Genomic DNA, 55,933 nt, shown 5'->3' on the forward strand with positions numbered 1-55,933 from the left:
TGCGGTTTGGCTGATGTTTTTGCATTGTTCGTAATAGTTTAAAGCTTTGTTCCTTAAGTCCGCAGAGTATGCCATGGTTAGACCTTCAAAGTTGAATATTGTACTATTTTGTTTTTAATTTACTATAACAAAAACCAGTACAGCGTTGGCTCGCCTTGCCGTAACGTGTGTACTGTCTGCGGCTCGCCGCCTTGTCCTGATTTTTGTTAATCCACTATATTTTTCAGGTAGCCTTTGAGTATGATTGCAAAGGCTACCTGAAACCCTGCGCTTATTCCGGCAGTCGGCTGATGCGGATTTGTTCGATGCGCTGGCCGGCTTTGGCGGCCACGGTGAAACGCCAGCCGTGGTAGTCGAGGGTGTCGCCCACTTCGGGCAGGGTTTTCAGCTCTTCGATCATCAGGCCGGCCACGGTGTGGTAGTCGGCATCTTCTTCGGGCGGCGGCAGGCCGAGCTGGGGGGCGAGCTCGGCGTATTCGTGGCTGCCGTCCACCAGCAGGCTGTCGCTGCTGTCGGTGCTGTGTTCGCCGGGCTGGGCGTTGGGCTCTTTGCGCTCGTAGGCTTCGGGGAATTCGCCGGCAATGGCGGAGAGCAGGTCTTTGGTGGTAACCATGCCCTGCACGGCGCCGAATTCGTCTACCACGAGGGCGTAGTCGGCGCCGCTTTGGCGGAACTGCTCGATGGCGGAAAGGGTGTTGGTGCTGTCGGGCAGGATGAGCGGCTGGCGCAGGGCGGCCTGGATATCAGGCTCTTGCCCGGCCAGAAGCTGGTTGAGCAGGTCTTTCTTGTTGATGTAGCCCAAAGGCTCGTCGGCACCGGCCTTGCCCACCACGAGAAGGCGGGAATACGGGGTGTTTTGCAGCTGGGCGTATTGCTGCTCGCGGCTTTGGGAAATGTCGAGCCGTTCGATGTCGCGGCGGGGCACCATGATGCCGGGCAGGGGGCGCTCGGCCAGGGTGAGCACGCTGCGGATCATGGATTTTTCGTTTTCTTCAAAGTGGCCGGCATCGTGGCTTTCTTCGCCGGCTTTGGCCAGCATGGTCTCGCGGATGCCCATCATGCCGAGCACGTTTTCGGCGGTACGGCGGCGCCAAGAGCGGCTGCCGTAGGCGTTTTTGTCGGTATTGCGCTGGGAGATTTGGTTGAACACTTCAATCAGCACCGAGAAGCCGATGGCGGCATACAGGTAGCCTTTGGGGATGACCACATGGAAGGCTTCGGCAATCAGGCTGAAGCCGATCATCAAGAGGAAGCCGAGGCAGAGCATCACCACGGTGGGATGGCGGTTGACAAATTCGGTGAGCGGTTTGCTCGCCCAAATCATCAGCGCCATCGCCACAACCACGGCGGCCATGGCGATTTGGATATGCTGCACCACGGCCACGGCGGTTACCACGGCATCGATGGAAAACACGGCATCGAGCACGAGAATCTGCAATACCACGCCCCAAAACGGCGCATGTTGTTTGCGGTGGTCGGTGTCGGAAACGGCGTAGTGGTTGGCGCCTTCCAGCCGTTCGTGCAGCTCGGTGGTGGCCTTATACAGCAGGAACAGGCCGCCCACAAACATGATGATGTCTTTGCCGGCCACTTCCAGCCGCCCCAGGGCAAACAGCGGGGTAGTGAGCTGCATGATGCGGCCCATAAAGGCGAGCATGAGCAGCCGGATGAGCACGGCCAAGGTCAGGCCGGTGATGCGGGCGCGGTCGCGCTGGGCGGGGCGTACTTTGCCGGCCAGAATGGCCACGAACACCAGGTTGTCGATGCCGAGCACGACTTCGAGAATAATCAGCGTAGCAAAGCCCAGCCAGGTTACCGGGTCGGCCAGCCAAGAGAAATCCATGAATTCGAATCCTTGATTGCAAGTAATAACAACAAACAAAGGCTACCTGAAAACGCCGTGGTCAGCTTTCAGGTAGCCTTTAAATATATGCCGTGCACACACTTATCCGCCGAGGCAGGCTCGGGCTCTGGAGAGGCGGGGGAATCGGTGTGCATATCGGCGCAGAAAGAATAATAAGGCGGTAAGTTTAGCAGATTGCGGCGGCTTGCTGAAGAATTATGGCTTCAGTCACACACAAAACGGTATGGCCGCTACACCACCGGCCGCTGGCGGTAGAACAGCAGCCCCGGCAGTGCTAGCCCGAAGGCCAGTGCGCCGATAACGAAGCCGGATTTCACAAAATAATCCACCGCCTGCCCCAAAAGCTGCTCGGAGAAGCCCTTATGGTTTATCTGCACCAGCGCAATCATCGCCTTATACACATACACGCCCGGAATCATCGGAATGATGGCGGCCACGGTAAATACTTTCGGGTGCGCCCGGTAGCGTTGCGACAAATACACACCGATAAAGCCCACCAGCGAAGCCGCACACAGCGTGGCCAGGCCCTGCGACAGGCCGAACTGCATCATGAGCGTGCGCGAGCCATGCCCCAGCGCGCCCAGATAAGCGCAGTATTTCAACGCATTGCGCGGCACATTAAACAAAATCGCAAAGCCCACGGCGGGGATGGCGGCGAAAAACATATCGTCCAGCAAATTCAGCAGCATGGCTTAATCCCAAGCGGAAACATTCAACAGGCTCAAGGCCAACACGATGCCCAAACAGGTGCTGAACGTGAGCAGCGTGGCCACCGCCCAGCGGCTCATGCCCATGTTCACATGGCCTTTGAGCATATCGGCCAGCGAGTTAATCAGCGGCACCCCCGGCACCAAGAGCAACACGCTGGCCGCCGTAGCGATTTCCGGGTGTGCGCCCCAGCCGAACTTCAGCGCCATGCCCGACACCATCGAAGCCACAAAAGCGGTTACCGCAAACACCACCGCCGGATTGTAGTGCCGTGCCGACAGCGCCTGTCGCACCCACATACCGCAGGCCGAAGCGATAAACGTGATGAAACAAATCAGCGGGTCGCCGCCCGAAAGGTGGGCAAAGCTCGCGCAAGAGAGCCCCACCATAAACACCACAAAATAGCGGTTGTATTTTTCCGCCTTCACCGCATCCAGCCGCTCGCGCACTTCCTGCACGCTATACAGCCCGTCTTCCGCATCCAGCACGATATGCTGCACCGCCGTGATCACCGACATATTGATGCCCTTGTCGAAATTCTTGCGCGTGGTGGTGATGCACTGGTTGGCGCGGCGCGTGGTAATCACAATCGCATTCGGCGTGAGCGCGCACTCCACGCTGTCCATGCCCAGCGCACGACCCAGCCGCACGGCGATTTGGTCGATCAGCGTGCTTTCCGCGCCATATTGCAGCAGCAACAGCGCGGCATGGATGCACAGGCGGGTAATTTCCTGCTGCTGTGCGTAATCGTCGGAAACGGAGGGCGGGGGGACGGGGGCGGGAGTCGTCATCTGGATAAACCGGTTGGGGAAAACGGAAGGGGGACGGCTGGCGGGAAACGGCCAGAAATGCTGCGGGCAGCAAGCCGTTTACGCGGATTGATAAGGAAGCAAATTATACTGCAAGCCCCGTGCGGCGGCCACTTACCGCCGAAAGCCGCATTTCCTTCCGTGCGGATTTGCCTGTATGCAAGGTGGCATCTCGACTGGAATGCGGATACCGGCAATCAGGCTACCTGAAAACGCAGCTGCAAACTCCCAATAAATTCAAACCAGGCCTTTGCAGGCAGGCGGGTTGCGGCAGGCTCGAATGGTATGGCAACGGTAAACAGCCTGCCGGTTTCGGATTACAATACAGTCCTTCCACGCAAACAGTCTGCAAACACCATGTGCCCACGAATCCTTTCCGCCGCTGCCGCCCGAGGGCTGCGCGCGCATCTGCGCCGCGGCGGCTTGGTGGCCTATCCCACGGAATCCAGCTACGGCTTGGGCTGCCTGCCCACGCACCGCCGTGCCTTGCACCGGCTGATGCGGCTGAAAAAGCGGCCGCAGCATAAAGGTTTGATTGTTGTCGGCAATGATTTGAAACAGCTTGAGCCGTTGCTGCAAAGGCTACCTGAAAACCAACGCAGGCTGGCGCAAAGCACTTGGCCGGCGGCGGTTACGTTTTTGTTTGCGGCAGCCGACCGCGTGCCGTCGCTGTTGCGCGGGCGCGGGCGGGAAAAGCTGGCGGTGCGCGTGCCGGGGCATGACGGGGCGCGGCGCTTGTGCGCGTTGTTGGGTACGCCGCTGGTGTCCACTTCGTGCAACCGCAGCGGGCGGCGGGCTTTGCGGCATCAGCGCGAAGTGCGGCGCTGTTTCGGGCGGGATGCGTATGTGGTCAACGGCCGCTGCGGCAGCTCGAAGCGGCCGAGCCGGATTGTGGATGCGCAGAGCGGGGCGTGTTTGCGCTAGAGGCTACCTGAAAAATCGGAAACCGGCATTTGAATACGGTGGGCGGGTCGAATGCGGCAGGCTAGGCCGGTGCGAAGTGTTTCGGCCGTGCAGAAATGATTTGCCCCGCTGGTACTGGTATATAATAGGCATGGTTTATTTCCGCATTCGTTTGCGCCCCAATCCCCAACCATGAAGGAAACGTTCATGAACCTACTCAATGAAATAGTCGAACACAACAAGCGCTTTGTCGAAAGCGGCAAATACGTGGAATTTTTCAGCGATAAATATCCTGAAAAGAAACTGGCCATCCTGTCTTGCATGGATACGCGCATTCTTGAGCTGCTGTATGCCGCCTTGGGCTTGAAAAACGGCGATGCCAAAGTGATCCGCAATGCCGGTGCGGTGGTGCTGCACCCGTGGGGTTCGGTCATGCGCAGCCTCTTGGTGGGCGTGTTCGATTTGCATGTGGAAGAAATCATGGTGGTGGCGCACCACGATTGCGGCATGTGTGGCTTCTCCCCCGACCGCCTGCTCAACAAAGCCCGCGCCGCCGGTATTTCCGAAGCCAATATCAACACCCTGCGCCATGCCGGCATCGACTTGGACGGCTGGCTCACCGGTTTCGACAATGCCGACGAGAGCGTGCGTCACACGGTGAGCCTCATCAAACAACACCCGCTGATGCCCGAGCACATTGCCGTACACGGTTTGGTGATTCATCCCACCACCGGCAAGCTCACCGTGGTGGTGGACGGCAATAAGAAAGCCGCCGAATAAACGCGGCTTCATTTGGCTGTTTACGCCTTGTATCCGGCACGATGGTTTTCAGGTAGCCTTATGTTCAACAGGCTACCTGAAAACTTTTGCCGCAAACGTTCATACCAAACAGCCGCTAGGCAGCCCGCTTATTCCGCCATTTCAATTTTCAGGTAGCCTTTCCACCGCTGATACAGGATTCCCATGCCCGCCCAACTCAACTCCCAACCCGTGCTGGCCACCGCACTGGCCCACCGCTCCATCCGTAAATTCACTGCCGAGCCCGTTGCGCCGGAGCAGCTCGCCGCCGTGCTCGAAGCCGGCCGCTCCGCTTCTTCGTCCAGCTTCATGCAGTGCATCCACATCATCCGCGTTACCGACCCCGCCGTGCGCGGGCGGCTGTATCAGATTGCCGCCCAACAGGAATACGTCCGCCTCGCGCCGGAATTCCTCGTGTTCTGCATCGACTACACCAAACACCGACGCCTCGTGCCCGATATCCAAACCGGCTATACCGAAGCCCTGCTGCTGGGTGCCGTGGACGCCGGCATCACCGCGCAAAACGTTTTGCTGGCTGCCGAATCGCTCGGCCTGGGCGGCGTGTACATCGGCTCCCTGCGCAACGATATCGCCGCTGCCGCCGAAGCCCTCGACCTGCCCGATACCGCCGTGCCGCTGTTCGGCCTCTGCCTCGGTCACCCCGCGCAAAACCCGCTCTACCGCCCGCGCCTGCCGCTTGAGGCCATCGTGAGCGAAAACCGTTACCGCGAATGCGGCGGCGACACCCTCGATGCCTACAACCGAGAACTGGCCGCCTACTATCAGACCCGCAGCGGGCTGGATTTGGACTGGCGCGGCCAAATCGCCCGCACCCTGGCTCAACCCCTGCGCCCGCACATCCTGCCTTTCCTGCAGGCACGCGGCTTTGCCAAGAAATGAGAAAAGGCTACCTGAAAACGCAAATGTGCAGGTTTGCTCCTAGCTGGCGGCAAGTTGCAGACAATGTGGGGGAAGGGTAGGGCGAGCTTAGGCCGCATGGCGCGGAGAGTTGTCGCGTGAATGGAAACAAGCCACGGCGTTGGTTCGTTTGGCTATCAGTATTACCGACTGCACCTTGCTCCGTGCCCGTTTTCATCCGCAATAGCGACAGGCTGTGATGCGTTTATGCTGCTTGCCCTAAAAAAGCTACCTGAAAATTTCAGGTAGCCTTTTGTGATGCCTGCGGCGGGATATTCAGTGGCCGCCCACGGTGTCGGCAGCGCGGTTGAGGCCTTGGGACAGGGATTCCACCATGGCGGGGTAGCCATCGCCCTGCTGCGGGGTTTGGATGTTGAACGGGGTGGTGCGGCCGTTCGGCCATTGGGCATAGCCGCTTACGAGGGTGTGTCCTTGGAAGCTGCCTTGGAATTGCTCGATGTAAATCTTGAGCACGGGCAGGTCGTTGCCGCGGCCGTAGGGCACGAAGCGGGCGCTGCCGTGGCGGTTGAGCCGGTTGCTGAAGGCGGCGGCCAGGCTTTGATCCAGCGGGGCGGCCCACAGGTGGTGGCGGGCGAAGTTGAGGCGGTGGGCGTCGGTTTGGTAAACGAGGCCGCCTTGGCCGAGCGGCTCGGCCAGGATGATTTGCACGGCGGTTTGGCCGCTGCTTTGGCCGGCCGGCGGCACGAAGGCGCTGTCGGGCAGGCTGAAATACTGGGTGGCGGGGGCGGAGGCGCAGGCGGCCAGCAGCAGGGCTGTGGCGGCGGCGGACAGTTTGGCAAACAAGGACATCAGCGGCTTCCTTTCGGGGTGGGGTCGGTGGCGGAAGAGTTGAAAATCAGGGCGTTGGGCTGCTCTTTGAGGGTGTTGAGCACGGGCGCGGCCTGCTGCAGGGTGCGGTCGATGCTGCGCAGGGTTTTCTGCACGTCGCCATACACGGGCGATTGCGGGGATACGCCCTGCAGGGTGGTGCGCAGTTCGGCTAGAGTGCGGTTGAGCTCGCCGGGCAGCTGCTGGGTTTGCGGCTGGCCGAGCAGGCGGTTGGCTTGGGCGAGCGTGCCTTTCAGCTCGGTTAGGCTGCCGTTGAGTTCGCGCACGGTTTTATCCAGCGGCAGGCGGTTGAATTTGTCGAGCAGGGCGGATACCTGCTGCTGCAAATCGCCCAGGCTGCCGCCGTTGCGGCTGGCGATGACGGTGTTGCCCTGATAGCTGGCGGCGGGTTTGAGCACGCTTTGGCCGGGGGCTTCGGAAAGTTCGACAAACAGGGAGCCGGTGAGCAGGTTGTTGCTGGACAGGGTGGCGCTGAGGCCTTTGTTGAGGGCGCGGCTGATTTGGTCGGCCCAGGCTTCTTTGCTTTGGCTGTCGGCGTTGATTTCGAGGCGGGAGGGGTCGATGCGGATGCGCACGGGAACCCAGCCGTTGTCGAATAGGTTGAGGCTGTCGTTGCGGCTGAAGTAGGGCACGTCGGTTACCGTGCCGATGGGGATGCCTTTGTATTCCACGGGCGCGCCGACGGCCAGGCCGCGCACGCTTTGTTTGAAGAAGACCACGTAATACAGCGAGCGCGCGTCGGCTTGGTTGTCTACGTCGGCACGGCTGTCGTAGAGGGGGAAGAGGGCGTTGTTGGCCACCTGGCCGCCTTTGTCGCCGCCGGGCGGGTCGTCGAAGGCGATGGCGCCGGAAATCAGGGCGGGCAGGGAAGGGGTGTCCACCTTGAGGCCGCTGCCGCCAAGCTCGATTTTGAGGCCGCTTTGTAGCCAGAAGCGCACGTTGCTGCCGATGAGTTTGTCGTTGGGGCTGCCGATGAAGATTTGGTAGTCGGTGGTTTTGGATGCGGGATCGAATTTCGCGCCCTCCACGATGCCCACCACGATGTCGCGGTACATCACCGGGCTGCCGCTGCTGAGGATTTTGCCGCTGCCGCCTTTTAAGCGCAGGCGCAGGCCGCCTTGGGCGAAGGCGGATACGGGCGGCACATCGGCCACGGTGAATTCGCGCGCTTCTTCCGGGCTTTTGCCGGGCATCAGGGCGATATACGAGCCGGACACGAGCGTGCTCAAGCCGGTGATGCCGCTTTGGTCCACGCGCGGTTTTACCATCCAAAACTGGCTGTCTTTGCGGATCATGTCTTTCGCTTCGCCGGAAAGCTGGGCGGTGAGTGCCACGCCTTCTTGGCTGGGGCGCAGGTGGATGGCGGTAACGCGGCCCACTTCCACATCAAGCACCTTGATCACGGTGTTGTTCACTTCGATGCCCTCGGCATTGGCCATATACAGCGTGATTTCCGGGCCGGTGTTGCGGATGTGGTCGAACAGCAGCCAGCCGCCGGTGAAGAGGGCGATGAGCGGGATGAGCCACACCATAAAGGAAAAACTGCGGTTGCGGCGGATTTTTGCCTGTGGTTCGCGTGTGGAAGAATGTTTATTCATGGTGTGATTTTGCGTTTTATGTGAAGAGGTTTTCAGGTAGCCTATGCTGCGTTGTGGCTACCTGAAAACGGTTCGGGCAGCCCCTAATGATTTCAGGTAGCCTTTGTATTGCGCCTGGCGGCTTTGTCCCACATCAGGCGCGGGTCGAAAAAATGTGCCGAGAGCATGGTGAGCAGCACCACCAGGCAGAAATACAGCGCCGCCGGTCCGGGCACCACCCGCGCCATGTGTGTGCGGAAAGTGGACATCAGCATGATGATGACGAAAATATCGATCATCGACCAGCGCCCGATGGATTCCGTAATCAAATACAGCTTGGAAAGCTTCTGCGGCGCTATTTGGGTGCCGAACTTCGCCGCATACAGCAGCACGCCCATGGCGATAATCTTCAGCCACGGCACCATAATGCTGGCGCTGAAAATAATCATGGCGATGTAGTGGTCGCCGTCACGCCACATAAACTGAATGCCGCTGAAAATCGTGCTGCGTTCGATAACGGTGGGGTTGGACGACACCATAATCGTCATCAGATTGGCCGGCAGCAGCAAAATCACAGAAGTAATCAGCAGCGCCAAGCTCAAACCTAGGCTGTTTGGCCGACGCTTATGCAGCCCCGAGCCGCAAATTTCGCATTCGATTTCGTGTGCCGGCCGTTCAAACAAGCACTTGCCGCAAAACACCGAACCGCCTTCAGGCCGCACCAAATCTTTATCCCCGCGCAGCCGCCGGATTTGGTAATACACCCAATGCTCCGGCACGGAAAGTGCAGTGCGGATAAGCAGCACGGACAGCACAAACATCAAATAAAACGCCGGCCCGAAATGCACTTCCGCCACTTTGCCCAGCTTGATATAGGCCACCAGCGTGGAAATAAAAAACACATCCACCATCATCCAGCCGCGCAGCCGCACCAGCCAGCGCGTGGCGCGCAGCACGCCGGGCGGCGGCTTGCCCCACAGCAACCCGCCATACACATACAAACACAGCAGGCAGAAGAAAAACGGCGCGCCGAAGGTGAGCACAAACATCACCTCGGCCAAAAAGCCGGATTTCTGCAAAATCAGCACCTTCATCATTTCCGGCATGGTGAGCGGCACCTCTAAGCCCAGCACTGTGACATGCATATACAGCCCGGAAAACACCACCACCAGCATAATCAGCGAGGCCAAGGCCAGCGCTGGCGGCAGCAGAAACGGGTTGGTTTCCACCCGCGCCAGCGGATGGCCGCAGCGCGGGCAAAACGCTGCTTTCCCCGGCTTGAGCGGCGGCAGGCGCAGCTCCAGCCCGCAGGAGTGGCAGGAAATATAGTGTGCCGGCATTACTGCCTTCGGCTGATATGGCCGGTAGCGGCGCGCGCGGCGCAAGCGGGTGGCGAATTTCAAAAGGAAACCAGAAGATAATGAAAAATGGCGATTATAGCCTAAAGCGGATTGGCAGCAATAGTTTAGGGGCTGTTGACAACTACTGGTTTCCGCATCTTTTTACCCCAAAGGTGGCATCTTCCGCGTTGGAAATCCTCGCCAGGTGCCCAACCTTGCTGCGGTTTCCGACTTAAATCTGCCGCCTTTGGGGCAAAAATCTGCTTGGAAAAGTAGCTGTCAGCAAACCCTAGCACAGGTTTTCAGGTAGCCTTGGCTGGGGAGAAGGCTACCTGAAAAATAATAGGTATTGGAAAAAAGAGTTGGGCAGATAGTGTTCAGGTAGCCTCTTGGCGTATACAGAGGCTACCTGAACTTACTGTCCGCAAAAAAAGGCTACCTGAAAAATCGTGGCTGTTGCGGATAGGAGTTTGGTGCGGAAGTACGGCACACTATTTTCAGGTAGCCTGAAGCAGCAATTTATAGTGAATTAACAAAAACCAGTACAGCGTTGTCTCGCCTTGCCGTACTATCTGTACTGTCTGCGGCTCGTCGCCTTGTCCTGATTTTTGTTAATTCACTATAGGATTGGGTTTAGGCGATGGCGCTGGCCAGCCACAGTTTGGCGGCGAAGAAGATAAACAAGGCGCCTGCACCGCTTTTGCCGAACGCGGCCACCCGGCTGTATTTGGTGCCCACGCGGCCGACGGAATCGGCCATCATAATCAGCGTGCTCATGCACAGCAGACTGCACAGCTGGAAGGTGCCGCCCAAGAGCAGGAAGCTCAGGTGTGGGTGTTCGTAGCGGATATCGACAAACTGCACCATGATGGCTGGGAAAAACAGCAGGCTTTGCGGGTTGGCCAGGGAGATAATCAGCGATTTGCGGAACACCTGCAATAGGGTGCTTTCGGCGGTATGGCTCTCGGCTTTGGCCGCGGCAGCATGATGCAGTTTGAGCCAGCCTTCGCGCAGCAGCATAAAGCCCAAGTAGGCCAAGTATGCGCCGCCGGCCAGCTGCAGCGCGTTAAATAAAGAAGGATAGGTTTGCAGCAGGGCGCTGGCGCCGAAAGTGGAGGCCACAATCAACACGCCGTTGCCGACAAAGATACCGGCGAAGGCGCTCCAGCCGGTTTTTTTGCCGTATTGCCCGGCCACGGATAAGCAGTAAACCATATTCGGCCCGGGCAGCAACACCAGCAGCAGCACGGCTGCAAGATAAGCGGAAAAGTTAATGATACCGAACATTTGCATACGCCCATTCATCATGGTAGGCATACTATACAGCCGGTTTCTTGATATATAAAATACTGCCTAAATAAGCCTGTGATAGGGAAAGCAGATGATAAATTTCCGCCTTGTCCGCCATTTGTGGATGTTTCTTGCCGTGGCCGAAGAAGAACACTTCGGGCGCGCCGCCGAGCGGCTGAATATGTCGCAGCCGCCGCTCACCGAACACATCAAACAGCTCGAGCAGGCTTTGGGCATGGTGTTATTTGAACGCTCACGGCGCGGCACCAAGCTCACCGCCGCCGGTTATTCCATCTTGCCCGCCGTGCGCAAATTTGCCGAGCAGATGCAACGGCTGCAAACCACCGTGCAGGAAATCGCCGCCGGCCACAGCGGCATTCTGCACATCGGCGCGATTACCGTGGCGCTGTTGGAAGTGGTGCCGCCGCTCATCGAACACATCCACCGGCACTATCCCGCGCTCACCGTGCGGGTGCGCGAAATCGACAGCGGCGACGCCGAGCCGCTGCTGCAAGCGGGCGACATCGATCTCGCCTTCGCCCGCCTGGAAATCCCATGGGACAGCACCATCCGCCTGCACACCCTGCGCCGCGAGCAGCTGGCCGTGGTGTTGCCGAAAAGCCATCCTTTTGCCGGGCGCGAATCCATCGGTTTGAAAGACCTGGCCTGCGAGAGCTTTGTGATGTTCGAGCGCGCCGTCAGCCCCGATTCCTTCGACGCCCTGATTGCCGCCTGCCAACGCGCCGGCTTTGTGCCCAATATTCTGCACGAAGTGCGCACCATCGCCCTGCAGGTGGCCTTTGCCGGTTGCGGGCAGGGCGTGGCGCTCGTGCCCGTGTCTTCCGCCCGCTACCTGCCCGACAACGCCGTGCTGCGGCCATTGGACGACGATATTCGGATCAACAGCGTGGTCTTGGCCTGGCACGAAGGGCAGCACGACCCGCTGCTGGAAAACGTGCTGGATTTGGTGCGCGGGTATTTCGACGATGCGGGAGGGAAGCAGGCTACCTGAAAAAGAACCGGGTGTTTCCGGCGGTTTTAAAACGATGAAGGCTACCTGAAATATTTAGCTGCCCGGAAACCCGCCGGCTCGTTTTCAGGTAGCCTTTCGGGCAGGCCGATGCAGTACTGGTTTTTACCGATTCACTATATAATCCCGCCCCACTGACTATATTTTCAACACCCAAAAACCATGTTCGCCCAAGCCCGCCAACACCTCCGCACCCCGCGCGACCTCCTGCGCTTCTGCACCAGCCGCTTCAACCAAGCCCGCCTCAGCTTCGGCCACGGCAGCGACAACGCCCACGACGAAGCCGCCTACCTCATCCTCCACACCCTGCACCTCCCGCTCGACACCCTCGAGCCCTATCTCGATGCCGCACTCCTGCCCGAAGAAATCGACGCCGTGCTCAGCCTGGCCGAACGCCGCGTCAACGAACGCCTCCCCATGGCCTACCTCACCCGCCAAGCCTGGCAGGGCGATTTTGAATTTTATGTGGACGAACGCGTGCTCATCCCCCGCTCCTTCATCTACGAACAACTCGGCGAGCCCATCGCCCCGTGGACAGGCGATGGCAACCAGATCCGCCGCGTGCTCGACCTCTGCACCGGCAGCGGCTGCCTCGCCATCCAAGCCGCCTGCCACTACCCCGAAGCCCAAGTCGACGCTGCCGACCTCAGCCCCGAAGCCTTGGAAGTGGCCGCCATCAACGTGGCTAACTACGGCCTCGAAGAGCGCATCCGCCTGATTCAAAGCGACCTCTTCGCCAACCTTTCCGGCACTTACGACCTCATCATCTCCAACCCGCCCTATGTAAACGCCGAAAGCGTCGCCGCCCTGCCCGCCGAATACCTGCACGAGCCGGAAATGGCACTCGGCAGCGGCGAAGATGGCCTCGATGCCACCCGCCAAATCCTCCAACACGCCCCCCGCTTCCTCAACCCGCACGGCGTATTGCTGGTGGAAATCGGCCACAACCGCGAAGCCCTCGAAGCCGCCTTCCCCCGGCTCCCCTTCTTCTGGCCCGAACAAAGCGACGGCGGCAGCAGCGTCTTCCTGCTCACCCGCGAGCAATTATTGGGCGAAGAGTAGGCAAAACCGTCTGATTTTATTCACCGCGAAAGGCTACCTGAAAACCCCAAGCCGTTTTCAGGTAGCCTTTCGGAATTTCGGGCAGTCCCAAAGCGGAAGCCTTGCAGGCCGGATAGCGTTGTCCGGCAAACCGTTGCATCTAAAGATGTCGGGTTCGGGAGCTTGAAGGCCTCAACCTGTTTTCAGGTAGCCTCAAAAGCAACGCGGAGGGCGGGCGAAGTGGTAAAATCGCGCCTTCGGTTTTGAGTATGGAAACGGGCGGAAAGCGCCCGAATACAGGAAAGTTTGGCAGAGATGACAGAACAAACAACACGCGAGAGTATGCAATATGACGTGGTAATCGTGGGCGCGGGCGTGGCCGGGCTGTCGGCGGCGATACGGCTCAAGCAGCTCGCGGCCGAGTCGGGCAGCGACATCAGCGTGTGCGTGGTGGAGAAAGGCTCGGAAGTGGGCGCGCATATTTTGTCGGGCGCGGTGTTCAACCCCAAGGCGCTGAACGAGCTGCTGCCCGATTGGCGCGAGCGCGGTGCGCCGCTCAAACAGCCGGTGAAAGGCGAGCGGCTGCTTTTCCTCACGCGCCAATCCGCGCTGCCGCTGCCCCTGCCGCCCAGCTTCCACAATCAGGGCAACTACATCATCAGCCTGGGGCTGTTGTGCCGCTGGCTGGCGGAGCAGGCCGAAGGTTTGGGCGTGGAGATTTACCCCGGCTTTGCCGCCGCCGAAGTGTTGTATCGGGCAGACGGCAGCGTGAAAGGCATCGCCACCGGCGATATGGGCATCGGCAAAGACGGCCGGCCCACCGATGCCTATCAGCCCGGCATGGAGCTGTGGGGGCGGCAGACGGTGTTTGCCGAAGGCTGTCGCGGGTCGCTGTCCGAACAGCTGATTGCCAAGTTCCGATTAGACCGCCACAGCCAGCCGCAAACCTACGGCCTGGGCGTGAAGGAGATTTGGGAAGTGCGGCCCGAACAGTCGCAGCCCGGCAAGGTGATGCACACCGTGGGCTGGCCGCTGGATAGCCATACCTACGGCGGCTCCTTCCTCTACCATTTGGCGGAAAACAAAGTGGCCGTCGGCTTCGTGGTGGGGCTGGACTATCAAAATCCCTACCTCTCGCCGTTTGAAGAGTTTCAACGGTTTAAAACCCACCCCGCCATCCGCCCCGTGTTTGAAGGCGGTCGGCGCATTGCCTACGGCGCACGCGCGCTGGTTGAGGGCGGTTTGCAGAGCCTGCCCAAGCTCACTTTCCCCGGCGGCGTGCTGGTGGGCGATGCGGCGGGCTTCCTCAACGTGCCCAGCATCAAAGGCGCGCACACCGCCATGAAATCGGCCATGCTGGCCGCCGAAGCCGTGTTCGGCGTGCTGCAAAACGGTGCGGCGGAAGAGGAGGGCGCAGAAGCCGCGGCCTATGCCGAAGCCTTCTGCCAATCCTGGCTGCACGACGAGCTCTACCGCGCCCGCAATATCCGACCCGCCTTCAAATGGGGCTTCTGGCCGGCCATGGGGCTCAACGCGCTGGATGCGTATGTGTTCCGCGGCCGCGCCCCGTGGACCATCAGCCATCACGGCAGCGACCGTGAGAGCCTGAAGCCTGCCGCCGCGTGCCGCCCCATCGAATACCCCAAACCAGACGGCCAAGTGTCGTTCGACCGCGCCAGCAGCGTGTATCTGGCCAACACCCACCACGAAGAAAACCAGCCGCCGCACCTGAAGCTTGCCAGCGAACAGGCCGCCATCGAGGTGGGCTACCGCCGCTTCGCCGCGCCCGAAACGCGCTACTGCCCCGCCGGCGTGTATGAAATCGTGCAGGAAAACGGCCGGCCGCACCTGCAAATCCACGCCGCCGACTGCATCCACTGCAAAACCTGCGACATCAAAGACCCCGCCGCCAACATCACCTGGACCTGCCCCGAAGGCGGCGGCGGGCCGAACTACGGCGAGATGTAGCGGCGCTAGGTTTCAGGTAGCTTGGGTAAAAATGAGGCTACCTGAAAACGGTTTATCCACTTTTCAGGTAGCCTGTTTTCAGGTAGCCTATCGACCGACATACAAGATGCCGGCAAGGCTGCCCGAAACAGCAAACGGCAACACGTTTTAACCCGCCTCCGTTTTTCAGGTAGCCCGGGCGCAAATGGGCTACCTGAAAACGGTTTATTCACTTTTCAGGTAGCCCTATGCAACTTCAACACACCCTCACCGAGCTTACCGCCATTGCCGCGCAGCACGACCCGCACTTTCCGGCCAGCCTGCAGGCTGGTTTGAGCCGCGCGGATTTGCAGGCCAAACTCGATGCCGCCGGTTTCGCCCGCCGCCCGCCGCAGGAATGGTTTGCGCTCTACGGCTGGCACAACGGCAGTGTGCAGTCGGACAAACAGCCTTTGGACACACCGCTGTTCCATTACCATTGCTTCCTGCCCGTGGAAGCGGCGCTGGCCGAGTGGGCATGGCGCATGGAAACCAACCGCCACGAGCCGGATTTCCCCGTATTTGATCCGCGATTGCTGCCGGTGTTCGAGTTTGAGGGCGAGTTTTACTGCGTCGAATGCGGCGATACGGAGCAGCCCCGCGCCCCGGTGTGGTTCGATTTCCACGGCGCCATCCTGTGCTACGACAGCCTGCACGCCATGCTTGAAGCCAAGCTGGAATGCCATCGGACGGCGGGCATCTATGTGCGCGATGCCGACGGCTGGGAAGACTGCGCCGACGAAGCGGCCTGCGCGGTGGTGCTGCTGAAACACAACCCCTGCCGCGCGAAGGAATTGCGCGATTGCGCACACCCGTGAGCCAGGGCTACCTGAAAACCGTATTCCCGAGAATACGGTTTTTTGTTTTGCCGCCAGCCCTGTTGACGCAAATTAATACTTTTTAGCTAGATATTTCATGACAAGAAATGGCTATATTAGCCATGGGAACAGGTGACCTCGTTTCGGGCAGTTTCTTGCCCGGGCGGCGGCATCAGTTTGAAATCACCACAAACCAATTTTAGAGGATTAATAATGGGACAATATAAGAAATTATGGCTGTCGCTCATCGCAGTTTTGACGATAACCTTTTCAATATTGGGCTATTTGGGCGTGGAGGTATACCGTCAGGCACCTCCGTTCCCGGAAGCCTATGTATCGGCCGACGGCAAAACCGTAATCAGCAAAGACGACGTGCTGGCCGGCCAGTCTGCCTGGCAGAGCACCGGCGGCATGGAGCTGGGTTCGATTCTCGGCCACGGCGCTTACCAAGCCCCCGACTGGACGGCCGACTGGCTGCACCGCGAATTGGTGGCTTGGTTGAACATCCGTTCGCAAGAGCAGCACGGCAAGATGTTTGACGAGCTCAATGCCGACCAACAGGCCGTGCTGAAAGCCGCGCTCACGGAAGAATACCGCAACGGCAGCCGCATGGGCGCCGACGGCAAAGTGGTGTTGAGCGATACCCGCATCAAAGCCATCGAAGCGGTTGCCCCGTACTACATCAAACTGTACGGCAACGACCCGTCTATGGAGAAAACCCGCGAGCACTTTGCGATGAAAAACAACACGCTGCCGGATGAAACCCGCCGCCAGCGCCTGACCAATTTCTTCTTCTGGACGTCTTGGGCTGCCGCCACCAACCGCCCGAACCACGACGCCACCTACACCAACAACTGGCCGCACGAACCCTTGATCAATAACGTGCCGACCACGGAAAACGTGATGTGGTCTGTGGCCAGTATCGTGTTCCTGCTGTCCGGTATCGGCCTCTTGGTGTGGGGCTGGTCTTTCCTGCACAAAGAGGAAGGCGAGCTGCAGCTGCCGGATACCGACCCGGTCAGCAAAGTGCAGCTCACGCCTTCGCAACGCGCGCTGGGCAAATATGTGTTCCTCACCGTGGCGCTGTTTATCGTGCAGATCCTGCTCGGCGGCCTCACCGCGCACTACACCGTGGAAGGCCAGCGTTTCTTCGGCATTCCGCTGTCTGACTGGTTCCCCTATGCGCTGGTGCGCACTTGGCACTTGCAATCCGCCATCTTCTGGATTGCCACCGGCTTCCTCACCGCCGGCCTGTTCCTGGCTCCGGTGGTAAACGGCGGCAAAGACCCGAAATTCCAGGCGCTCGGCGTGAATGCGCTGTTTGTGGCGCTGTTTATCGTGGTGGGCGGCTCTTACGGCGGCAACTTCCTGGCCTTGAGCCACGCCATGCCCGCGCACCTGAATTTCTGGTTCGGCCACCAAGGTTACGAATACCTGGATTTGGGCCGCTTCTGGCAGATTCTGCTGATGATCGGCCTCCTGTTATGGCTGTTCCTGATGCTGCGCTGCACCGTGTCTGCTTTTAAAGACAAAAACGCCGACAAAAACCTGCTGGCCATTTTCGTGGCTTCCATGGTGGGCGTGGGCGTGTTCTACGCACCCGGCCTGTTCTACGGCGAGCACGACAGCCTCACCGTGATGGACTACTGGCGCTGGTGGGTGGTGCACCTGTGGGTGGAAGGCTTCTTCGAAGTGTTCGCCACCGTGGCGCTGGCCTTCATTTTCTACAACCTGGGTTTGGTGAGCCGCAAATCGGCTACCGTGGCTTCATTGGTTGCCGCTTCGCTGTTTATGGTCGGCGGCGTGCCCGGCACGTTCCACCACCTGTATTTCGCCGGTACCACCACGCCGATTCTGGCCGTGGGCGCCTGCTTCTCCGCTTTGGAAGTGGTGCCGCTGATTCTGCTGGGCAAAGAGGCGCATGAACACTGGGCCTACCAGCACGCCACTCCGTGGATGAAGCGCCTGCGCTGGCCGCTGATGTGCTTCGTGGCCGTGGCTTTCTGGAATATGATCGGCGCCGGTGTGTTCGGCTTCCTGATCAACCCGCCGCTGTCACTCTTCTACCTGCAAGGCTTGAACACCACCGCCGTGCACGCCCATGCCGCTCTGTTCGGTGTATACGGCTTCCTCGCCTTGGGCTTCGTGCTGCTGGTGGCACGCTACCTGAAACCGGATTATGAGTTTGAAGAAAAACTGATGAGCTACGGCTTCTGGATGCTGAACCTCGGCCTGGTGGGCATGATCGCCACCAGCCTGCTGCCCGCCGGTGTGATTCAAATTTATGCCGCTATTCACGACGGTTTGTGGATGGCCCGCAGCGAAGGCTTCATGCAACAGGATTCGCTGGTGATGCTGCGTTGGATTCGTACCATTTCCGACTTGGTATTCATCGCCGGCGGCTGCTGCGTGGCTTGGCAGGCGACTAAAATTGTGTTCAGCAAAGGCACCGGCAAGAAAACTGCCTAATATGCCGCAGCTTGAACTTTGATTGAAGAGAAGGCTACCTGAAGTTTCAGGTAGCCTTTTTTATAGTGAATTAAAATAAGAATGCTACAGCGTTGGCTCGCCTTACCGTATTGCTCATACTGTCTGCGGCTCGCCGACTTGTCCCATTCTTATTTTAATCCACTATAACAGCCTGGGTACTCGGCGGCAGATTGCTTGATTTGGCTTTCAGGCAGCTTTTATAGATTTGGTTCGATGTTGCTGGGCTGATTTTGTTATATGGAGCGGATGGCTGCCGGAATAGGCAGACTATTTGCTTGGAATGTTCTACCCATGAGCTTTAAGGCCGGATGGCAGGCTACCTGAAAAAGCAGTCTTCGCAGTTTTCAGGTAGCCTGTGGTTTGGAGGCTACCTGAAAGCTTACGCATCAAACAGGCAAAAGCAAACTCCCCAATCTTGCGGATTGGGGAGTTTTAATCTGGCGGAGTAGGAGGGATTCGAACCCTCGATACAGGTTTTAGCCCATATGCACCCTTAGCAGGGGTGTGCCTTCAGCCTCTCAGCCACTACTCCGTGTTCGGAACGGCGGATAATATAGGAAGCGTGCCCAAAAGGCAAGATATTTTGCGCCAAATGGGGATTTTTCAGTTTGATAGGGTTGAAGCGTAAAGATTTTTATTTGGCAGGGCGGTAGGCAGTTTGCAACGGATGAGCGGCGTAAATGCGAACCAGCCTGCCGTTTTATTACTATTTGCTATAATATGCAAAGAAATGTTTTGTTAGTTTAACGAGCTATTGCGGTTTGGAAATGGCGTGTGCCAATAGGCAGATTCCCCGGCCGCAACGGATAGATCAATATGAAACGATTGGGTTTGAAGCTCAGCAGCGGCATCGGCAGGGCGCTGTCGCACAAAATCAAGCAGACTCAGCGCCTGTCGCGCAAAACGGCGGCGGTGGTTTTGCTGTTGATGGGGGCGGCTTTGGTGTCGCTGGTGTCGCTGGGTTTTGCCAGGCTGGCGGATTACGCGCTGCATCTGAACCGCGAGTGGTCGCGGCAGTATCCGCTGGCGGCGTTTGCGGTGCTGCCGGCGGCGATGATGCTGATTGTGTGGCTCACGCGCCGTTATGCGCCCTATACGGCGGGCAGCGGGATTCCGCAGGTGTTGGCCATGCTGTCGATGCCGAAAGTGAAGGGCGGCAACCGTTTGGTGGCCTTGGGGCGCACGGTTTGGAAAATCCCGCTCACGTTTTTGGGCATGCTGGCCGGTGCTTCCATCGGGCGAGAAGGGCCTTCGGTTCAGGTGGGTGCGGCGGTGATGCTGGCCTGGGGTTCTTGGTGCAAACGCTACAATTTGGCATTCAAGCGCTTGCAAGACAAGGAATTGCTGGCGGCCGGTGCGGCGGGCGGTTTGGCGGCGGCATTCAATGCGCCGCTGGCCGGGGTGATTTTTGCGATTGAGGAGCTGGGGCGTTCGGTGTCGCTGCATTGGGAGCGGCAGATTTTTATCGGCGTGCTGGCTTCGGGCTTCTTTTTGGTGGCGATTGAGGGCAACAGCACTTATTTTCATGGCTTTCATGCCGGGCAGCCGGCGGAGCACATGCTGCGCTGGGCTTTGCTGTGTGCTGTGGTGTGCGGCGTGGCGGGCGGTCTGTTTGCGCGTTTTTTAAGCAAGGGCGCAACTTGGCTGGTGTTGCCGCAATGGCGCAATTGGATGCGCCGCCACCCGGTTTGGCTGGCGGGCGTGTTCGGTTTGATGCTGGCCGCCTTGGGTGTGCTGTTTGACGGACAAACCTACGGCACGGGCTATGATGTGGCGGCGGCCGCGCTGCACGGGCAGACGGATTTGGCCTACGGCCTGGCCGGGGCGAAGTGGGCGGCCACGGTGCTTTCCTATTGGGCGGGCATCCCGGGCGGTATTTTCACGCCTTCGCTGGCCATCGGCGCGCTCTTGGGCGTACACATCGCGCAAATTGCCGGTGCGGAAGCCCCGGCGGCGATTTTGGCCTTGCTGTGTATGGCTGCGTTTTTGGCGGCGGCCACGCAGGCGCCGCTCACGGCCAGCGTGGTGGTGATGGAAATGACGGGCAGCCAGTCGCTGCTGTTTTGGATGCTGGTGTCGTCGATTGCCGCTTCGGTGATTGCCCGCCAGTTTTGCCCGCAGCCGTTCTATCATTTCGCGGCGGGGCGTTTCCGCCAGCGCGTGCGTGAGGAGCTGCTGCGGGAAGGGGAGGCAAGGCAGGCGGAAACGGCGGCAAAGTAATGTTAGAGGCTACCTGAAAAGTGTTTTGCTTGGTTTTCAGGTAGCCTTTTATAGTGGATTAACAAAAATCAGGACAAGGCGGCGAGCCGCAGACAGTACACACGTTACGGCAAGGCAAGCCAACGCTGTACTGGTTTTTGTTAATTCACTATATTGGCCGTATCGAAGGATTCGTTGGGCATACCAAGCCATCTGGCTGGTGCTGTTTGGAATGCTTTAATGGACTGCCGGGCTATTCAAGCCGTGTGGGCAATGGGTTGTCTGCGCCGCGGGCATGTAAAGAGGCTACCTGAAAAATCTGATGCTCCGGATTTTCAGGTAGCCTTTTTTAAGGGCGCCCGGGTTTAGCGGTCAAAAACGGGTTTGGTGCCCATGAATACTTGGCTGCTGTATTCGCATTGTTCGGTGTCACATTTCGGCATGGTAACCGTGAGGGTGTAGCTGCCGGTGCGGTTGGCACGCCAGCCGAACATGGGAGAATCATCGTCGTCGCTATCTTCTTTAATCACGCGGCCATCGGCGGCTTTGAGGGTGAGGTCAATGTCGTTGCAAGAGTAGTCGCAATCGGCAAAGAAGCTGTAGTATTTGCCTGCGGTGAGCTGCACTTGGTGGCTGCGATTTTGCTCTTTGGCAGCACGGCCGTTAAACAGATGAACTTGGCGGGCTTGGGCATCTTTTCTACGCACGATGTCACGGTTCATTTTTTGGGCTTCGGGAAGCCATGAGCCGTTTTCAAAGGCTTGGATGCTGTAGGCGCAGCCGGAGGAGGCTTCGCATTTGGTCATGTTGGCGGTTAGGGTGTAGGTACCGCTGGTTGCAATAGCGCTGTTGATAATGGGGTTATCGTCGTCGTCGTTATCTTCTTTGATGGTTTTGCCGTTGCTATCGGTCAGCTTGAGGTCGATGTCGGAGCATTGACGGTCGCAGTCGGCAAAGAATGTATAGGATTTGCCGGCTTGGAGCTGGATAGTGTGGTTTTGGCTGCGGTTTTGTGCCAGATTGCCGTTGAACAGCTGGAGTTCTCGCGCATCGCTACTCCGTTGACGCACGATTTCACGATTGATTCTTTGTGCTTCGGGCAGCCAGTCATCGGACTGTGCGGGTGCGGCGAAGACGGGGGCGGCAGCCATCAGAGCAGTGATGGCGGCGAGAGTAAATTTCTGCATGGAATGCTCCTTTTGGTTAAAAAAGTAATAAAAGGGAAACAACGGGCAGATTATAGCCAATGTGCCTGGGTTTAACTAATCTTTTCTGATGTTAAGGTCTGTTGGCAACTACTGGTTTCCGCGTCTTTTCACCCCAAAGACGGCATCTTCCACGTTGGAAATCCTCGCAAGGTGCCCAACCTTACTGCGGTTTCCGACTTGAATCTGCTGCCTTTGGGGCAAAAATCCGCTTGGAAAAGCAGCGGTCAACAGCCCCCCAATCCCAATCAGGCTACCTGAAAAACCATCTTCAGGTAGCCTGATTGGGGCTTAGCGTGCCGGTTCGGCTTGCAGGAGGACATGCTGCCTGCGGTCGAGCAGTTCCAGCTTATTGCCGTTGATGCGGTAGGCGGCGGTGCGGGAAAAGGCGGCTGAGAGCCGTTCTTCCTGTGCCTGAACGTTCGGCGGGCAGAGCATCAGCGTGGTGGCGAGCTCGCCGATTTGCAGGGTTTGGCCTTGTTGGCTGAAGTGGCCGGATAGGGAGTTGCAGCCGAACGAGGCGTTTACGCGATTGTTGGCGTTGAATGTCAACGATCCGTTGGCGGCGTGGCGGCCGATGCGGGTGATGCGCCAGCCGTGGCGGGAGAGTTCGGTTGCAGGTACATTGGGCGCTGTGGCAACAGGCTGCGCCACGGGGGCAGGCTGCTCAGGGGCGGCGGGGGGCGGCGGGGCGCTGTCGGCCGGATTGGGACGGGCGGCACAGGCGGCAAGTAGGAAGGCGGCGAGATAAATCGGTTTCATCGTATGAGCTCCTGTCGGGTTGAAAACCATTTATAGTGAATTAACAAAAACCAGTACAGCGTTGGCTCGCCTTGCCGTACTATCTGTACTGTCTGCGGCTCGTCGCCTTGTCCTGATTTTTGTTAATCCACTATAATACAATGCTTTGTATTCTACACCAGGAGATGCGGCCGGGGTGTTGATATAAGGCAATGGGGCGGACATTTATAGCGGCTTGAAAAGGAATGCTGCTGCGCATTGGTTTGCTTTGCCGTGCTGCGTATATGCCGCTTTGCCCTACTTTTTTATTCCGCTATATTTTGGGAAATGTGGCGTGGGCCGTATCAACGTAAAAGGCTACCTGAAAATTTTCAGGTAGCCTTTGTTGGCTTGCTTAATCCGCTTAGTGCTCAATCGGTTTGGCCGGGCGGGTGGCGGCTTGGCCTAGGGCGGCGCGCCATTGTTGCGGGGCTTTCACCAGTTCCAAAGCGCGGCGCAGTTGGTCGTCTTTGGCCGGATTGGGTTTGTAGCGGGTGGCGGGGTTGTTGTCGGCCTCGTCTTTGGCGGCGGGCTCGGAGGCGGCTTTGTTTTCGGCGCTGTGGTTGTTCAGCGTGCGGCCGCGCACTTCGTTGCCGCCGTTGGGGTTGCTCAGGTGGCCGGAGAGGTCGGCTTCGCGACTTTCATAACGGCGGGTTTTATCGGCCACTTCCACATCGGGCACGATGCCTTGGGCTTGGATGGAACGACCGCTGGGGGTGTAGTAGAGCTGGGTGGTGATTTTCAGCGCGCCGCCGTTGGAAAGGGGCATTACGGATTGTACGGAGCCTTTGCCGAAGCTTTGCGTGCCCACAATCACGGCGCGTTTGTGGTCTTGCAGGGCGCCGGCCACGATTTCGGAGGCGGAGGCGGAACCGGAGTTAATCAACACGGTGATGGGGATGGTTTTAAATTCGGCAGGCAGGCCGGCAAGCGGGTCTTTGCTGCTGCCGATTTGGTAGTCGGCGGGCTGGGCTTTGAGATTCATGTTTTCTTTGCCGTCACGGCCTTTGGTGCTCACCACGAGCTGCCCGTTTTGCAGGAAGGCGGCAGATACGCCCACGGCACCGTTGAGCAGGCCGCCGGGGTCGTCGCGCAGGTCGATGATCAGGCCTTTGAGCGGGCCGCCGTTGGTTTGGTGCATGGCTTGCAGTGCCTCGGTCATAGCGGGCACGGTGCGCTCTTGGAATTGGCTGATACGCAGGTAGCCGTAGCCGGGCTCGATGATGTCGTGGCGCACGCTGCGCACTTTAATCACGGCGCGGGTGAGGGTAACCACGATGGGCTGGGGCGCGTCTTTGCGGGTGAGGGTGAGGGTGATTTTGGTGCCCGGCTCGCCGCGCATACGCTTCACGGCATCGTTTACGCTCATGCCGCGGGTGGAGGCATCATCGATTTTGATGATGTAGTCGCCGCTTTGAATGCCGGCGCGTTCGGCGGGGGTGTCTTCAATCGGTGAGACCACTTTTACGAAGCCGTCTTCACTGCCCACTTCCATGCCCAGGCCGCCGAATTCGCCTTTGGTGGATTCTTGCATGTCGGCGTAGTCTTTGAGGTTCATATACTCGGAGTGCGGGTCGAGGTTGGAAACCATGCCTTTGAGCGCGCCTTCGAGGATTTCGTCGTCGGTTTTGTCTTGATAGTAGTTGGCTTTCACCTGGCTGTACACTTCGGCCATGGTGCGCAGGGAATCCACCGGCAGGGGCTGCTGGCTGCGGGTTTCGGCAAAGCTTTGCATGCTCAGGCTCACGGCGATGCCGGTGAAGGTGCCCAGGGTGTAGAGGGCGATTTTTTTGAAGGTGTTGTTGGACATAATGGGTGTTGGTCTTTCAGGTTTTGTTAATCTGAGCCCGGATAATCGGCGGTGGCGGTAGCTGTGTTTTTTCAGGTAGCCTGCCGTGTGGCTCGAAAGGCTGAACTTTAGGCAAATTTGCTTGTTCCAGCAAGGGGGTGGGGGAAAATAAATGTTAAACGGGGCGGGGATGGATTGTTGGAAGGAGGTGGATGGCAAGGTTGGCTGGGAAATACGGCGGATGTTTGAGCTTTGTTGGCACTATATTTTCAGGTAGCCTTTGGCGCGGACTAAAGACTACCTGAAATTTTCGCTTACCGGTTTGGCTAGTTTACCCATGAGGCGGGGTTCATGGCTTGGTTGCGGTAGCGGATTTCGAAGTAGAGGCCGTTTTCGCCGTCGGGGAGGCTGCCGCTGCGGCCGATGGTTTGGCGGGCGGATACGCGGCTGCCTGCGCCGGCGCTGATTTGGGAGAGGCCGATGTAGATGCTGAGGTAGCCGTCGCCGTGGTCGATGATGACGGTGTTGCCGTAGCCTTGCAGGGGGGCGGCGTAGGCGACTTCGCCTTCGGCGATGCTGCGCACGGCGGTGGGCGGGGTGCTGATGAAGAGGCCTTTCCAGGTGCCGCCGCCGGGGCGGGCTTGGCCGAAGCGGCCGCTGATGCTGCCGCCGGCGGGGCGTTGCAGGCGGCCTTGCATGCGGCTGAAGCCGTGGCTTTGCGGCTCTTGGGCTTCGGGAGCTTCGAGGGCGAGGTCTTCGGCGGTGAGGGTGTTGCGGTTGGGGGTGTCCGGCTGTTCGGGCGGGGCGGGGCGGGTTTCGTTCGGGCGGAGATCGCTTTGGTTCGAACCGTTGTGTTCGTTTTCAGGTAGCCTTTGGGAGCGTGGGGCGGGTTTGTTGCCGTTTTGGGCTTGTTGGGCTTGCTGCTGGCGGCGTTGGCGCAGGATTTGGGCGCGGCGCTGGCGTTCGGCTTCCTGCCGTTGGGCGGAGCGGCGGCTGAGGCTGGCGATGAGGCCGTTGAGGCGGCTTTCGTTTTGGCGCAGGGTTTGCAGCTTGGCGGTTTCGCGGCTGATGTCTTGCTCGAGGCTTTGCTGTTGGCGTTGTTGCTGTTGCTGCTGGCGGCCGAGTCGGGCGGCGGTGGTTTGCTGCTGGCGTTTGAGGGCGTCGAGCCGCTTGAGCTGCTCGTTGATGCTGTCTTGCTGCTGTTTGAGCTCTTGGCGGTTGTGTTGCAGCTGGGTGAGGGCTTGGGCGTTGGCTTGGTTGAGGTGGCGCAGGTATTCGAGATGGCGGCCTTTTTGCTGGGGGTCAGCGTTTTGCAGGAACAGGGTTACGGCGTTGGGCTGCTGGTTGCGATAACGGCTGTTGAGCAGGCGGGCGGCTTGGGCTTGGGTGTTTTGGATGCGGGTTTGCAGGCTGTCGAGCTTGGCCTGCATGGCTTGCAGTTCGCGCCAGGCGGTTTGGCGGTTGCGGGTGAGACGGTCGAGCTCGCGGCGCACGGTGTCGAGTTCGCTTTGGGTTTGGCGGATATTGCTTTGCAGCTGGCGTTGTTCGCTTTGCTGCTGTTGGAGTTTGCGGTTGCTCTCGCCGATGGCGCGCTGCACTTGGCGCAGGTCGTCTTTGGGTGCGGCGGCGGCGGGCAGGGCGCTGCAAAGGAGGGCGAGGAGGATAAGGATTTTGTGCTTCATGAGGCTACCTGAAAAAGGAGAGGCTACCTGAAAAGGGTTTAGAGGAAATGGAGGTGTTCGGCGAGGATGAGGGTGCCGATGCCGATGAGGACGAGGCCGCCGAGGATTTCGGCGCGTTTGCCGATGGCGCTGCCCAGGAGGTTGCCCAAACGCAGGCCGATGGCGGCCATGATGGTGGTGGCCAGGCCGATGGTGAGGGCGGTGAGCAGGATGTTGACTTCGAGGAAGGCCAGGCCGACGCCGACGATCATGGAGTCGATGCTGGTGGCGAAGGCGATGGTGACAAGCATCAGCGGCGACGGCGGGCGACGGCGGGATTGGTCGCTTTCGGGCTGCGCCTCTGCAGATTGTTCCCTGGCGGGCTGTTCCGGCTGCAGCGCGCCGTAAATCATGCGCAGGCCGAGCAGGAGCAGCAGGATGAAGGCGATCCAGTGATCCCAATCGGCGATGTAGCGTTGTGCCACGGAGCCGATTGCCCAGCCGATGAGCGGGGTGAGGGTTTCTACGCTGCCGAACACGGCGGCGGTGCGCAGCGTGCCCCGGCGGGTGGGCGTGCCGATGGCGGCGCCTTGGGCGATGGCGGCGGCGAAGGCGTCCATAGACATGCCGAAGGCGAGGGCGAGGATGGTGAGGAAGCTCATGGCGGGGGGAGGCTGCCTGAAAGCTTTCAGGTAGCCTGCTGCTGGGCAGTCAAACAAACTCAATCAGGCTCTCGCCGCTCATTTCCTGCGGCTTGGGCAGGCCGAGCATGGCGAGGAGGGTGGGGGCGATGTCTTTCAGTGCGCCGCCGGCTTTGATGCGGGCGGGGCGGCCGACATACAGGAAGGGCACGGGGTTGGTGGTGTGCTGGGTGTGCGGCTGGCCGTTGGCAGGGTCGAACATCTGCTCGCAGTTGCCGTGGTCGGCGGTAATCAGCACTTCGCCGCCGGCTGCCTGGGCGGCAGCCACGATTTTGCCCACGCAGTCGTCGAGCGTTTCCACCGCTTTGATGGTGGCGGCCAGCATGCCGCTGTGGCCGACCATGTCGCCGTTGGCGAAGTTGCACAGAATCACGTCGAAACGTTTGGCGGCGAGGCTGTCGAGGATGTGTTGGCACACTTGCGGCGCGCTCATTTCGGGCTGCAAATCGTAGGTGGCGACTTTGGGCGAGGGCACGAGGATCCGCTCTTCACCGGGATAGGGCTCTTCGCGGCCGCCGCTGAGGAAGTAGGTAACGTGCGGATATTTCTCGGTTTCGGCAATGCGCAGCTGGCTGATGCCTTGGGCAGACAGGTATTCGCCCAAGCCGTTGCGGATGCTTTCTTGGGCAAACAGCACGGGGAAGCGGTATTGGCTGCCGTAGCTGGTGAGCGAGGTGAAATAGCCGGGGCGGAAGCGCTGTTGGCGCGGGAAGCCTTGGAAATCGTCGAACAGCAGGGCTTGGGTGAGCTCGCGGGCGCGGTCGGCGCGGAAGTTCATGAAGACAACCGCATCACCGTCGTGCAGGGCGGCTGCTGGGTCGATGACGGTGGGCTGCACGAATTCGTCGTGTTCACCGCGTTCATAGGCGGCGGCCAGGGCTTGCAGCGGCGTATCGGCGCGGAACGGGGCTTGGCCGAACAGGGCGTTGTAGGCCTGCTCAACGCGCTCCCAGCGGTTGTCGCGGTCCATGGCGAAGAAGCGGCCGACCACGCAGCCCACTTTCACTTGCGGATGCTGTTCGCAATAGCTTTGCAGGGTTTTCAGGTAGCCTTCCGCACTTTGCGGCGGGGTGTCGCGGCCGTCTAGGAAGGGGTGGAACACGATTTTCTGCATGCCGGCGGCCAGGGCGGCATCGGCCACGGCGAAGAAGTGGTTGATGTGGCTGTGCACGCCGCCGTCGGAGAAGCAGCCGAGCAGGTGCACGGTTTTCGTGGGGCTTTGCCAGGCGGCGGTGAGGGCGGGGTTTTGCGCGAGCGAGCCGTTTTCGATGGCCATGTCGATGCGGGTGATGTCTTGCGCCACCACGCGGCCGGCACCGATGTTCAAATGCCCCACTTCGGAGTTGCCGAACTGGCCGACGGGCAGGCCCACCATGCGTTCGGAGGCATCAATCGTTCCGTAGGCGTATTGGGCTTTGAGGCGGTCGAGATTGGGGGTGTTGGCGAGGAGGACGGAGTTGTCGTCGCCTTCGGGGCGGTGGCCGAAGCCGTCGAGAATGAGGAGGACGATGGGTTTGGTGAGCTTGCTCATGATATGCGCCGGGCTGGGAATTGGGATGGGGCATTATATAGCGGATTGGGTGGGAATTGAATGCGCGAAGGGCTACCTGAAAAAGCAAATCGGGTTTCAGGTAGCCTTATTAGCCAATCCATATGCTATCCGACCGGGTTGGCTTGCCGTGCCGCACTGCCTGTGCTATTTGCCGCTTGCCGCCGAGTATCGAAAGCGTGTGGCTTGGTCTATTTTCTGCCTGGCTCAGCCCTTATGCACTGCCGCTTTGCCTGCCGAGGGCAGCAACTTGCGCACCAGCAGCGTCAGCGCAAACGTGGCTGCAATCACCGGCAGCGTGGTGCCCAGCGGCGGCTGCCATTTCAGCATCTGGCGGTAGAACACAAAGCCCGCCAGCCACAAGGCCAGGCTCACCCAATCCACTTCCCCCGAAGCCGGTTTGCGTTTCAGCACAAAATAATCCGCAATCTGTACCGCAATCATCGGCGCAAACACCGAGCCGATAAAATACAAAAACCCTTCAAAGCGGCTCACATCGAGCACCAGCGCCAGCAGCGTGCCCAGCAGCGTAACCGCCGCTGCCACCGCCACTTCACCAAAGCGGCTGCTGATGCTGTGAAAGCTCACCCCGGCCGAATACGCATCCAAAAACGTCGTGCTCACCGTGGACAACACCACCACCAAAATCCCCGCCGCGCCCAGCCCGGCATATTGCAGCATCGGCGCAATTTCGCTCTGCCCGGCAAACAGCGCCGCTGCCAGCCCGATGGCATACATCCACGAGCTGGTGCAGAAATAAGCCAGCGTAGCCGAAAGCGTGGCCGCCTGCGCCTTGGCTGCGCGGCGGGTGTAGTCCGACACCAGCGGCAGCCACGACAGCGGCATTACCGCCGCCAGCTCCACCGCCAGCCCGAAACTCATCGCTTCCGCATCTGCCTGCCCGGCTGCCGCTGGTTCGCCGGAGGCTACCTGAACACTCAACCACAGCGTGAGCGCAAACAGCGTGCCCATCGACACCAAATTGATTTTGCTGAAATTCCGCATTCCAATACGCAGCCACAGCAGAATCAGTGCGCCGATAATCACGCTCCAAACTGTCTGCGCGCCGCTCCAGCCCGCCGTGAGCGCCGCCGAAGCCTGCGCCCCGGTGAAAATCATAATCGCCGTCCAGCCCACCAACTGCACCACATTGGCAGCAGCAAACAGCAGCGAGCCGCGACGGCCGAAGGAAAGCTGTACCGTTTCCATCGCACTGCGCCCCGTTTGCGCCCCGATCAGCCCCGCTAGGTAAAACAGCATCCCGCCGATGATGTGGCCGATAGCCACCGCCAAAAGACCCATGCGCCAACCCAATGGCGCAAATAGCATGCCGGTGAGGATTTCCGCCACCGACACCGCCGCCCCAAACCAAATCACCGCCGAAGCGGTAACCGAAAGTTTATCTGCCTGCCGTTCCATCAAATTGTTTCCTCTCTATATTTGAAAAACTACTCCGCCGATCCGCGTATCAAACACGCACAAAAAAGCCCGGCATACCAAGCCGGGGTGCAGCATAAAGCAGAGAAGAAACCATCCGTTCCGGAAGGGGCAAAGCAACCCGAACGGCACACGCCGCCCGCATCCTCTGCCTGATAGTTCCCTACGCCGGTGCTAACCGGATCAGGTACAACGGGTATCCTCTCAGCCGCCCAAGGCAGCACCCCGACTAATTGGACGCGATTATACCCCCCCCGCCCTGTTTTTTCAAGCCGCCGCAGCAAAGGCCGCCGACACGTCAAATGGTTGAATGATTCCAACGGCAACAATGTTTCCACACCCAGCCGTTGCGCTTCTGCACACCTGCAAATCCAAACGGGAAGCATGCTAACGAAACGGAGTAATCGGGGCAGATTGCTATTTGGCTTCAGAACTGTCGAGAAGCAGCACATAAGTTTTCAGGTAGCCCCTTCCCCCCACAGGCTACCTGAAAAACTTCAGCCAACTCTTACTACATCACCGTAGTTCAACTTTTGTTACACCAGACAATTCCCTACCCGACAAGAATGCGGCAGCATTCAGCTTAGAGGCTATCTGAAAGCTGATATAGTGAGCTTTCAGGTAGCCTTTTGCATACTCCTAACGACGGCCGCAAGGATGCTGGCGCGCCCTATCCGGCCGCGTATCGCACAGCGACATGCCGCGCAGTCGGCGTGCCGTATCGGTTATCTCCGCCCGGCTCGGCAGGTGGCGGAAAGCGTATTGCGCCACATAAAGCGCGCGTTCGCCCCGCATCGCTTTTATCCAAGTATATTCCGGCCTGCCGCTTTGCGGGTTGTGCTCGCAGCTCATTTGCAACAAAGCGAAGGGATAGCCGTTTTCCTGCCCTTCGCTCAGATTGATTGTGTTGCCGCCCGGGCAGGCGCTCCGCCAGCCGTCCGACACCGCGCGGCGGAAATCGATTACCGAGCGGGTGTCGCCGGCGAAGGTTTGTAGGGTAACCATCCGCTCCCAATTCTGCACCGTTTGCCCTTTTGGCACCAATTCCACGATGGTTTGCCCGCCCTGCGAAGCCTGATAGCCGGTTTCAAAATCTGCGGGCGGTGTGCCGAAGGAAACGATTTCTCCGCCGCGTTGGGCAGGCGCAGCCAGTGCCACGGCGGGAAGCAGTATCAGGGCGGCTGCCCAGGTTTTCAGCTTCATTTTGCTGTGTTTCATGTTTTATCCTTTTGTTGGAATGAGGAATGTGGAAGTTGTCGGGCGGTGTGCAGTGCAAAACGGTTTGGCCGTATGCCTGCTTTACGTCCAAAGGCTACCTGAAACCTCATTCCTGTTTTCAGGTAGTCTTATATTGTTAGCCGTGAAACTCTTCCACCCAGCCCCCTTCAAAGAAGCCCTGCAAAATCGCCTGCGCGGCCACTTGGTCAAGCACGGGCTTTTGTTTGCGGCCGCGCAGGCCGGTTTGGTTGAGGAGCTCGGAAGCGTAGAGCGAAGTGAGCCGCTCGTCTGCCCAATACACGGGCAGGCCGAAGCGGCCGTTAAGTCGGCGGCCGAATTTTCGGGCCAAGCGGGTCATTTCGTGTTCGCTGCCGTCGGTGGAAAGCGGCAGCCCCACCACGAATTGCACCGGCCGCCATTCGGCCACCAGGGCGGCGATGGCGGCGAACTTTTTGTCGTTGCCCTCGCCGCTGACGGTGGCCAGCGGGTGGGCGATGCCCACTTCGGCATCGCCCTGCGCCACGCCGATGCGGGTTTCGCCAAAATCGAAGGCCAGTGTGGTACCGTGCGGGATATTAAGCATGGCCGCCGGTTCGAATGAGTTGTTCGGGGGCGATGTTGAGCAGCGACATGGCAGCGTGGTAGCGCTGCTCGTGCGGCATGCCGAACATGATGTGCTCGCTGGCAGGCACGGTGAGCCAGCTGTTTTCCGCCAGCTCGCGCTCGAGCTGGCCGGCACTCCAGCCGGTGTAGCCCATAAACAGCATAGCCTGCTTCACGCTTTGTTCGTCGTGCAGGTGGGGAAGGATGTCGCCGGAGGAGGTGAGCGCGAGGTTGTCGCTCACGATGATGCTGCTCGTCCAGTTGCCCGCCGGGCTGTGCAGCACAAACCCGCGGTCCACCTGAACGGGGCCGCCCAGGAAAATGCAGTCGTCAAACAGATGCTGCGGCGCGGTGTGCTGCTGGGCGGAAAGAATCTGCCGCAGCGGCAGCGGCGAGGGCTTGTTGATGATCACGCCCATGCAGCCTTCGGCGGAATAGGAGCAAACATACACCACGCTTTCGGCAAAGAAATTATCCTGCATATCGGGCATGGCGATGAGGAAATGGTTGGTTAAATCCATAATTGGTTTCGGCGTGTGTGGAAATGGTTGGATTATATAGCGGCGATGGCCGATTTAATACCGCAGGCGGGATTTGGCTTCTTTGAATTTTCAGGTAGCCTTTGCGCCGGGGAGGCTACCTGAAAATTTAAGAAGAAGTTGGGCGGTATGGATGGCTGTTATCCGTTTCAGGTAGCCTCTTTAATTTGGTTTGAGGCTACCTGAAAATGGATTTGCAAGCAGAATCTAGAACGTGTAGCCGGTTTGCAGCTCTTCATCGCCCACCAGCTCGAGTAAGAGCGTGTAGAGCGGGGCGAGTTCGCGGTAGCGGCGGGCGGTACGGCGCAGGTAGTTGAGGAAGCGGGGGATTTCGGGGCGGTATTTGCCTTTGCCGTCGCGGTGCCACAGGCGGGCGAAAATGCCGGCCACTTTCAAGTGCCGCTGCACGCCCATCCATTCGAAATCGCGGTAGAAGCGGTCGAAATCGGCGGGTACGGGCAGGCCGGCGGCTCGGGCCTTTTCCCAGTAGCGCACGGCCAGGTCGATGACAAACTCCTCTCCCCATTCGATAAATGCGTCGCGCAGGAGGGAAACCAGGTCGTAAGTAATCGGGCCGTAGAGCGCGTCTTGGAAATCCAGCACGCCGGGGCGGCCCGGGGTGAGCATCAGGTTGCGCACGATGAAGTCGCGGTGTACATACACTTGCGGCTGGGCGGTCAGCACGGGCAGGAGGGTATCGAGCGTTTGCCGCCACAGCTGCTGCTGTTTGAAGTTCAGGCTTTTGCCCAGCTCTTTGGCCATAAACCAATCGGGGAACAGCTGCATTTCCCGGCGCATCACGGCTTCATCGTATTCGGGCAGCACGCCGGGGCGGCTGGATTTTTGCAATTCAATCAGCGTGTCGAGTGCGTCCAAAAGCAGGGCACGCTGCACTTCGGGGCGGGTGTCGTGCTCCAGTGCGGCCAGGTAGGGCACTTTGCCGAAGTCTTCCAAGGCGGCGAAACCGTGTTCGATATCGTGGTGGAACACTTGCGGCACATGCACGGCGGCAAAAATCTCGCGCACGCGCAAATAAGGCTCGATGCTCATTTTGTCGGGCGGCGCGTCCATGCAGACCACGCTCTCGCCGTTTTCGAATACGGCGCGGAAATAGCGGCGGAAATCGGCATCTGCTGCGGCGAAGGAAAGGGTGAAACTTCGCTGCGGATAACGTTTCTGCAGCCAGTTTTGCAATTCTTTTTCTCGTTCCATGATGTTTTTCGGGTTAAAATATGCGCCATTTTAAACCCGCTGTAAAAAATTGGGGTGATTCTTTGTTTTGCTTTTTCCGATTGAGCCCGATGGCGGCCGCTGTGCTGGCCGGTTTGAGCCTGCCGGCCATGCTGCAGGCCGAGCCCTTGTCGCTGGCGGCAGAGGGCGGTGCGGCCTGCCACCGGCCGGACGCGCCCAAACAGATGATTGCACCGGTGAAAACCAGCGGCGAAGGCGCGTTGGCCGAAGGTGCCATCCGCGTGAATGCCGACCGTGTGATCGGTCAGAGCGATGTGCGCGTGCGCGCCGAGGGCGATGTGGTGGTGGAGCGCGGCAACCAGGTGCTCAATGCGCAATGGATTGACTACAACCAGCCGCAAGATACCGTGCAGGCAGGCGAGCGCTTCACCTTGGAGCAGGGCGGCGGGCGCGTGAGCGGCGAGAGACTGCGTTATAAGATGGACACCCGCCAGGGCGAGGCCACCAATGCCCGCTTTGAAGCCGAAAGCAGCAGCGGCCGCCGCCTGCAGGGCACCAGCCAAACCCTGCGTATGGACGGTGAAAACCGTTACCGATTGGAAAACGGCCGTTTCAACACGTGTAATCCGGGCGATGAGAGCTGGTATATCCGTGCCAAAAGCATTGAGGCGGATTATGAACGCAATGTGGGCGTGGCGCGCCATGCCTCGCTGGTGGTGGGCGGCGTGCCGCTGTTTTACACGCCGTGGATTGATTTTCCACTCAACGGCAACCGTAAAAGCGGCTTTTTAGTGCCCACCTTTAAAGCCGGTTCCGACGGCGCAGAAATCACCGTTCCCTATTATTTCAACCTGGCTCCGAATTACGACCTCACGCTTACGCCCAAACTCTATAGTCGGCGCGGCCTGCAGCTGGCCGGACAGTTCCGCTATCTGCAGCCCAAATACCAGGGCGATATCAGCCTGGCCGTGCTGCCGAAAGACCAGCTCAGCCGATACGACACCCGCAGCAAAGTCGATTGGAACCACCAACACCGATTCAGCCGCACCCTCAGCGGCGGCGTGGATTTCCACCAAGTATCCGACGACGATTACTACCGCGATTTCTACAACCGTACCGACATTGCCACCAATGTCAACCTCAACCGCCAGCTGTGGTTGCGCCACCAAACCGAATTGTGGACCGGCCGCTTCGACAGCTATGCCACCGTGCAGAAATACCAAACCCTGGCCAATGCCGACGGCTACAAAGGTGACCAACCTTATTCCCTGTTGCCGCGCCTAAGCAGCCAATGGCAGAAGCGTTTCGGCATCGTCAACTTGCAAATGTTCGGCCAATACAGCAACTTCCGCCACGACAGCAAACAGGAAGGCAGCCGTTTGGTGCTCAACCCCAGCGTGAGCGCGGAATTCAACCGCAGCTGGGGCTATATCCGCCCCAAGCTCGGCCTGCACGCCACTTATTACAGCCTCGACAGCCACAACGGCGCACCGGCGCGCAATTTCAGCCGCATATTGCCCACCTTCAGCGTGGATAGCGGCATGGTGTTCGAGCGGCCGGCCAGCTGGCAGGGGCGAGATTATGTGCAAACCTTAGAGCCGCGTCTGTTCTACACCTACATCCCCACCAAGCAGCAAAACGACATTCCGCTGTTCGATACCGCCGAAAACAGTTTCAACTACAGCCAGCTGTTCCGTGAAAACCGCTTCTCCGGCCACGACCGCATCAATGCCGCCAACTTCCTCACCATGGCCGTGCAAACCCGCCTGTATGACGCCAAAAACGGCGAAGAGCGTTTCTCCGCCGGCCTCGGCCAGCGCCTGTATTTCACCCGCGACGATGTGCTGCTCGACGGCAGCCGCGTGCAGCGGCGCAGCGGCCATTCCGATTTGCTGGCCTTTGCCGACGGCCGGGTAACCGACAATATCTGGCTGAACAGCGAAGTGCACTACGACACCAGCCAAAATGCCGCGGCCAAATATCATTTCGGCCTGCGCTACAGCCCGGAGCCCGGCAAAACCGTGGGTGCGCGCTACCAATACCGCCGCCACGGCGAAATTTACGACGACGTATACGGCAAAGTACGCCGGGCAGACGTGTATTTCCAATGGCCGGTGAACCGCAACCTATACCTTGTCGGCCGCCACAGCTATTCCTTCAGCGAGCATAAGCCGGTGGAACACCTTTTGGGCATGGAATACGTCAGCGGCTGCGGCTGCTGGAGCCTGAGCGCTGTCGGCCAGCATTATGTGAACGGCGTGAATTCCAGCAAAAACTCCTTTTTCCTCCAGCTGCGCCTGCGCGACTTGAGCAGCCTGGGCAACAATCCTTTCGAGCAACTCCGCCAGTCGATTCCTGGCTACACCAATATTGATGAGGTAATGCGCAAATGAAAATGAAAACTTTGGCACTGGCGCTGGGCATGAGCCTGGCTTTTCAGGTAGCCCCGGCTCAAGCAGCTCCGGCTCAGAGAACACAGGTTCAGAGGACACCTGCCCAGAGAACGCGTGCTCAGAGAGCGCCAATTCAGAGAGCACCTGCCCAGATCGCCCCGGCCGACACCGTACAGTCGGTTGACAACATCGTGGCCGTGGTGGACAACGAAGTCATCACCCGGCGCGAGCTCGACCAAGCCGTGGCACAATTCCACGGCAACGGATCGGCCAACGATCCGGCTGTGCAGCGGCAAGCCCTGATGCAGCTGATAAACCAATCGCTCTTGGTGCAGGCCGGCCGGCGCAACAATGTCCAAGTGCCCGATGCCGAAGTGGAAGCCGAAATCGCCCGCATCGCCGCTTCCCGCCGCCAAAACGTGGCGCAGTATGAGGCTGCCCAAGCCCGCCTCGGCATCAGTAAAACCGACCTGCGCCGTCAAGTGCGCGACAGCATGATTTCCCAGCGCATGTTGCAGGGGTACACTGCAGCCGAAGCCAAAGTGAGCGAAGATGAAATCAACGCTGCCATCGCCCGTGCCCGCGCCCAAGGCATCGCCCTGCCGCAGGCCGAGCCTAAAACCCGCTACCACGCCCAGCACATCCTGATTGCCAGCCAGGGCGAGCGCGCCCAACGGCTTGCTCAGCGCCTCTCGCAAGACGCACAGCGCGGCGCAGACTTTGCCGCCCTGGCACGCCAATATTCGCAAGACGGCAGCGCCGCTAACGGTGGCGATTTGGGCTGGCTCTCCGAAGGCGAAACCGTGCCCGAATTCGAACGCGCCATGCGCAGCCTGAAGCCCGGCCAGGTGAGCCAGCCGGTGCACACCCAGTTCGGCTGGCACGTTATCCGCCTGGTGGAAGCCGGCAAACCGAATACGCCCGATGCCCGTATCCGCGCCGGTGTGCACGATGCCATTGCCGAGCAGAAAACCCAGGCCGCCATGCAGGGCTTGCTCCAGCAACTGCACCAAAACAGCTTTATTTCCATCCGGATACAGTAGGCAGATTGGCCGCAGAGGATGTTTGACCACCTCCAGCGGCCGATTTTAAAAGGCTACCTGAAATGTTCAGGTAGCCTCAAGTTCGGCCAAGCGGCCGTTACAGGCCGTTGATGCCGTATTTATTTTTCAGGTAGCCTGCCGTATTCAGACAAGGCTGTTTGAAAGCAAAACTTCAGTCAGAACAAAATTCCAGATAGCCTCACAGGCTACCTGAAACCCATACCAATCCTAACCGATAGAGAAGAGAGACCCGCCATGCGCCCGCTCACCGCCACCATCCGCCTCAGCCACCTGCGCCACAACTACCAACTGCTCAAACGCCTGCACGGCAACAAAATGCTCGCCGTGGTGAAAGCCGATGCCTACGGCCACGGCGCCGTGCGCTGCGCCCGTGCGCTGGCCGATTTGGCCGACGGTTTCGCCGTGGCCACGCTGGATGAGGGCATCGAACTGCGCCAAGCCGGCATCAGCGCCCCCATCGTGATGCTCGAAGGCGTGTTTGAGCCAGCCGAATACGCTGCGGTAGACGAATATCGCCTGTGGCCGGGCGTACAAAACCAATGGCAGCTCGAAAGCTTGCTGGCGCACCGCTGGCGTGAGCCGGTAACCGTTTGGCTGAAAATGGATTCCGGCATGCACCGTGTGGGCTTCTTCCCGCAAAACTTCGCCCCTGCCCACCAAGCCCTGCGGCAAAGCCCGCAGGTGGCGCACATTGTGAACATGACCCACTTCGCCCGCGCCGACGAGCCGGAACAAGCGATGACCGCCGCCCAGCTGGCCGCCTTCGACACCGCCGTGGCCGGCTTATCTGGCGCACAGAGCCTCGCCAACTCCGCCGCCATCATCGCCCACCCCGCCGCCCGCCGCGACTGGGGGCGCGCCGGCATCGCCCTCTACGGCATCGAGCCCTTCCCCGGCGCCTGCCCCGAGCTCAAACCCGTGATGCGCCTCACCAGCCGCATCTTTGCCGAACGCACCCTCCAGCCCGGCGAACCCGTCGGCTACGGCGCATCCTTCGTCACCGAACGCTCCACCCGCATCGGCATTGCCGCCTGCGGTTATGCCGATGGCTACCCCCGTACCGCGCAAAACGGCTGCCCGCTCACCGTAAACGGCCAGCCCAGCCGCCTCATCGGCCGCGTGAGCATGGACATGCTCGCTGTCGAGCTCGACCACCACCAAGGCGTGGGCAGCGAAGTGGAACTGTGGGGCGACGCCGTTTCCGTAGCCACCGTGGCCCAATCCGCCGGGACGATTTCCTACGAGCTGCTGTGCCACATCAAACGGGCCAACTATATGTATCAAGAGTAATCAATAAGTTGAAGGCTACCTGAAAAAGCTCCAACGGCTTTTCTGCGAAGCTGAAGCGTGAGCCCAATGCAGTACCGACCTGCATTTTTCAGGTAGCCTTTATCGGCTTTGAGGCTACCTGAAAAACTACAAACCGTAAGCCCTGCATCTATTGTCCAAACCATCGGAAAAACACGCCACCCATGCCACAAACCCTTTCCCCCGAAAGCCTGATCGAAGCCGCGTTGCTCACCCAGCCCGAACCGCTGCTCGAACGCCGCCTGCGCGCCCTGTGCGAGCCGCCGCTTTCTGCCGATAAGCTCGAAGACGTGCTCGAAGCCCTGCAGCAACGCTGGCAGGGTAGGGCACTACAACTGGTGCGCACCCATGAGGGCTGGCGGTTTCAGGTAGCCTCTGCCGCCTTCGAGCGGCTCGGCAGCCTGGAAGAGCAGCGCACGCCGCGCTACTCCCGCGCCGTGATGGAAACCTTGGCCATCATCGCCTACCGTCAGCCGGTAACGCGCGGCGACATCGAAGCCATCCGCGGCGTAGCGGTGTCGCAAAACGTGATGCAAACCCTGCAGGAACGCGGCTGGATAGAAAGCGTGGGCAAACGCGATACCATCGGCCGCCCCAGCCTGTGGGCCACCACCAAAACCTTCCTCACCGATTTGCAAATCGACACCCTCGAATCCCTGCCGCCCCTGGCCGAACTGGGCGAGTTGGTGTTGCCTGAGCTGGGGGTTCACGGGACAACGGCAGAAGAAGGGATGGCGGAAGAAGGGGCTGGGGAATAGCACATTCGAGCGCGCCCCATATTTCAGGTAGCCCGATGAAGGCTACCTGAAAAGTATCCGCTCCAGTACAATCCCGCCATCTTTCTGCCCCGCACAAACCCACGCTTTAGCTTCGCAGAAACCCACTCCGTTCGTTTCAGGTAGCCTTTCCCATGAGCGCCGATTTCAAACAACAACTCAAGCTCACCGACGCCACCGCCGGCAAGCTCGCCAAGCTGCATATCCGCAGCCTGTGGGACGTCGTGCTGCACCTGCCCCTGCGCTACGAAGACGAAACCCATATCACCCCGATCAAAGACGCGCCCGTGGGCGTATCCTGCCAAGTGGAAGGCGAAGTGGCGCATCAGGAAATCCAGTTTCGCCCGCGCCGCCAGCTGATTGCCCAAATCCGCGACCAATCCGGCAGCGTGCTGCACCTGCGCTTTATCCATTTCTACCCCAGCCAGCAAAAACAGCTCGCCAAGGGCAAACGCATCCGCGCCATCGGCGAAATCCGCCACGGCTTTTTCGGCGACGAAATGGTGCACCCCAAAATCCGCGATGCCGAGAGCCAAAGCCTGGCCGAGAGCCTCACCCCCGTGTATCCCACCGTGTCCGGCCTCAGCCAGCCCACGCTGCGCCGCATTATCCGCCAAGCCCTCGAGAAAACCGATTTGGCCGACACGCTACCTGAAAGCCTGCTGGCCCAACTCAAGTTGCCGCCGTTGGCCGAAAGCCTGCACCTTCTGCACGCGCCGCCGCCAGAGTACAGCATCGGCCAATTGTCGGACGGCAGCCTGCCTGCCTGGCAGCGGCTCAAGTTCGACGAACTGCTGGCCCAGCAGCTTTCCATGCGCCTGGCCCGCGCACAGCGGCTCAGCGGTCAGGCCGTGCCGCTGGCGGGCGACGGCAGCCTCACAGAGCCGCTGGTGCAGAGTCTGCCTTTTGCCCTCACCGCCGCGCAGGAGCGCGTGTTGGCCGAAATCCGCCAAGATTTGGCGCAACCGCACCCGATGCACCGCCTGCTGCAAGGCGACGTGGGCAGCGGCAAAACCATCGTGGCCGCGCTTTCCGCGCTGGCCGCCATCGAAGCGGGCGCGCAAGTGGCCGTGATGGCGCCCACCGAAATCCTCGCCGAGCAGCACCACATCAAATTCCGCCAATGGCTCGAGCCGCTGGGCATCAGCGTGGCCTGGCTTTCAGGTAGCCTCAAAAAGAAAGAAAAAGACCAAGCCAAAGCCGCGCTGGCCGACGGTCGCATCCGCCTGGCCGTAGGCACGCACGCCCTGTTTCAAGACGACGTATCCTTCCAAAACCTCGGCCTGGTGATTGTGGACGAGCAGCACCGCTTCGGCGTGGCGCAGCGCCTCGCCTTGAAAAACAAAGGCCGCGACGTGCACCAGCTGATGATGTCCGCCACCCCCATTCCGCGCACGCTGGCCATGAGCTTCTTCGCCGACCTGGATGTTTCGGTTATCGACGAGTTGCCACCCGGCCGCACGCCGATTAAGACCCGTTTGGTCAACAACATCCGCCGCCGCGAAGTGGAAGGCTTTGTGCTGGCTACCTGTAAAAAAGGGCAGCAGGCCTATTGGGTTTGCCCGCTGATTGAAGAGAGCGAAGCGCTGCAGCTGCAAACCGCCACCGATACGCTCGCCGAGCTGCAGGCCGCGCTGCCCGAGCTCACCGTCGGCCTGGTGCACGGCCGCATGAAAAGCGCGGAGAAAGCCGCCGTGATGGCCGAATTTGCCGCCGGGCGGATTCATGTGCTGGTGGCCACCACCGTGATCGAAGTGGGGGTGGACGTGCCCAATGCCGCCCTGATGGTGATCGAACACGCCGAGCGCATGGGGCTTTCCCAGTTGCACCAATTGCGCGGCCGGGTAGGGCGCGGCGCGGCGGTGTCGAGCTGCGTATTGCTGTTTGCCGAGCCCTTGGGCGACACCGCCAAAGCCCGCCTCAAGGTAATCTACGAAAATACCGACGGCTTTGAAATCGCCCGCCAAGACCTCAACATCCGCGGCCCCGGCGAATTCCTCGGCGCCCGCCAAAGCGGCCTGCCCTTGCTGCGTTTCGCCGATCTGGAGCAAGACCTGCCCCTCTTGGAAGCCGCCCGCCGGATCGCGCCCGAACTCATCGCCCGCCACCCCGATATTGTGGAAAAACACCTGGAACGCTGGCTCGCCAGCCGCAAAGGCTATTTGGGCGTGTGAAAGGGCAAAGGCTACCTGAAAGCGCAGCTAAAACGAACGAAGTGAGTTTCTGTGAGCTAGAACGAAGCTTCAGCGCGGTTAAAACCAGTGAAGCGGGTTTCTTGGGATCGGATCGAGGCTTACGTGGGCAGAAGGATTCTGCGGAGCTAGAATTTCAGGTAGCCTTCATCGGGCTACCTGAAAATCCGGCATGCGCTATAGCGGAAATAACCATTTCTTCATAGAAAGCGGTATGGTTGTGCCGTTGTGTGTTTCCGCCACAATATCCCACCCGATGTCCGCCGCATTTCCGCCGCCCGCCGGCTTGCCGATAAAATGCGCACTTCTTCTGATGAATCAACAAAAAGAGTCAAGCATGAACAATCAAGATTTTGATCGGTATGCCCCACCGAGCACACCGTTTGAAGAAATCCTCCGCAGCCTGGAAGCCGACGGCTATTTGGGCGAACCGCGGGCTGTGGGTATGAGGCGGGTAATGGCTTGGCTGCGCGAGGCATGGGGGCTGTTTAAGCAGCGGCCGGGCAAGTGGATAGGCGCGGCATTGCTGATCGGCATCATCAACTTTGCTATTGCCTTGCTGCCTTTCGGTGTGGGTATGCTGTTGCAACCGATAGCCATGGTATTCATAGCGGCCGGTACTGCCTATGCCTCACAAGGTATTGAGCAGCGGGGAAATTTTAATATCGGCGATATTTTCCTCACCGGTTTTTGGAAAAACGGAAAGGCCTTGCTTGGCGCCGGTCTGTTTGGTTTGATGCTAACCATATTGTACGGCGTGTTGCTAGTAATTTTGTTTGGTAATGATACGGTGCAGGCTTACATTCATGGACATGAGGGCGTGCCGTCTGCTATGCGTATTCTTACTCTCGGCTTCGCCATGATTTATTGGGTGCTTAACTTCCTCACCCCCACGCTGATTATCCTGCAAGGCGAAAAGCTGTTCCGCGCCATCGGCCTGAGCCTGAAAGGCTTTCTCCGTAATGTCGTCGGTGCGTTTTGGTGTTCGCTGCTTATGTTTTTGGCCTTCCTCGGCGTGATATTGAGCGGTGCGGTTTTGACAGGCTTCTTTGGCTCGCTCGTGCCGGTATTGGGCAAAGCCGTCCTGGTGCTGCTGGCCGTTGCCGTGCTGGCCTGCCTGTCGGTGCTGTTTATCCTGCCTTATGCGGTGTACCGCGATCTGTTTTTCGAGCAGGAATAGCTTATCCTTTTGTTTCATGCAACAGGCTACCTGAAAATCCAGCAGGCTTCCGGTTTCAGGTAGCCTTTACATTCAAGCCGAAACCTTGTGGCATCACGTCCGGCAGCTTATTTCTGCCTTTTGTTTGGTGGTGGCATTTTCTTTATGTTTGTGTGGCATCGGATGGCAAATTGTGCTCCTGCGGCAGTATTTTTCCCGCCCGCCCTTGTTTTTTATGCCGCGCTGCGGTATCTTGATTTTCCTTTTTTTACACAACCCCGCATCTCTTCCGAGGGTGCGGCGGGCAGACTGTTACCGGTTGTTGCCGTTTTGCGTACCTTAAATCCGCCCGGCTTCAGCCAGCGCATTACCGTGCCGGGGTAAAGCTGCCGCCGCCTGTCGGCTGATGTGCATAAAAGGAGAGGTTTGATGCAGTTATCAGGCGCACAAATATTGGTGCAAAGTCTTAAGGCCGAGAACGTGGAATACGTGTTCGGCTATCCCGGCGGCGCGGTTTTGGAAATCTACGACGCCATCTACCAACTCCACAAATTCGAGCATATCTTGGTGCGCCACGAGCAGGCGGCGGTGCATGCCGCCGATGCCTATGCGCGCGTGAGCGGCAAGGTGGGCGTGGCGCTGGTTACCTCCGGCCCGGGTGCCACCAACGCCATCACCGGCATTGCCACGGCCTACAGCGATTCCATCCCGCTGGTGGTGATTTCCGGCCAGGTGCCTTCGCCCGCGGTGGGCTCGGATGCGTTTCAGGAAATTGATATGGTGGGCATTTCCCGCCCGTGTGTGAAGCACAATTTCCTGGTTACCGAGGTGGACGAAATCGCGCCCACCATCAAAAAGGCGTTTCAAATCGCGCAGAGCGGCCGCCCCGGCCCGGTGGTGGTGGACATCACCAAAGATGCCACGCAGGCGCTTTCCAAATTCAGCTATCCGCAGGAAGATATCTTTATCCGTTCCTACCAGCCGGTTACGCACGGCCACATCGGCCAGATTAAAAAGGCGGTGCAGATGCTGGCGGCAGCCAAACGCCCGCTGGTGTATTTCGGCGGCGGCGTGATTTTGGGCAATGCGGCCAAACAGCTCACCGAATTGGTGCAGCTTTTGAATATCCCCTGCACCGGCACGCTGATGGGTTTGGGCGGCTATCCCGCTTCCGACCGCCGCTTCCTCGGCATGCTCGGCATGCACGGCACATACGAGGCCAACCTGGCCATGCACGATGCCGATGTGATTTTGGCCGTGGGCGCGCGTTTTGACGACCGCGTGATTTCCGTGCCGGCCAAATTCCTGGAGCAGCCGAGGAAAATCATCCACATCGACATTGATCCTTCCAGCATCGCCAAGCGCGTGAAGGCCGACGTGCCGATTGTGGGCGACGTGAAAAACGTGTTGGAAGAAATGATCGGGCTGTGGCGCAAGCAGGAATTGCAATTTAATCCGGCCAATCTGGAAAAATGGTGGCAGCGCATCGAAGCCTGGCGCAGCCGCGATTGCCTTGCCATCGAGCCGAACGAAGACATTATCCTGCCGCAGCAGGTGGTGCGCACCCTGGCCGAAGTAACCAAAGGCAACGCCATCATCACTGCCGACGTGGGACAGCACCAAATGTTTGCCGCGCAGTATTACCCTTTCTCCCAGCCGCGCCAATGGCTCAATTCCGGCGGCCTGGGCACCATGGGCGTGGGCCTGCCCTATGCCATGGGCGCGTATCTGGCCGCGCCGGACCGCGATATTTGCTGCATCACCGGCGAAGGCTCGATTCAGATGAACATCCAAGAGCTGGCTACCTGCAAACAATACAACCTGCCGGTGAAAATCATCTGCCTGAACAACGGCTACCTCGGCATGGTGCGCCAATGGCAGGAGCTGTATTACAGCAACCGCGAAGCCGAAACCTATTTCGACACGCTGCCCGACTTTGTGAAACTGGCCGAAGCATACGGCCATGTGGGCATGCGCATTGAAAAACCGGCCGACGTGGAAGGCGCGCTGCGCGAAGCCCTTGCGCTGAAAGACAGGCTGGTGTTTATGGACTTCGTGGTGGATCGTAAACAAAACGTCTTCCCCATGGTCGGCAATGGCAAAGGCTTGGACGAAATGGTGTTGCCGCCGCATATGCGCGAGCGCAAAGCCGATTCCGATGTAAACGAAGTAACCGACCGCCACTACGACACAAGGAGCGTGCCATGATGCGACACATTTTATCCATCCTGATGGAAAACGAATCCGGCGCCATGAGCCGCGTGGTCGGCCTCTTTTCCGCGCGCGGCTACAACATCGACGCGCTTTCCGTAGCCCCCACCGAAGACCCGACCCTCTCGCGCATGACCATCGTTACCCGCGGCAACGACCAAGTGCTCGAGCAGATTACCAAACAGCTCAACAAGCTGGTGGAGGTGGTGAAAGTAATCGACTTCAACAACTGCCGCCATGTGGAGCGCGAGCTGATGCTGGTGAAAGTACGCGCCTTGGGTAAAGACCGCGACGAGCTCCTGCGCCTCACCGATATTTACCGCGGCCAGGTGGTGGACGTAACCGATAAAAGCTATGTGATTGAAATCACCGGCACCAGCGACAAGCTCGACAGCTTCCTCGAAACCGTGCCCAAAGGTTTGATTCTGGAAACCGTACGCACCGGCGCCGCTGGCATCGGGCGCGGCGAGCGGATTTTGAAGATTTGATGTTGCCGGGCAGTCCCAAGCCCGCCGTGAATTTTCAAACAGCTTTTGCATGAAATGTCGGATACCCTATCCGGCCGACCGCCTCACGTTGCAGGCGGCTTTTTCTATTGAAGGCCGTGTCGGATACCGTTATCCGGCTTGTCGTTGCGCCGTAGAGGCTACCTGAAACCAAGCAAATATTTTTCAGGTAGCCTTTCTCTCTTTCGGAGCTACCTGAAAATCCATAGAGCGTAGCAACTGTATTTTTGCCCGACGGGGTGAAAAATACAGTTGCTACGCCCTGCGGCACGAAGCAAGAAAAGGCTACCTGAAAAGCCGTAGCCGTGTAGGGTGCATGCAGAACGTGCGCGTAAGGTTTGGGATGGCGTGCGTTCCGCACATCATAAGGTAATCTGTCGGCATGGCAATGCGGACTTACGGCTGTGTCGGATGCCGGTATCCGGCCTGCCGTTGTACGGTATGAGGCTACCTGAAAAAGGTTGTGCTATTATAGTAAATTAACAAAAATCAGGACAAGGCGGCGAGCCGCAGACAGTACACACGTTACGGCAAGGCGAGCCAACGCTGTACTGGTTTAAATTTAATTCACTATATTTACAGATAATTGTGTTCAACCCTGTGAAAGGAAAAACCATGAAAGCAATATATCGGTTGGCCGCTGCGGCGGTGTTGGCTGCCCTGTTGTCGGCCTGCGGTGCCGGCGTAGGCGTGAGCGGCGGCGACGGCCATGTGGGTGCGCGCGGCTCGGTGGATTTGGGCAACGGCAATAGCAGCGTGACGCCTTATGGCAAAGTGGGCGTGGGGGTGGAGGTAACGCGCTAGGCAGCTGTGTTACTGTTTCTGTATCTGCCCGTTAGAAAGGCTACCTGAAAACCGTTTGGATGGTTTCAGGTAGCCTTTTTGTTGTTCGGTATGGCTATTCAGCTGCGGCACATCAGACGTTGGGTTTCGTGCCACATGCCGTCGGGGCGTTGTTCGACCACGGCGATGAGGCCGGGGGCTTGGCGGGCGAGCTCGGCGGCGCTGATGGTTTGCTCAAACGGAACGCGGGCGGGGGCGAGGTAGGCGAGGCGGGACAGGGGGTGGAAGCGTTGTGCAGCTTGGGTGGGGTAGTCTGCCCATTGCGGGAGGAGGAGGCCGCTCCAGCCGAGGGGGTTGAGGGGGCTGCCGTTGAGGATGCCGTTTGGGGTGAAGCCGATGCCGCGGATGATGGTGGCGGTGTTGGGGGCTTGGCTCAGGTTTGGGGATTGGCGGCAATCTGTTGTGCCCGTATTGGCTTCGCGGGGGCTTGCTTCGCTCGTTTTAGCTTCGCAGAAACTCGCTGCGCTCGTTTTAGCTCCGCAGAAACTCGCTTCGCTCGTTTTAGCCTCGCAGAAACTCGCTTCGCTCGTTTTCAGGTAGCCTTGGAGTGGGGCGGGCAGTTGGGCTCGGGCTTGGGGGGTGTGGAAGAGGCGGCATTGTTGTTGCAGTTTGGCGGCTTTGCCAAGCAGGGTATCGGCGGGGTTGAGGCCTTGGAAGTTGGCAGGTGTGGTGCCGCCGTAGTATTTGCAGGTGAGTTCGAGGTGGTAGGGGGCGGAGTCGATCAGGCAGAGGAAGTCGGCGGCGCCGAGGGTTTGGCCGCTTTCGCTGCGGACGGGGTGGTTGCGGGCGATGAGTTGGCAATGGGGGGCGTGGGCCAGCCAGAAGGCGAGCAGGCTTTCGGCGTAGCGGCCTAGGCGGTGGCCGAAGGGGGCTTCTTGTTCGAGCCATTGCGTCAGTGGGGCAGGGACGTCGTCGAGGCTGAGCAGGAAGCGGAAGCCTTGGCTGCCGAGCAGGCGGGGGACGGGAAGCTCGCAGCCGCTGTGCCACAGGGGCGGGGCGGTGAGCAGGGCGGCGAGGTCGCGCACGGCGGGGTGGCGCAGCCGCCACCAGATGGCATCGAGGGCGTAGTTCATGGTTGGGCGGGAAAGCAGCGGGCAAAGGCGGTTTGCAGGTGTTGGAGAAAGCTGGGATGGCTTAGGTTGGTGTCGATGGCTTGGTGGTCAAGATGGCTGAAGCCGCTGTTGGGTTCGCGACGGGAAGGCAGCAGGCGGACGGTTTGGCCGGGTGTGGCGAGCAGTAGTACCAGGCTGCTTTCGATATCGAATTTTTTGGTGGTGGGATAGCCGCTGAAGCGGGTGATGCGCTGCATGAGGCGGCTTTCGTTCAGTTGGGTTGGGCTGACGGTTTGTTTGGTGGGCAGCAGGCTGTGCAGCAGGGGGACAAGGCAGCTTGCGGCGGCTGCAGCGGAGAGTTTGACGATGCGTTCGGACAGCCAGTCGGCGGCGTTGCCGCTATCGATAACGTCGTAGCTGATGAGGACGAGGTCGCCGTTGGGCAGGTGGCGCAGTTGGCAGGCGTAGGTAAAGGGCATGGTGGAGTAAGATGGAAATTAATGTGAGGGAATGTAGCGATGGCGGGGTGGGCAGTCAAGTTGTCTCAAAGGGCTACCTGAAAAGGGGGCGTGGTTTCAGGTAGCCTTTCTTGTTGATTGTGTGTGAAATCATTTGTTTTTTATGGGTTGACACCGGATAATGCGCGCGACGCGGCGTGTGCCGGATGAATTGTAAGAGGCTGTAGTATGTATCAAGCGAAGAAGCGTGGCTGGCTGCCGTGGGTGGTGGGCTTGGCGCTGTTGGCGGCGGTGGTGTTTTTAATCGTGCAGATGCGCGATGTGCTTTCGCCGTTTGTGGTGGCTGCGGTGTTGGCCTATATTTTGAACCCGCTGGTGGAAAAGCTTTGCCGGCATGGGGTGCGGCGCGGGGCGGCGGCGATGTTGGTGATGGTGTTTACGTTGTTGTTGCTGGTGTTGCTGCTGCTGATTGTGGTGCCGATGTTGGTGCAGCAGTTCGGCAGCCTGCTGGGAAAAATGCCGGAGTTGGCGAATTTTGTGCAAAATAAGGCGCTGCCTTTGGCCAACCGGCTGCTGGGTACGCATTGGGCTTTGGACGAGCAATCGCTGTCGAATTGGTTGAGCAACCATTTGGGCAGCGTTAAAACTGGGCTTTCTAAGGCACTGCCGGCCTTGTTGGAGCAGGGCGGCAGTTTGGTATCCAGCTTGGGCAATTTGGCGGTGCTGCCGTTTTTGCTGTATTACTTCCTGCTGGATTGGTCGCGCTGGACGGAAGGGATTAAAACCATGATTCCGCGCCGCTATCTGGCGGCCTATACGCGCATCGGCGGCAATATGGACACGGTGTTGGGCGAGTTTTTGCGCGGGCAGCTGACGGTGATGCTGATTATGGGGCTGCTCTACGGTTTGGGCTTGATGTTGACCGGGTTGGAGTCTGGCTTTGCCATCGGGATGGTGGCGGGGCTGTTGGTGTTCGTGCCGTATTTGGGGGCGTTCACCGGCCTGCTGTTGGCCACGATGGCGGCGCTGTTGCAGTTTGGCACTTGGCAGGGGCTGATTACGGTGTGGGCGGTGTTTGCCGTGGGGCAGTTTCTGGAAAGTTTCTTCATCACGCCGAAAATTGTGGGCGACCGCATCGGGCTTTCGCCGTTTTGGGTGATTTTCGCCCTGATGGCTTTCGGCAGCCTGCTGGGCTTTGTGGGCATGCTGCTGGCGCTGCCTTTGGCCGCAGTAACGCTGGTGTTGCTGCGTGAGGGGGTGGCGGCATATATGGATAGCGGGTTCTACCGGCGCGAGAAATAGTCGGGCAGGGCAGGCGTTGTTTGCACAGGCTACCTGAAACGCAGCCCAGTGGAATTTTGGCGCAGATAAAGTTTCAGATAGCCTTTGGTTTGGTTTTGGCCGTTTCAGGCGGGCCGGGAAATATGCCGAGCAGCCCGGTTTTGTTGTATCGGGCAAACGCTCTTTCCCCGCTTGCCCGCCGTTTGCCGAAAATAGCCCGTGGCTACTTGCATTTAGGCAACATCGCCAGTAAAATGCCGCGCTTACGGATTTTATTTTACTTATCAGGAGATTTTTCATATGGCCAATAGCGCCCAGGCACGCAAACGCGCCCGCCAGTCGCAGAAAAACCGTGCACACAATGCCAGTCTGCGTACTGCTTTCCGTACCGCAGTGAAGAAAGTTTTGAAGGTTGTGGAAAGTGGCGATAAAGCTGCTGCCCAAGCCGAATTCGTGGCAGCCACCAAAGTGATGGATCGCATCGCCGACAAAGGCGTGTTCCACAAAAACAAAGCCGCCCGCCACAAAAGCCGCTTGGCTGCCAAAATCAAAGCCATGGCCTAAGCCGCTTACTGCATAAACGCTGCCGCATCTTGCAAATAGATGCGGCTTTGTTTTGCGCGGAAGATTTGCAGAACGCAGTGAGGCTACCTGAAAAATATGCCAATCCCGGCAAGCCTCTGCCGCCCCATCTGTAAGGCCGCCGCCAAAATGCGCTACAATGTGCCCAATATCTTGCACAACAGGGATACTTAATGATTTACGGCATCGGCACCGACATCCTGCGTATCGAGCGCATCGAGCAGCTATACGGCAAATACGGCCAGGCATTGGCCGAACGCCTGCTCAGCCGCATCGAACTTTTGGAGTGGCGCTCCGTCGGCAACAAGACAAATTTTTTGGCCAAGCGGTTTGCCGCCAAAGAAGCCTTTGCCAAAGCCGTGCACACCGGCTTGCGCTCGCCGGTAACGCTGCACCACATTTCCATCGCCCACGACAAACTCGGCCGCCCCGAATTCGTGGTGGAGCCGCCTTTGCAGGAGTGGCTGCGCCAGCAAGGCATCGGGCGCGTGCATTTGAGCCTGAGCGACGACAACGGCGCGGTGGTGGCCTTTGCCGTGGCCGAAAAAGCCTAGCCGCCTGTGCAGCACACCAGCATTCAAATATTCAAACAATAAAAACAAACACATCAATTTTCAGGTAGCCCTGATCACCCGCAGGCCGGCCTGACACAACAGTTAATCCAAAGCAAATAGAGAAAGGAAACACCATGTTCTACAGCCGCCACGTCGTCAGCAATACCCTGCTATACGAGCGCCCCGCCGACAGCATAGATGCCTTCAGCCAAAGCCTGGCCGAAATGCGCACCGCCCAGCGCCGTTTTGCCGCCGCCGGTGTGCAGGCGCGGGTGGCTATGCTCGCCGCTTTTGCCGACCGGCTCGAAGCCGGAAAAACCAAGCTCGCCCGCATGATTTGCGAAGAAGTCGGCCGCTGCCTGCGCGAATGCGAAGCCGAGATGGACAAATCCGTTTCCCTCATCCGTTATTACGCGAAACTCGCCCCCCAGCTTCTGCAACACCAAACCATCGCCACCCAGGCCAGCCTCAGCCAAGTGCGTTTCGAGCCCTTGGGCGTGGTGCTGGCCGTGATGCCGTGGAACTACCCCGTGTGGCAGATTACCCGCTTTGCCGTGCCCGCCCTCTGCTCCGGCAATGCCTGCTTGGTGAAACCCGCGCCCAGCGTGGCCCGCGTAACTGCCGCCCTGTTTGATATTGTCGGCAACGAATTGCCCTGGCGCGCCGCCTGGCTGGCACACGAAGACGTAGAACACGCCATCGCCCAAACCGATGCGCTGGCCTTCACCGGCTCTGCCAACGTCGGCCGCCGCCTGGCCGGTTATGCCGGAAGCCACCTGAAAAAATGCGTGATGGAGCTTGGCGGCAGCAACGCCTTCATCGTGCTAGACGATGCCGACATCGCCCAAGCCGCCGCCGACGCCTGCTATGCCCGCTTCCGCGATGCCGGCCAATCCTGCAACGCCGGCAAACGCATCATCCTCACCGAAGGCATCGCCGCCGAATTCACCCGCCTCTTCCTCGAACACTGCCGCCGCCTCACCCCCGGCTGCCCGCTCGACCCCGACACCACCCTCGCCCCGCTGCACCGTAAAGACCTGCAGCTGCAAGTGCACGAACAAGTGCAAGACGCGCTCGAACACGGCGCCAAACTCCTGCTCGGCGGCGAGCTGCCCAACGAAGCCGACACCACCTTCTACCCCGCCACCGTGCTCGACAACATCACCCCCGCCTGCCGCATGTACCGCGAAGAAGTATTCGGCCCCGCCGTGGGCATTTTCCACGCCCGCGATGCCGCCGACGCCGTGCGCCTGGCCAACGACAACCCCTTCGGGCTCGGCGCCAGCATCTACTCCGCCAACCTCGACAAAGCCTGGGCGCTCGGCCAGCAAATCGAAGCCGGCAGCGTATTCATCAACCGCCACACCAGCAGCGACCTGCGCCTGCCCTTCGGCGGCGTGAAAGACTCCGGCTTCGGGCGCGAACTTTCCGAATTCGGCCTGTATGAATTTGTGAACGTGAAGGCATATTGGCAGAAATAACGTGCCATTAAGGCTACCTGAAAATGCGAAACCGTTTTTCAGGTAGCCTGATGTCTGCGCAGTAGGTTGGGCATTGATGTCCGACACTAGCCGCCACAACATATAGTAAATTAAATTCAAACCAGTACAGCGTTGCCTCGCCTTGTCGTGCTATCCGTACTGTTTGAAGCTCGCCGCCTTGTCCTAATTTTTGTTAATCCACTATAAAATCGGCGCCCACACACAAATCACACTTTTTCAGGTAGCCTCCCCGCTTGGAGGCTACCTGAAAACCCACTAAGGACACACCATGTCAGTCGGACACTACGAAAATTTCCCTGTCGGCTCGCTGGCTTTGCCGCGCCGCCTGCGCCGACCGGTGCACGCCATTTATGCGTTCGCCCGCACTGCCGACGATATCGCCGACGAAGGCGATTTGCCCAACGAAGAGCGTCTGCGCCAGCTTGATAATCTGCGCGCCGAGCTCGACCGCCTTGCCGCCAGGCAAACCCCGCACAGCGAATTGATGCAGCGGCTCGAGCGCGAAGCCGTGCGGCCGTTTAGTCTTCCGCTCGAGCCTTTCTATCACTTGCTTTCCGCCTTCAGCCAAGACGTGGTGAAAATCCGCTATCAGCACTTCGGCGAGCTGGTGGATTACGCCCGTCGCAGCGCCAATCCGATCGGCAGATTGCTGCTGCACCTCTACGGCCACACCGACCCGCTCAGCCTCGCCCAAAGCGACGGCATCTGCACCGCCCTGCAACTCATCAACTTCTGGCAAGACGTGGCCGTGGATTGGCAGAAAGGCCGCGTTTACCTGCCGCAAGAAGACCTGGAAAAATTCGGCGTGAGCGAAGCGCAAATCGCTGAAGGCCGCGCCGATGCCGCCTTCCAACGCCTGATGGCGCACCAATGCCAGCGCGCTCACAAAATGCTCAAAGCCGGTTCCCCGCTGGGCAAAACTCTGCATGGGCGCATCGGCTTCGAGCTGCGCCTGATTATCCTCGGCGGGCAAAGCATCCTGCGCAAGCTGGAGGAAAACCGCTACAACGTCTTCACCCGCCGCCCCGTGCTCGGCGCGAAAGATTGGTGGCTGATGCTGAAACGGGCTTGGCTCAAGAAGTGAGCGGCAGTATTCAGCCCAGCCAAAAGGCTACCTGAAAGTGCAGCTTCAACGAAGCTAAAGTGATGCTTTCAAAGGAAACGAGACTTTTGTGTGGTCGAACATTTTTCCACCAGATAATGAAAGGGAAAAGCAACATGCGAAAAACAGCCAAAAATATTATTTTTTGCCTTGCTGCAACCAGCATATTAAGTGCCTGCGGAAGTGTTTATTACGGCGGAGAGCCTGTGAATAAATATCTGCGCGATAACAACGGCCAAGTGGTTTTAGATAAAAACAGCAACCTGCCGATTGTGAACCCTGAGTTTCACATCATGCGGGAAATGAAGCGCTGATTATTTAGCCGAATAAGGAGGGAATCATGCGAAACAATCTAGGTATGCGGGCAGTAGTATTGGCCGCCGCGATGCTTTTGGGCGCCTGTAGTGCCGCCGAATTTTGGAACGGGGAATATGCAGAGGGGGCGGCGCTCCGCAGCAGCAGAAATAAAGAGGCAGCTTTTTACGCGGCCGAATCGCCACAAGCCAAAGCAACTCGGGCGCAAAACAGCCGGTTGTGCTGGAGCGAAACCAATCGCACCCATGCCGCAGATGCCGCACGCTGGGATGCTGCCTACGATAGGTGTATGCGCCGGCGGGGTACACCGATGTGGGCGGATGATAGGGGCTGATAGTTTTTTATGCCCAAAAGGCTACCTGAAAACGGGCTCGCGAGTTTCTGCGAAGCTAAAAATTTCAGGTAGCCTTAAAAACGATGGCATTGCATAGTATGCCCGAATGGTTTTGTGGGTTTGGTTGGTAAACCCAGCAATCCACAATTTATTTATTGGATTATGCTTGCGGCTAACCCAGTCTACTCACTATGAGCATATCGACCAGGTGTAAGCGGAGAAATTCACCCGCGCCATCGGTTCGCACAATAGCCGCCCTGTACAGCCGCTGAATGCGCGGGTCGTTATTGAATAAGCGGTAACGCTGTGAACAGAAAAGCAGCCTGCACTTTGGGAATTGGAAGTGCAGGCTGCTTTTTTGGGAATGTAGGGGCGGCATTTGCCTACGCAGGTGCAGGCTCCCTCAAGGCAAAGAACGCGTGCGTGCGTACCGCACACACCCTACACCTCAGTTTTAAAGTCTGTGCCGCCGCAGGTAGGGTGTGTGGCGCAGCCACGCACGCGGTTGGTGGAGATGCAGGCTACGGCTTGCTTCATGTATTAATCGTGTGTATTATTAAACAAATCTCACAGTTAATGACAGGAATCACATAATGATTATTCGCAAAAATACAGCTACTTTCATTCCAAACATTATTCGATTTGGAATCTCTGAAAGTACAAATACGCTAATTATTGATTTTGGTAATGGGATTACAGAAGATGAATATGAAATTATTTCTTCTGTTGCGTTGGACAATGAATAGCTTTTACTAATTAAGGACAACATTGAAAAATTTTTAAGCAATAAATCTAATTAGTAAATAAAATTATTATAATTTGAAGGTTTAGAATGGAAAAAGTACATCTAGTTACCAAAAATCCACAGTATAATGATAATTTAAATCCAATCAAAAACTTCTCTAAAGCTGGTAATGAAGCTCTCTTTCGAATTAATCAGATTACTACTTTACCTGAAGAATCTCAAGAAAAACCATTAAAAAATAATGAATTAACAAATAAGGAGCTATGTGATAGCATAAATTTTATTAATACTACAGAAAAAATCCCATATTCATTTTATATGGATTTTTTTAATAAAATCAATAAGGATTTAATACTTCCTGAAGAGAATCAAAAAGAACTATTAAGTGCTTTAGAAAAACGATCATTTGTTAATTTTTTAAGATATTATAAAGAACTATATGAGTTATCTAAATTAAATTATATTATTTTTTTCTAAGTTTTTAGTTATTGATAATGGTATTTTAATGTTAGAAATTAATAATAAATTTGAAAATATAACTCTTGAGTTAAAATTTTTAACAAATGGGAAAGTTGATTTCTTATCTATGGATAATGATAAAATAGAAGAAAATGAAAAACAATGCTATATTATGCGAGGAACTCTATCCACTAGTACTAAATTAAGAAAATCTTATAAAATGAAAAGATTGTTGAATGTAATACATCCTCAATCCACATATATTGTAAGTAATGTCTTAATAATAAATAATAATAAATACATATCCTATGCCTAAATAATTATCTTCTATAACTATAGTAACAGATAGTATGCGACTTCCTACTCTAGATTTATCTAATAATGATAATGACCTTGATATTGATATTGATTTAGAATTTGATGATGATTTAAATAAAATTGCTGATATTGATATTCCATAAGAATATATCTCATGTATGGCGAATGAGTAAAAGAGAAGCTCAATATCATTTCTGCTTAAAAGAAAAAGAAAAAGAGATTAGTTTATTTACGTTAGAAGATGTTTTTTTAAGAGAGCATATTTCTAAATTGGATGAAGAAGGCGCAGTATATTTATATTTTATGTTTCATTATGTTTTTAAAAAAAAGTTAGAACTAGGGCAAGATTATGATTATATTTCTGTTCTCTTCAATTTGGAAAAATTAAAAAACCTAGCACGTTCAGATCATATTTTTTTAGAGTGTTTCCAATATATTAAAATTTCTGAACGGCAACATTATCCTGAGCAAGCTAAACATTTAGATATGGTTTTCGAACCAAAAGAACAATGCAATACTCATGATATGCAAATTTTCTTAAATAATGCAGTGGAAATCTCTCCACTAGAACAAGATGGATGTTTTTTGAAAAAAATTTTAGAATATTGTAAGGATAATTAATTTAACCTTTTCTATTTAACAATTTAAAGTTAACAATTTAAAGAAAAATTTAAAATAGGATTTTTTCCTTAATCCCCCGAATCCTATCCCTTAACACTGCTGCCTCTTCAAACTGCAAATCCCTAGCCGCCTGCTGCATGGCTTTTTCCAGTTTAGCGATTTCTTTAATCGCATCTTCTTCGTTGTGGATTTCGCCGACTTTGACCTTGTTTTTGCCTTTCAGATGACCTTTGCCGCCGTCTTCTTCATGGTACACGCCGTCGATGATGTCTTTAACCTGTTTTTTAATCTGCTGCGGCACGATGCCGTGTTCTTCGTTGAATTTCATCTGTTTTTCGCGGCGGCGTTCGGTTTCGTCGATGGCGGCTTTCATGGAGTCGGTGATTTTGTCGGCGTACAGGATGGCGACGCCGTTCACGTTGCGCGCGGCGCGGCCTATGGTTTGAATCAGGCTGCGGTGGGAGCGCAGGAAGCCTTCTTTGTCGGCGTCGAGGATGGCGACGAGGGAGACTTCGGGGATGTCGAGGCCTTCGCGCAAGAGGTTGATGCCGACGAGTACGTCAAACAGGCCGAGCCGTAAATCTCTAATGATTTCAACGCGCTCTACGGTGTCGATGTCGCTGTGCAGGTAGCGCACTTTAATGCCGAGTTCGCTGTAGTAGTCGGTGAGTTGTTCCGCCATGCGTTTGGTAAGGGTGGTAACGAGTACGCGTTCGCCTTTTTGGATGCGGTCGTTGATTTCGCTCATTAAATCATCGACTTGGGTGGCGACGGGACGGATGATGATTTGGGGATCGACCAGCCCTGTGGGGCGGACGACTTGTTCGACCACTTGTCCGGCGTGTTCTTCTTCGTATTTGGCGGG

General features: G+C 58.0%; 54 protein-coding genes, 1 tRNA gene and 1 riboswitch (1 of these 56 cut by a window edge). Of the genes, 31 read left to right on the plus strand and 24 right to left on the minus strand.

The genetic code is table 11. From position 1 onward, the window contains the following. Positions 1-271 precede the first annotated feature (271 nt). Positions 272-1,843: a TerC family protein gene (locus A7Q00_RS09665; RefSeq protein WP_064090344.1), complete on the minus strand. Its 1,572-nt coding sequence runs from the start codon at positions 1,841-1,843 to the stop codon at positions 272-274. A 12-nt stretch (positions 1,844-1,855) separates the two neighbouring features. Between A7Q00_RS09665 and A7Q00_RS13640 the strand changes: the two genes are divergently transcribed. Beyond that, positions 1,856-2,017, plus strand: a complete 162-nt coding sequence (locus A7Q00_RS13640) for a hypothetical protein (protein ID WP_156503796.1) — start codon at positions 1,856-1,858, stop codon at positions 2,015-2,017. Between the two features lie 77 nt (positions 2,018-2,094). Here A7Q00_RS13640 and A7Q00_RS09670 read toward each other — a convergent pair whose 3' ends face one another. Next, on the minus strand, positions 2,095-2,553 hold the full coding sequence (locus tag A7Q00_RS09670) for a threonine/serine exporter family protein (RefSeq protein WP_023887120.1): 459 nt from the start codon (positions 2,551-2,553) through the stop codon (positions 2,095-2,097). A 3-nt stretch (positions 2,554-2,556) separates the two neighbouring features. After that, entirely contained in the window at positions 2,557-3,363 is an 807-nt protein-coding gene (locus tag A7Q00_RS09675) for a threonine/serine exporter family protein (protein ID WP_064090345.1), read from the minus strand. Between the two features lie 375 nt (positions 3,364-3,738). Between A7Q00_RS09675 and A7Q00_RS09680 the strand changes: the two genes are divergently transcribed. The 3 genes from A7Q00_RS09680 (at position 3,739) to nfsA (ending at position 5,982) form a co-directional block, all read left to right on the plus strand. Next, positions 3,739-4,305 (plus strand): L-threonylcarbamoyladenylate synthase, encoded by a 567-nt coding sequence (locus A7Q00_RS09680; protein ID WP_064090346.1) that lies wholly within the window; start codon positions 3,739-3,741, stop codon positions 4,303-4,305. 186 nt (positions 4,306-4,491) lie between these two features. After that, the gene (locus A7Q00_RS09685; protein WP_064090347.1) at positions 4,492-5,064 is read left to right on the plus strand and encodes a beta-class carbonic anhydrase; all 573 of its coding nucleotides are present in this window, start codon (positions 4,492-4,494) and stop codon (positions 5,062-5,064) included. A gap of 183 nt (positions 5,065-5,247) precedes the next feature. Beyond that, entirely contained in the window at positions 5,248-5,982 is a 735-nt protein-coding gene (gene nfsA, locus A7Q00_RS09690) for an oxygen-insensitive NADPH nitroreductase (RefSeq protein ID WP_064090348.1), read from the plus strand. Between the two features lie 294 nt (positions 5,983-6,276). Here nfsA and A7Q00_RS09695 read toward each other — a convergent pair whose 3' ends face one another. The 4 genes from A7Q00_RS09695 to leuE form a co-directional block, all read right to left on the minus strand. Next, on the minus strand, positions 6,277-6,810 hold the full coding sequence (locus A7Q00_RS09695; RefSeq protein ID WP_064090349.1) for a PqiC family protein: 534 nt from the start codon (positions 6,808-6,810) through the stop codon (positions 6,277-6,279). After that, entirely contained in the window at positions 6,810-8,447 is a 1,638-nt protein-coding gene (gene pqiB / locus A7Q00_RS09700) for an intermembrane transport protein PqiB (protein WP_064090350.1), read from the minus strand. Before pqiB ends, A7Q00_RS09695 begins: the two co-directional genes overlap by 1 nt. 92 nt (positions 8,448-8,539) lie before the next feature. Beyond that, positions 8,540-9,766, minus strand: a complete 1,227-nt coding sequence (locus A7Q00_RS09705; RefSeq protein WP_156503797.1) for a paraquat-inducible protein A — start codon at positions 9,764-9,766, stop codon at positions 8,540-8,542. A 633-nt stretch (positions 9,767-10,399) separates the two neighbouring features. Further along, positions 10,400-11,053 (minus strand): leucine efflux protein LeuE, encoded by a 654-nt coding sequence (gene leuE, locus A7Q00_RS09715; RefSeq protein WP_064090497.1) that lies wholly within the window; start codon positions 11,051-11,053, stop codon positions 10,400-10,402. Between the two features lie 94 nt (positions 11,054-11,147). On the opposite strand from leuE, the gene A7Q00_RS09720 reads away from it, so the two are divergent. Both A7Q00_RS09720 and prmB read left to right on the plus strand, forming a co-directional pair. Beyond that, complete coding sequence (locus A7Q00_RS09720) at positions 11,148-12,068, plus strand: LysR substrate-binding domain-containing protein (protein WP_064090352.1); 921 nt, start codon at positions 11,148-11,150, stop codon at positions 12,066-12,068. Between the two features lie 180 nt (positions 12,069-12,248). Beyond that, positions 12,249-13,148: a 50S ribosomal protein L3 N(5)-glutamine methyltransferase gene (gene prmB, locus A7Q00_RS09725; protein ID WP_064090353.1), complete on the plus strand. Its 900-nt coding sequence runs from the start codon at positions 12,249-12,251 to the stop codon at positions 13,146-13,148. 16 nt (positions 13,149-13,164) lie between these two features. On the opposite strand, the gene A7Q00_RS14195 is transcribed toward prmB, so the two are convergent. Next, positions 13,165-13,287, minus strand: a complete 123-nt coding sequence (locus tag A7Q00_RS14195; protein WP_281179012.1) for a hypothetical protein — start codon at positions 13,285-13,287, stop codon at positions 13,165-13,167. Between the two features lie 155 nt (positions 13,288-13,442). Between A7Q00_RS14195 and A7Q00_RS09730 the strand changes: the two genes are divergently transcribed. Continuing rightward, positions 13,443-15,095 (plus strand): electron transfer flavoprotein-ubiquinone oxidoreductase, encoded by a 1,653-nt coding sequence (locus tag A7Q00_RS09730; RefSeq protein ID WP_064090354.1) that lies wholly within the window; start codon positions 13,443-13,445, stop codon positions 15,093-15,095. 5 nt (positions 15,096-15,100) lie between these two features. Here the strand turns inward: A7Q00_RS09730 and A7Q00_RS13645 are convergent, their stop codons facing one another. Then, positions 15,101-15,307, minus strand: a complete 207-nt coding sequence (locus A7Q00_RS13645; protein ID WP_156503798.1) for a hypothetical protein — start codon at positions 15,305-15,307, stop codon at positions 15,101-15,103. A 15-nt stretch (positions 15,308-15,322) separates the two neighbouring features. Here A7Q00_RS13645 and A7Q00_RS09735 point away from each other — a divergent pair, with 15 nt between their 5' ends. Both A7Q00_RS09735 and A7Q00_RS09740 read left to right on the plus strand, forming a co-directional pair. Continuing rightward, entirely contained in the window at positions 15,323-15,931 is a 609-nt protein-coding gene (locus tag A7Q00_RS09735) for an SMI1/KNR4 family protein (RefSeq protein WP_064090355.1), read from the plus strand. A gap of 213 nt (positions 15,932-16,144) precedes the next feature. Then, on the plus strand, positions 16,145-18,400 hold the full coding sequence (locus tag A7Q00_RS09740) for a nitric-oxide reductase large subunit (protein ID WP_064090356.1): 2,256 nt from the start codon (positions 16,145-16,147) through the stop codon (positions 18,398-18,400). Between the two features lie 459 nt (positions 18,401-18,859). Here the strand turns inward: A7Q00_RS09740 and A7Q00_RS09745 are convergent. Then, positions 18,860-18,953: transfer RNA gene (locus tag A7Q00_RS09745), tRNA-Ser, on the minus strand. A 284-nt stretch (positions 18,954-19,237) separates the two neighbouring features. Between A7Q00_RS09745 and A7Q00_RS09750 the strand changes: the two genes are divergently transcribed. Beyond that, complete coding sequence (locus tag A7Q00_RS09750; RefSeq protein WP_064090357.1) at positions 19,238-20,641, plus strand: chloride channel protein; 1,404 nt, start codon at positions 19,238-19,240, stop codon at positions 20,639-20,641. A gap of 344 nt (positions 20,642-20,985) precedes the next feature. On the opposite strand, the gene A7Q00_RS12975 is transcribed toward A7Q00_RS09750, so the two are convergent. From A7Q00_RS12975 to amgK, 11 genes are all read right to left on the minus strand, one after another. Next, the gene (locus A7Q00_RS12975; protein WP_082887820.1) at positions 20,986-21,807 is read right to left on the minus strand and encodes a hypothetical protein; all 822 of its coding nucleotides are present in this window, start codon (positions 21,805-21,807) and stop codon (positions 20,986-20,988) included. A gap of 309 nt (positions 21,808-22,116) precedes the next feature. After that, entirely contained in the window at positions 22,117-22,587 is a 471-nt protein-coding gene (locus A7Q00_RS09760) for an META domain-containing protein (RefSeq protein ID WP_064090358.1), read from the minus strand. A 382-nt stretch (positions 22,588-22,969) separates the two neighbouring features. Beyond that, positions 22,970-24,415, minus strand: a complete 1,446-nt coding sequence (locus A7Q00_RS09765) for a S41 family peptidase (protein WP_064090359.1) — start codon at positions 24,413-24,415, stop codon at positions 22,970-22,972. Positions 24,416-24,720: 305 nt separating this feature from the next. Next, a complete protein-coding gene (locus tag A7Q00_RS09770; RefSeq protein WP_064090360.1) occupies positions 24,721-26,076 on the minus strand; it encodes a murein hydrolase activator EnvC family protein in 1,356 nt (451 codons plus the stop codon). A gap of 38 nt (positions 26,077-26,114) precedes the next feature. Beyond that, positions 26,115-26,717, minus strand: coding sequence for a manganese efflux pump MntP (locus A7Q00_RS09775; RefSeq protein ID WP_064090361.1), 603 nt, complete (start codon positions 26,715-26,717; stop codon positions 26,115-26,117). A gap of 49 nt (positions 26,718-26,766) precedes the next feature. Beyond that, a complete protein-coding gene (gene gpmI, locus A7Q00_RS09780) occupies positions 26,767-28,287 on the minus strand; it encodes a 2,3-bisphosphoglycerate-independent phosphoglycerate mutase (protein ID WP_064090362.1) in 1,521 nt (506 codons plus the stop codon). Between the two features lie 225 nt (positions 28,288-28,512). Then, a complete protein-coding gene (gene cytX / locus A7Q00_RS09785) occupies positions 28,513-29,724 on the minus strand; it encodes a putative hydroxymethylpyrimidine transporter CytX (RefSeq protein WP_064090363.1) in 1,212 nt (403 codons plus the stop codon). A 161-nt stretch (positions 29,725-29,885) separates the two neighbouring features. After that, positions 29,886-29,980, minus strand: a riboswitch (TPP riboswitch). Between the two features lie 401 nt (positions 29,981-30,381). Next, positions 30,382-30,960 (minus strand): hypothetical protein, encoded by a 579-nt coding sequence (locus tag A7Q00_RS09790; RefSeq protein ID WP_064090364.1) that lies wholly within the window; start codon positions 30,958-30,960, stop codon positions 30,382-30,384. Between the two features lie 136 nt (positions 30,961-31,096). Beyond that, complete coding sequence (gene ruvX, locus A7Q00_RS09795) at positions 31,097-31,543, minus strand: Holliday junction resolvase RuvX (protein WP_064090365.1); 447 nt, start codon at positions 31,541-31,543, stop codon at positions 31,097-31,099. Then, complete coding sequence (locus tag A7Q00_RS09800) at positions 31,536-32,084, minus strand: YqgE/AlgH family protein (protein ID WP_064090366.1); 549 nt, start codon at positions 32,082-32,084, stop codon at positions 31,536-31,538. The genes ruvX and A7Q00_RS09800 overlap by 8 nt, the downstream gene beginning before the upstream one ends. 225 nt (positions 32,085-32,309) lie before the next feature. Next, entirely contained in the window at positions 32,310-33,314 is a 1,005-nt protein-coding gene (gene amgK, locus A7Q00_RS09805) for an N-acetylmuramate/N-acetylglucosamine kinase AmgK (protein ID WP_064090367.1), read from the minus strand. A gap of 89 nt (positions 33,315-33,403) precedes the next feature. On the opposite strand from amgK, the gene A7Q00_RS09810 reads away from it, so the two are divergent. The 10 genes from A7Q00_RS09810 (at position 33,404) to A7Q00_RS09850 (ending at position 45,706) form a co-directional block, all read left to right on the plus strand. Continuing rightward, positions 33,404-35,686, plus strand: coding sequence for an LPS-assembly protein LptD (locus A7Q00_RS09810; protein ID WP_064090499.1), 2,283 nt, complete (start codon positions 33,404-33,406; stop codon positions 35,684-35,686). Then, positions 35,683-36,729: a peptidylprolyl isomerase gene (locus A7Q00_RS09815; RefSeq protein WP_245637558.1), complete on the plus strand. Its 1,047-nt coding sequence runs from the start codon at positions 35,683-35,685 to the stop codon at positions 36,727-36,729. The genes A7Q00_RS09810 and A7Q00_RS09815 overlap by 4 nt, the downstream gene beginning before the upstream one ends. A 255-nt stretch (positions 36,730-36,984) precedes the next feature. After that, positions 36,985-38,040 carry an alanine racemase gene (gene alr, locus A7Q00_RS09820; RefSeq protein WP_064090368.1) on the plus strand — a complete coding sequence of 352 codons (1,056 nt, stop codon included), beginning with the start codon at positions 36,985-36,987 and terminating at the stop codon, positions 38,038-38,040. 182 nt (positions 38,041-38,222) lie between these two features. Then, a complete protein-coding gene (gene scpB / locus A7Q00_RS09825; RefSeq protein WP_064090369.1) occupies positions 38,223-38,816 on the plus strand; it encodes an SMC-Scp complex subunit ScpB in 594 nt (197 codons plus the stop codon). Positions 38,817-38,968: 152 nt separating this feature from the next. Continuing rightward, positions 38,969-41,008, plus strand: a complete 2,040-nt coding sequence (gene recG / locus A7Q00_RS09830; RefSeq protein ID WP_064090370.1) for an ATP-dependent DNA helicase RecG — start codon at positions 38,969-38,971, stop codon at positions 41,006-41,008. Between the two features lie 355 nt (positions 41,009-41,363). Then, on the plus strand, positions 41,364-42,206 hold the full coding sequence (locus tag A7Q00_RS09835; protein ID WP_064090371.1) for a hypothetical protein: 843 nt from the start codon (positions 41,364-41,366) through the stop codon (positions 42,204-42,206). An 87-nt stretch (positions 42,207-42,293) separates the two neighbouring features. Continuing rightward, positions 42,294-42,569, plus strand: a complete 276-nt coding sequence (locus A7Q00_RS13650) for a hypothetical protein (protein WP_156503799.1) — start codon at positions 42,294-42,296, stop codon at positions 42,567-42,569. A gap of 45 nt (positions 42,570-42,614) precedes the next feature. Continuing rightward, positions 42,615-44,393: a biosynthetic-type acetolactate synthase large subunit gene (gene ilvB / locus A7Q00_RS09840; protein ID WP_064090372.1), complete on the plus strand. Its 1,779-nt coding sequence runs from the start codon at positions 42,615-42,617 to the stop codon at positions 44,391-44,393. After that, on the plus strand, positions 44,393-44,884 hold the full coding sequence (ilvN, locus tag A7Q00_RS09845; RefSeq protein ID WP_035573514.1) for an acetolactate synthase small subunit: 492 nt from the start codon (positions 44,393-44,395) through the stop codon (positions 44,882-44,884). The genes ilvB and ilvN overlap by 1 nt, the downstream gene beginning before the upstream one ends. A 633-nt stretch (positions 44,885-45,517) precedes the next feature. Beyond that, complete coding sequence (locus A7Q00_RS09850; protein WP_064090373.1) at positions 45,518-45,706, plus strand: hypothetical protein; 189 nt, start codon at positions 45,518-45,520, stop codon at positions 45,704-45,706. Positions 45,707-45,804: 98 nt separating this feature from the next. Here the strand turns inward: A7Q00_RS09850 and A7Q00_RS14235 are convergent, their stop codons facing one another. Both A7Q00_RS14235 and A7Q00_RS09860 read right to left on the minus strand, forming a co-directional pair. Continuing rightward, complete coding sequence (locus A7Q00_RS14235) at positions 45,805-46,818, minus strand: DUF1853 family protein (protein WP_064090374.1); 1,014 nt, start codon at positions 46,816-46,818, stop codon at positions 45,805-45,807. After that, the gene (locus A7Q00_RS09860; RefSeq protein WP_064090375.1) at positions 46,815-47,276 is read right to left on the minus strand and encodes a hypothetical protein; all 462 of its coding nucleotides are present in this window, start codon (positions 47,274-47,276) and stop codon (positions 46,815-46,817) included. The genes A7Q00_RS14235 and A7Q00_RS09860 overlap by 4 nt, the downstream gene beginning before the upstream one ends. Positions 47,277-47,483: 207 nt before the next feature. Between A7Q00_RS09860 and A7Q00_RS09865 the strand changes: the two genes are divergently transcribed. The 11 genes from A7Q00_RS09865 (at position 47,484) to A7Q00_RS09895 (ending at position 55,068) form a co-directional block, all read left to right on the plus strand. Then, a complete protein-coding gene (locus A7Q00_RS09865) occupies positions 47,484-48,557 on the plus strand; it encodes an AI-2E family transporter (RefSeq protein ID WP_064090376.1) in 1,074 nt (357 codons plus the stop codon). A 279-nt stretch (positions 48,558-48,836) separates the two neighbouring features. Continuing rightward, positions 48,837-49,100: a 30S ribosomal protein S20 gene (rpsT, locus tag A7Q00_RS09870; RefSeq protein WP_003823349.1), complete on the plus strand. Its 264-nt coding sequence runs from the start codon at positions 48,837-48,839 to the stop codon at positions 49,098-49,100. 191 nt (positions 49,101-49,291) lie between these two features. Beyond that, positions 49,292-49,672: a holo-ACP synthase gene (gene acpS, locus A7Q00_RS09875; protein WP_064090377.1), complete on the plus strand. Its 381-nt coding sequence runs from the start codon at positions 49,292-49,294 to the stop codon at positions 49,670-49,672. A gap of 134 nt (positions 49,673-49,806) precedes the next feature. Beyond that, positions 49,807-51,153: an aldehyde dehydrogenase family protein gene (locus tag A7Q00_RS09880; RefSeq protein WP_064090378.1), complete on the plus strand. Its 1,347-nt coding sequence runs from the start codon at positions 49,807-49,809 to the stop codon at positions 51,151-51,153. A gap of 289 nt (positions 51,154-51,442) precedes the next feature. Beyond that, positions 51,443-52,258, plus strand: coding sequence for a squalene synthase HpnC (hpnC, locus tag A7Q00_RS09885; protein WP_064090379.1), 816 nt, complete (start codon positions 51,443-51,445; stop codon positions 52,256-52,258). Positions 52,259-52,392: 134 nt separating this feature from the next. Beyond that, a complete protein-coding gene (locus A7Q00_RS13655; protein ID WP_156503800.1) occupies positions 52,393-52,590 on the plus strand; it encodes a hypothetical protein in 198 nt (65 codons plus the stop codon). A gap of 26 nt (positions 52,591-52,616) precedes the next feature. Continuing rightward, a complete protein-coding gene (locus A7Q00_RS09890; protein WP_064090380.1) occupies positions 52,617-52,925 on the plus strand; it encodes a hypothetical protein in 309 nt (102 codons plus the stop codon). A gap of 593 nt (positions 52,926-53,518) precedes the next feature. Next, positions 53,519-53,671 (plus strand): hypothetical protein, encoded by a 153-nt coding sequence (locus A7Q00_RS13660; protein ID WP_156503801.1) that lies wholly within the window; start codon positions 53,519-53,521, stop codon positions 53,669-53,671. Positions 53,672-53,757: 86 nt separating this feature from the next. Continuing rightward, the gene (locus tag A7Q00_RS13665) at positions 53,758-54,147 is read left to right on the plus strand and encodes a hypothetical protein (RefSeq protein WP_156503802.1); all 390 of its coding nucleotides are present in this window, start codon (positions 53,758-53,760) and stop codon (positions 54,145-54,147) included. 28 nt (positions 54,148-54,175) lie between these two features. Beyond that, a complete protein-coding gene (locus A7Q00_RS13670; RefSeq protein ID WP_156503803.1) occupies positions 54,176-54,445 on the plus strand; it encodes a hypothetical protein in 270 nt (89 codons plus the stop codon). 167 nt (positions 54,446-54,612) lie between these two features. Continuing rightward, entirely contained in the window at positions 54,613-55,068 is a 456-nt protein-coding gene (locus A7Q00_RS09895; RefSeq protein WP_064090381.1) for a hypothetical protein, read from the plus strand. Positions 55,069-55,117: 49 nt separating this feature from the next. Here A7Q00_RS09895 and uvrB read toward each other — a convergent pair whose 3' ends face one another. Next, positions 55,118-55,933 carry the final stretch of an excinuclease ABC subunit UvrB gene (gene uvrB, locus A7Q00_RS09900; RefSeq protein WP_064090382.1) on the minus strand. It continues 1,203 nt past the right edge of the window, so 816 of the gene's 2,019 nt are visible here — the last part of the coding sequence; its start codon lies off the right edge, out of view; the stop codon is at positions 55,118-55,120.

Origin of the sequence: Eikenella halliae, from assembly GCF_001648475.1 — a bacterium.
In the GTDB taxonomy this organism is placed as follows: Bacteria; Pseudomonadota; Gammaproteobacteria; order Burkholderiales; family Neisseriaceae; genus Eikenella; species Eikenella halliae.

What these genes read in the sequence shown, in the direction of transcription:
- A7Q00_RS09665 (WP_064090344.1), bottom strand. Translation starts at nt 1,843, where the DNA reads ATGGATTTCTCTTGGCTGGCCGACCCGGTAACCTGGCTGGGCTTTGCT.
- A7Q00_RS09670 (WP_023887120.1), bottom strand. Translation starts at nt 2,553, where the DNA reads ATGCTGCTGAATTTGCTGGACGATATGTTTTTCGCCGCCATCCCCGCC.
- A7Q00_RS09675 (WP_064090345.1), bottom strand. Translation starts at nt 3,363, where the DNA reads ATGACGACTCCCGCCCCCGTCCCCCCGCCCTCCGTTTCCGACGATTAC.
- A7Q00_RS09680 (WP_064090346.1), top strand. Translation starts at nt 3,739, where the DNA reads ATGTGCCCACGAATCCTTTCCGCCGCTGCCGCCCGAGGGCTGCGCGCG.
- A7Q00_RS09685 (WP_064090347.1), top strand. Translation starts at nt 4,492, where the DNA reads ATGAACCTACTCAATGAAATAGTCGAACACAACAAGCGCTTTGTCGAA.
- nfsA (WP_064090348.1), top strand. Translation starts at nt 5,248, where the DNA reads ATGCCCGCCCAACTCAACTCCCAACCCGTGCTGGCCACCGCACTGGCC.
- A7Q00_RS09695 (WP_064090349.1), bottom strand. Translation starts at nt 6,810, where the DNA reads ATGTCCTTGTTTGCCAAACTGTCCGCCGCCGCCACAGCCCTGCTGCTG.
- pqiB (WP_064090350.1), bottom strand. Translation starts at nt 8,447, where the DNA reads ATGAATAAACATTCTTCCACACGCGAACCACAGGCAAAAATCCGCCGC.
- A7Q00_RS09705 (WP_156503797.1), bottom strand. Translation starts at nt 9,766, where the DNA reads ATGCCGGCACACTATATTTCCTGCCACTCCTGCGGGCTGGAGCTGCGC.
- leuE (WP_064090497.1), bottom strand. Translation starts at nt 11,053, where the DNA reads ATGTTCGGTATCATTAACTTTTCCGCTTATCTTGCAGCCGTGCTGCTG.
- A7Q00_RS09720 (WP_064090352.1), top strand. Translation starts at nt 11,148, where the DNA reads ATGATAAATTTCCGCCTTGTCCGCCATTTGTGGATGTTTCTTGCCGTG.
- prmB (WP_064090353.1), top strand. Translation starts at nt 12,249, where the DNA reads ATGTTCGCCCAAGCCCGCCAACACCTCCGCACCCCGCGCGACCTCCTG.
- A7Q00_RS14195 (WP_281179012.1), bottom strand. Translation starts at nt 13,287, where the DNA reads ATGCAACGGTTTGCCGGACAACGCTATCCGGCCTGCAAGGCTTCCGCT.
- A7Q00_RS09730 (WP_064090354.1), top strand. Translation starts at nt 13,443, where the DNA reads ATGACAGAACAAACAACACGCGAGAGTATGCAATATGACGTGGTAATC.
- A7Q00_RS09735 (WP_064090355.1), top strand. Translation starts at nt 15,323, where the DNA reads ATGCAACTTCAACACACCCTCACCGAGCTTACCGCCATTGCCGCGCAG.
- A7Q00_RS09740 (WP_064090356.1), top strand. Translation starts at nt 16,145, where the DNA reads ATGGGACAATATAAGAAATTATGGCTGTCGCTCATCGCAGTTTTGACG.
- A7Q00_RS09750 (WP_064090357.1), top strand. Translation starts at nt 19,238, where the DNA reads ATGAAACGATTGGGTTTGAAGCTCAGCAGCGGCATCGGCAGGGCGCTG.
- A7Q00_RS12975 (WP_082887820.1), bottom strand. Translation starts at nt 21,807, where the DNA reads ATGCAGAAATTTACTCTCGCCGCCATCACTGCTCTGATGGCTGCCGCC.
- A7Q00_RS09760 (WP_064090358.1), bottom strand. Translation starts at nt 22,587, where the DNA reads ATGAAACCGATTTATCTCGCCGCCTTCCTACTTGCCGCCTGTGCCGCC.
- A7Q00_RS09765 (WP_064090359.1), bottom strand. Translation starts at nt 24,415, where the DNA reads ATGTCCAACAACACCTTCAAAAAAATCGCCCTCTACACCCTGGGCACC.
- A7Q00_RS09770 (WP_064090360.1), bottom strand. Translation starts at nt 26,076, where the DNA reads ATGAAGCACAAAATCCTTATCCTCCTCGCCCTCCTTTGCAGCGCCCTG.
- A7Q00_RS09775 (WP_064090361.1), bottom strand. Translation starts at nt 26,717, where the DNA reads ATGAGCTTCCTCACCATCCTCGCCCTCGCCTTCGGCATGTCTATGGAC.
- gpmI (WP_064090362.1), bottom strand. Translation starts at nt 28,287, where the DNA reads ATGAGCAAGCTCACCAAACCCATCGTCCTCCTCATTCTCGACGGCTTC.
- cytX (WP_064090363.1), bottom strand. Translation starts at nt 29,724, where the DNA reads ATGGAACGGCAGGCAGATAAACTTTCGGTTACCGCTTCGGCGGTGATT.
- A7Q00_RS09790 (WP_064090364.1), bottom strand. Translation starts at nt 30,960, where the DNA reads ATGAAACACAGCAAAATGAAGCTGAAAACCTGGGCAGCCGCCCTGATA.
- ruvX (WP_064090365.1), bottom strand. Translation starts at nt 31,543, where the DNA reads ATGCTTAATATCCCGCACGGTACCACACTGGCCTTCGATTTTGGCGAA.
- A7Q00_RS09800 (WP_064090366.1), bottom strand. Translation starts at nt 32,084, where the DNA reads ATGGATTTAACCAACCATTTCCTCATCGCCATGCCCGATATGCAGGAT.
- amgK (WP_064090367.1), bottom strand. Translation starts at nt 33,314, where the DNA reads ATGGAACGAGAAAAAGAATTGCAAAACTGGCTGCAGAAACGTTATCCG.
- A7Q00_RS09810 (WP_064090499.1), top strand. Translation starts at nt 33,404, where the DNA reads ATGGCGGCCGCTGTGCTGGCCGGTTTGAGCCTGCCGGCCATGCTGCAG.
- A7Q00_RS09815 (WP_245637558.1), top strand. Translation starts at nt 35,683, where the DNA reads ATGAAAATGAAAACTTTGGCACTGGCGCTGGGCATGAGCCTGGCTTTT.
- alr (WP_064090368.1), top strand. Translation starts at nt 36,985, where the DNA reads ATGCGCCCGCTCACCGCCACCATCCGCCTCAGCCACCTGCGCCACAAC.
- scpB (WP_064090369.1), top strand. Translation starts at nt 38,223, where the DNA reads ATGCCACAAACCCTTTCCCCCGAAAGCCTGATCGAAGCCGCGTTGCTC.
- recG (WP_064090370.1), top strand. Translation starts at nt 38,969, where the DNA reads ATGAGCGCCGATTTCAAACAACAACTCAAGCTCACCGACGCCACCGCC.
- A7Q00_RS09835 (WP_064090371.1), top strand. Translation starts at nt 41,364, where the DNA reads ATGAACAATCAAGATTTTGATCGGTATGCCCCACCGAGCACACCGTTT.
- ilvB (WP_064090372.1), top strand. Translation starts at nt 42,615, where the DNA reads ATGCAGTTATCAGGCGCACAAATATTGGTGCAAAGTCTTAAGGCCGAG.
- ilvN (WP_035573514.1), top strand. Translation starts at nt 44,393, where the DNA reads ATGCGACACATTTTATCCATCCTGATGGAAAACGAATCCGGCGCCATG.
- A7Q00_RS09850 (WP_064090373.1), top strand. Translation starts at nt 45,518, where the DNA reads ATGAAAGCAATATATCGGTTGGCCGCTGCGGCGGTGTTGGCTGCCCTG.
- A7Q00_RS14235 (WP_064090374.1), bottom strand. Translation starts at nt 46,818, where the DNA reads ATGAACTACGCCCTCGATGCCATCTGGTGGCGGCTGCGCCACCCCGCC.
- A7Q00_RS09860 (WP_064090375.1), bottom strand. Translation starts at nt 47,276, where the DNA reads ATGCCCTTTACCTACGCCTGCCAACTGCGCCACCTGCCCAACGGCGAC.
- A7Q00_RS09865 (WP_064090376.1), top strand. Translation starts at nt 47,484, where the DNA reads ATGTATCAAGCGAAGAAGCGTGGCTGGCTGCCGTGGGTGGTGGGCTTG.
- rpsT (WP_003823349.1), top strand. Translation starts at nt 48,837, where the DNA reads ATGGCCAATAGCGCCCAGGCACGCAAACGCGCCCGCCAGTCGCAGAAA.
- acpS (WP_064090377.1), top strand. Translation starts at nt 49,292, where the DNA reads ATGATTTACGGCATCGGCACCGACATCCTGCGTATCGAGCGCATCGAG.
- A7Q00_RS09880 (WP_064090378.1), top strand. Translation starts at nt 49,807, where the DNA reads ATGTTCTACAGCCGCCACGTCGTCAGCAATACCCTGCTATACGAGCGC.
- hpnC (WP_064090379.1), top strand. Translation starts at nt 51,443, where the DNA reads ATGTCAGTCGGACACTACGAAAATTTCCCTGTCGGCTCGCTGGCTTTG.
- A7Q00_RS13655 (WP_156503800.1), top strand. Translation starts at nt 52,393, where the DNA reads ATGCGAAAAACAGCCAAAAATATTATTTTTTGCCTTGCTGCAACCAGC.
- A7Q00_RS09890 (WP_064090380.1), top strand. Translation starts at nt 52,617, where the DNA reads ATGCGAAACAATCTAGGTATGCGGGCAGTAGTATTGGCCGCCGCGATG.
- A7Q00_RS13660 (WP_156503801.1), top strand. Translation starts at nt 53,519, where the DNA reads ATGATTATTCGCAAAAATACAGCTACTTTCATTCCAAACATTATTCGA.
- A7Q00_RS13665 (WP_156503802.1), top strand. Translation starts at nt 53,758, where the DNA reads ATGGAAAAAGTACATCTAGTTACCAAAAATCCACAGTATAATGATAAT.
- A7Q00_RS13670 (WP_156503803.1), top strand. Translation starts at nt 54,176, where the DNA reads ATGTTAGAAATTAATAATAAATTTGAAAATATAACTCTTGAGTTAAAA.
- A7Q00_RS09895 (WP_064090381.1), top strand. Translation starts at nt 54,613, where the DNA reads ATGAGTAAAAGAGAAGCTCAATATCATTTCTGCTTAAAAGAAAAAGAA.